This is a genomic window from Microvirga guangxiensis, from assembly GCF_900102135.1.
In the GTDB taxonomy this organism is placed as follows: Bacteria; Pseudomonadota; Alphaproteobacteria; order Rhizobiales; family Beijerinckiaceae; genus Microvirga; species Microvirga guangxiensis.
The window spans coordinates 137,988-194,953 of record NZ_FMVJ01000005.1; the positions used below are offsets into that span (position 1 = coordinate 137,988).

Below are 56,966 nucleotides of genomic sequence, written 5' to 3' on the forward strand. Positions count from 1 at the left end.
CTGAAAGACCAACGAAAAACGGGCTTGAGAAGCCAACCTGCAGCTTGGCTGTTCTTGAGACAGATCAATTTCGCCTTCCCCAGGAGCAGCTACAAGATCCTGCGATAGAAGCCCTCTGAGAGGAACAGGACCATGCTCGATCTCGCTACGCTCTCCGAAAACCTGAAGCGCACCCGTGACGAGATCAAGCTCAAGATCCATCTCGGCTCGAAAGATTTACAGGAAGAGTGGAGCGAGCTCGAGCAGAGCTGGGCCAGCTTCGAAAGCAGAGCGCAACTCGACAAAAGCGCCCGTGATGTAAGCGACGCAGTCAAAATCCTCGGCTCGGAGCTGAAGGATGCTTACACACGCATCCTGAAGGCGCTCTGACGATGTCTGGTTCTTCGCAGCTTCACCGTGAGCTTGCTGCTCTGCATGCGGAATTGAGCAAGTCCTCGAGCGCAGGCGCAAAGCCGCAAGAATCTGCAGAGACTGAAGCTGCCAACGGTCCTGCTCAATCGCCAGGAGCCTATTTCGATCAGCAGCTGAATGAATTGAGCAAAGCGCTGTCCGACTACACGGGCACCGCTGAAGACCTCATTGCCGAGCACCCGCTGGCGTCCGTGCTCGGCGCATTCGTCGTGGGACTTGCGCTTGGACGCATGGTGGGAAGGGCGTGATGACCATGATGGACGGCATCGTTCGTAATCTTCGCGTTCTGTGGCGAGCCGAGTCGATCATCGCCGATATCCGATTCCGGCAGATGATGACCCGTTCGTCATTGAGAGGAGCCGCTGCTCTTCTCGGCCTGTTTTCTTATGCCATGGGCAATTTGGCCGTGTTCTTTGCGCTCGATCAGGCCTGGGGTTCCATCCAGGCAGCCGCCCTCGTGGCGTTCGGCAACCTTGTCGTCGCCATTTTGCTGCTGGTGCTGGCCGAGAGATCAAAGCCCGGGCGGGAGATGGAGCTGGCGCTCGAAGTGCGCAACTCAGCGCTCGAGGCGCTGGAGACAGACGCGCAGGCAATTCAGCTGCAACTCACCGATTTACGGGATGAAGTGCGCGGCATGAAGCAGGCCATCGTTGGCTTCGTCCGCCATCCGATCGACTCGGCTTTGCCCGCGATGCTCGTGCCTCTGGCTGGAGCCGTGATCAAAAACCTCAAGAAGCCCGCCAAGGAATCCTGATCTTGCCGGCATCGGTGAAAGCAAAAGGCCGGAGCTTTACATGCTCCGGCCTTTTTCGATTTAGCGGCGCTTGTCGGAAGAGCGCTTCTTGTCCTTCGGGCCTTTGCGGTCTGAGAACTCAGCCTTACCCTTCGGCCCCTTGGACGCGAAAGGCGGCTTGCCTTCGCGGGGACCTTTGCGGTCGGAGAACTCGCCCTTTTCCTTAGGGCCTTTGCGATCCGAGAACTCCGTTTTGGCCTTCGGACCCTTGGATTTGGGGCCATCCCAAGGCTTTCCACCTGAAGGTTTTCCCGAAGACTTGCCGCCATGCGGCGCATCGGCGGGCTCGATGCGGATGTCCTCGTCGTTGGCCTTGCGCACGGCGGAGGCGAATTTCGGCGCGTGAGATTTGGCGATCTGGAACTTCGACTCGCTGTCGAAAATCTTGATCGATCCGATCTCCCTCTTCGTTACGTGGCCGAGACGGCAGATGATCGGAAGCAGCCAGCGCGGGTCGGCGTTGTTGCGGCGTCCCACGCTCATGCGGAACCACACCATGTCTTCCGACGAGCCGTACCCGCCGTCCTCCGATGATCCGCGGCCCCAGGTCTTGCCGCCTGAGCGGTCTTCCTGACGCTCCCGCTTGTCCTTGCGGTCACGCGGGGCGCGGTTCTCGCCCGGGTCGAAGACTTCTTCGGGAGCAGGCAGGCGCGAGCGGTGAAAGCGCGCCAGGGCATTGGCGATCTCTTCAGCCGATTTCTTCTCCATGAGCACGCGAGCCATGGCGACATCTTCTTCGGTGCTCTCTTCCGCGAAGATCGGATCGCTCATTAGGCGCTCGCGATCGAGCTTGCGGATCTCGTCGGCCATGGGAGGGCCGGCCCATTCCACATCGATGCCCGCCTGATCGATCAGGCGCTCTGCCTTGCGGCGGCGCGTATAGGGCACGAGCATCACGCACACGCCCTTGCGGCCCGCACGGCCCGTGCGGCCGCTGCGGTGCAGAAGCGTCTCGTGATCGTTCGACAGGTCGAAGTGAATGACGAGGCCGAGATCCGGCAGGTCGATGCCGCGCGCGGCAACGTCCGTGGCGACGCACACGCGCGCCCGCCCGTCACGCAGGGCCTGCAGCGCATGGCTGCGCTCGCTCTGGCTGAGTTCGCCGGAGAGGGCGACGGCAGCGAAGCCGCGCTCGACGAGGCTCGCATGAAGGTGCCTGACCGCCTCGCGGGTATGGCAGAACACCATCGCGCCGCGGCTCTCGTAGAAGCGGAGCAGGTTCACTGTGGCGAGTTCGACCTCGTTCGGCGCGCAGCGGATGGCGCGATACTCGATGTCGCCATGCGACTGGTTCTCGACCAGCGTGTCGATGCGGTGAGCATCGCGCTGGTAGCGGCGCGCAAGAGCCACGATGTTCTTGGGCAGCGTTGCCGAGAACAGAAGCGTGCGGCGGTCTTCCGGCGTCGCGTCGAGAATGAACTCGAGATCCTCGCGGAAGCCGAGGTCGAGCATTTCGTCCGCTTCGTCGAGCACGACCACCTTCATCTTCGAGGTGTCGAGACGTCCGCGCTCCAGGTGGTCGCGCAGGCGGCCCGGCGTGCCGACGACGATATGGCACCCGTCTTCCAGCGCGCGCTGTTCGCGGCGCACGTCCATGCCGCCGACGCAGGATACGACGCGGGCGCCTGCGGGGCCGTAGAGCCAGATCAGCTCGCGGTTGACCTGAAGCGCCAGTTCGCGGGTCGGGGCGATGATGAGGGCAAGCGGCTCGCGCGGCTGACCGAGGCGCTCGGCATCGCCCAGGAGGGTCGAAGCCATGGCCAGGCCATAGGCCACGGTCTTGCCTGAGCCGGTCTGGGCGGAAACGAGAAGGTCGCGGTCGTTTGCCTCCGCGTCGAGAACGGCGGCTTGAACGGGGGTGGGGTCGTTATAACCTCGGTCGGCGAGAGCGCGCTCGAGGCTTGGATTCGTCTTGGGGAATGGCATGAAAGAGGGATGAACCGGTTGGAGGGAGCTTCCATGAGCTCCGATAAGGATGATCAGCCAGAGGCAGCACCGTCGTCTATCTCGTCGATCGACACCAGGAAAACCACATCGATATTGATGTCGCCTGAGTCTTCGCCGTCTCCGACCTCGTCCTCGTCCTCTTCGTCCAGAACCTCATAGAAGGCATCGATTTCGTCTTCGGATGCCGTTCTGGTTGTCAAGGCAGCTGAGCCGTCCCACAGGAAGCGGCCCTCGCTCTTAAACGACTTCAGGTCATCTTTAAAGCTCTCACTCAAAAAGAGCTCCTGGGCCTGTTCCTCATCGGCATTGGTCACGGCAACCGCCTTGCCGCCAATTTCCAGGGTAACCATGGGGATGTCCCTTCATCGCTCAAGCTGGGTCTCTTTGCCTAACGCATATCAGGGAATTTCGATCAATTCCGCTGTTCTGGAGCTTACAGGGTGTAGCGCAGGGCCTCGCTGGCGGCCCGCAGAGCCGGGAGGAAACGCTCTTCCATCTCCGAGGCCGGAACCCGGGCCGCCTGGGCGCTGAGGTTGAGGGCGATGGTCACCTGGCCGTTCTGCACCAGAGGGACGGCGATGGAGCGCAGCCCCAGTTCAAGCTCCTCGTTGACGATGGCATAGCCCTGCTGGCGCGTATTCTCTAGCACGCGGCGAAGCTCGTCCTTGCTCGTGATGGTCTTCGGCGTGCGGGGCTCCAGGCGCACCCGCTGGAGATAAGCCTCGATCCCCTCCGTCGGCTGATGGGCGAGGATCACTCGGCCAAGCGACGTGCAATAGGCGGGCAGGCGGCTGCCGACACCGAGGCCGATGGACATGATGCGACGCGTGGCTGAGCGGGCGATGTAGACGATATCGTCTCCGTCCAGCACCGCGGCAGAGCTGGATTCGCCGGTCTCCTCAGAAATCCGCTCCAGAAAGGGCTGAAGCCGCGTGGCAAGCGCCGTCGAGGAGAGATAGGCATAGCCAAGCCTGAGGATGCGCGGACTCAAGGAGAAGTAGCGTCCGTCGAAATCCGCGTAATGGAGCTTGGTGAGCGTGCGCAGGTAGCGCCGCGCGGCCGCGCGGGTAATGCCGGTGATTTTGGCGACATCCGTCAGGGTGAGCCGGGGACGATTGGCATCGAAGGCCTCGATCACCTGTAAGCCTTTTTCGAGACTCGCCACAAAATCGCGGTCCTCGCTATCTTGTTTTGTGGTCTCATGTGCCTGCATGAGGGTCTCCAAAGAGCGGCGAGTTCGACTCAAGTGGTCTTGACACCGCCCTCATGAATCGTCCTTGATGTTCGATATGGTAATCAATGTTCGCAATGCGCACAAGATGATTGCCGTCGAACCAAGAGACCGAGATCCTTAAAACGAGATCAGGCGGCTGGCAGGGAAGGAAACGAGGATGACAGCAGGTAAGAGAATTCTGGGTGCGGCCGTCGGCGCATTGCTGATGAGTTCCGTCTCCGCATACGCTGAAACCATCAAGGTCGGCATCATCGGCCCCTTCTCGGGACCGTTCGCCCTGCAGGGCAAGAACTTCCAGGCTGGCGTAGAGGCCTACATGGCGCTGAACGGAAAGTCCGTGAAAGGCCATGACATCGAAGTCATCTATCGCGATCTTCCCGCTGCCAACCCCGCCCAATCCCGCGCGCTCGCGCAGGAACTCGTGGTGAAGGAGAAGGTGCAGTATCTCGGCGGCGTCTATTTTACGCCGGACGCCATGGCGATCACGCCGCTGCTCGCGCAGGCCAATACACCGCTCGTGATCTTCAACGCGGCCACCTCCGCTATCATGAACACGTCGCCGCTCGTGGTCCGCACCTCGTTCACGACCGCGCAGACGACGCACCCGCTCGGCAAGATCGCCTTCGACGAAGGTGTGAAGAAGGCCATCACCGTGGTGAGCGATTACGGCCCGGGCGTCGATGCGGAGAATGCGTTCAAGAAGGCGTTCGAAGCAGCGGGCGGCCAAGTGACCGAATCCATCCGCATGCCGATGAACACCACCGATTTCAGCCCGATCATGCAGCGCGTGCGCGATTCCGGCGCGACGGGTCTCTTCACCTTCCTGCCCTCCGGACCGCCGACTCTCGGCTTCGTGAAGGCCTTCAACGAGACGGGCCTCAAGCAGGCCGGAATCAAATTCTACGCTCCGGGTGATCTGACCCAGGAATCCGATCTGCCGGCGCTCGGCGCGGCGGCGGAGGGGCTGAAGACCAGCTTCCACTACGCGGTGTCGCATGACAGCCCGGAGAACAAGAAATTCGTGGAGGCCGCGACCAAGGCGATTGGTGGAGCCGACCAGCTCTCCTTCCCGTCGGTCGGCGCCTATGACGGCATGCATGTCATCTACAAGATGATCGAGGCCACCGACGGCAAGCAGGACGCGAAGAAGGCGGTGGATGCAGTGAAGGGCCTGTCCTGGACGAGCCCGCGCGGACCGGTGCGCATCGAGGCCGATACCCGCCACATCACGCAGAACATCTATCTGCGCGAAGTCGCGAAGGGTGCCGACGGAAAGTACATCAACAAGGAAATCCAGACCTTCGCCGATCAGAAGGATCCCGGTATGCCTACGCAGTAAGGCGAAGCCATCGGGGCGGACGCGATCCGATTGATCGCGTCCGCCCTCTCTCTTCATTCGGGCCTGAGCGAACGGACAACCCTCATGCAGACCATCCTCAGCATTGCCATCGACGCTTTAGCGTTCGGCATGGTGCTGTTCATCATCTGCATCGGCCTGTCGCTCACCATGGGCCTGATGCGCGTCGTGAACCTCGCTCATGGCGCTTTCGCCATGATCGCGGGCTACATCGCGTCCTATGCCGCGCGCGACCTGGGGCTCGGTTATGCGGTTGCGATTTTCCTCGCCATTATCGGCACGATCATCATCTCGATTCCGCTGGAGCGCTTCCTCTATCGCCGGATCTACGGAAGCCCGGAGCTGACCCAGGTTCTGATGACCATCGGCATCACCTTCTGCGTCATCGGAATCACGAACTATTTCTTCGGTCCCACGCTCAAGACCATTCCGCTGCCGCAGGCTTTGAGCCAGCCTGTCGATGTGGGCTTTCGCACCATTGCGGCGCACCGGCTTTTCGTGATCGCCTGCGGCGCGGTCGTCGCCGGGGGATTGTGGTATCTCATCGAACGCACGAGCTTCGGCATCAAGCTGCGGGCGACCGTCGACAACGCGGCCATGAGCGACGCGCTCGGCGTGCGCACCCAGGTCGTCTATGCCATCAGCTTCGCTATCGCCATCGGTCTCGCAGCGCTCGGCGGCGTGGTGGGCGCGGAGTTTCTGCCCATCGAGCCCTACTACGCTCTGCGCTATATGGTGACCTTCCTCGTGGTGGTGTCGGTCGGCGGCGCAGGCTCCATTCCAGGCGCGGTCATCGCCTGTCTCCTGTTGGGGTTCATCGATACGACCGGGCGCTACCTCATGCCCGAATTCGGCAACTTCTTCTTCTATGCCGCGGTGATCCTCATCGTCTGCCTGTTCCCGCGCGGCTTCCTGGGAAGGGCGCAGTAACATGCAGATGACGGCTCAGGCAGGGACGGTGTCGGCAGCGCCCAGAGCGAAACGCCTCTGGTGGCGCGATGTGGTCGGGATTGCCTTGATCGCCGCTTGCGGCGCGGCCGGCTACTGGCTCTTTCCCGACAATCTCGCGCTGCTCACCCGGATCGTCGCCGTGGCCCTGCTGGTCCTGTCCATCGATCTCATCGTCGGCTATTGCGGCGTGGCTACCCTGGGTCAGGCGGCATTGTTCGGCGCAGGTGCTTATGCGGCAGGCATCGCCTGCGTGAACGGCGTGACCGAACCGATGACGCTGATCGCGATTGGCGCTGTTGCCGGTGCGGTGGCGGGTCTCGTCATGGGCGCGATCATGCTGCGGGCGCACGGGCTGGCGCAGCTCGTCCTCTCCATCGCCATCGTGCAGCTCTTTCATGAAGCCGCCAACAAGGCATCCGCCTATACCGGCGGCAGCGATGGCTTGGCGGGACTGATGGTAAGTCCGCTCTTCGGGATCTTCGAATTCGATCTCTGGGGCAAGACGGCCTACCTCATGGGCCTCGCGCTGCTTCTCCTGGTCTTCATCGCGCTAAAGTTCGTCGTGGCGTCGCCCTTCGGCATGCTGTGCCGGGGCATCAAGCAGGATCCTCTGCGCATCCGCGCCATGGGAGCCTTCGTGTTCCCGGTCCTCCTGAAGATGTTCGTGATTTCCGGCGCGGTGGCCGGCATGGGCGGCGCGCTGGCTGCCATCTCCACGCAGGTGGTCGGTCTCGACAGCGTGAGCTTCGAGCTGTCCGCGAATGCGCTCGTCATGCTCGTGCTCGGTGGGCTCGGAACGCTCTATGGCGCGCTGATCGGAACGGTGATCTTCATGGGCTTCGAGCACATGGTTTCCGCCATCAATCCGTTTCACTGGATGACGATGGTTGGCGCATTGCTGATCGCCGTCGTTATCGCGGCGCCCGGCGGCTTGAGCAGCCTATTTGAAAGGTTCTCTGCATCGCGGGGAGGGAAGGCATGAGCGATCTCTTCCGCGTCGAGAACCTTTCCAAGTCCTTCGGCGGTCTCGCGGTAAGCCGCGAAATCTCTCTGTCCATGGGGGCGGGTGAACGCCTGGCGCTGATCGGTCCCAATGGCGCCGGCAAGACCACCTTCGTCAATCTGGTTACGGGGCAGATCAAGCCGAGCGCCGGACGTGTCGTGCTGAATGGCGAGGATGTAACGGGGCTGGGCGCGGTGCGGCGGGTGCGGAAGGGGCTGGTGCGCACCTTCCAGGTGACGCGTCTCTTTTCCGAACTGACCCCTGAAGAACATGTCACGCTGACTCTCTTGCAGCGGGAAGGAAAGGCCTCGCGGATCTTCAGCCGCTTCCGCGGCAATTCTGCCGTCGCCGACGAGGCGCACGACATTCTCGGCGCCCTTGGACTGCACGAAGTTGCACGGCGCAAGGTCGGGCAGATCGCCTATGGCCAGCAGCGACTTCTGGAAATCGCGATAGCGCTCGCTCTGAAACCGAAAGTGCTTCTGCTCGACGAACCTGCGGCTGGAGTTCCATCCGCCGACACGCCGCGCATCGAGCAGGCGCTGGAACGCTTGCCGCCGAGCCTCGCCGTGCTCATGATCGAGCATGACATGGATCTCGTGTTCCGCTTCGCAAAGCGTGTAGTGGTGCTCGCGGCGGGGGAAATCATCTTCGAGGGATTGCCGTCGGAGGTCGCTGCCGATCCGAAGGTGCGTGAAGCCTATTTGGGGAATTATGCCAATGCCCGCAGCGTCGCTTGAGGTCAAACACCTGAGTGCGGGCTATGGCCCGACGATGGTGCTGGAGGATGTATCCTTCGCGGTGCCCGCTGGCGCGCGCCTGTCCATCCTCGGGCGCAACGGCATGGGCAAGACCACGCTCCTCTCGACGCTCATGGGCATGAACCGTCGCTATGGCGGCGAGATCATGGTCGGTGGAAAGGACCTGTCGTCGTTGCGAAGCTCCGAGCGGGCGCGCCAGGGTGTCGGGCTCGTCCCGCAGACGCGCGACATCTTCCGCTCGCTCACGGTGGAAGAGAACCTCGTCGTCGGCATCAAGGATCGCCCGCGCAGCGCCATCCAGGAGGCGTATGACATGTTCCCGCGCCTGTTCGAGCGCCGGAACAATCTCGGCTGGCAATTGTCGGGCGGGGAGCAGCAGATGCTCTCGACCGCCCGCACGATCCTGGGAAAGCCCTCGGTGCTGCTCCTCGACGAGCCGCTCGAGGGATTGGCTCCGGTGATCTGCGAAGAGCTGATGGCTGCTTTCACGCGTTTGGCCTCGCGCGGCGAGATGACGATCCTCCTCGTGGAGCAGCGCCTGGAAAGCGCCCTCGATTTCGCCGAATCCGTGCTGATCCTCGAACGCGGCCGGATCGTCTGGCAGGGCACGAGCGAGGCCCTGAGAGCCGACCATGGCTTGATCGAGCATTACATCGGCGTCGGCTCGCTGCATTGAGGATGGACATGACATTTCTTCGCGCCAACGGCATCGTTCTTCACCATCAGGTCATCGGACGCCCTGATGCCCCCGCGCTGGTGTTCAACAACTCCCTCGGCAGCGATTTCCGCATCTGGCAGGAAGTGGCGCCTGCCTTCTCGGACCGTTTCCGCGTCGTCCTCTACGACAAGCGCGGGCACGGCCTCTCCGATGCGCCGCGAGGACCCTATACGATCGACGATCACACGGACGATCTTCTGGCGCTTCTCGATCATCTCCGGATCGAAAGCGCGTCCCTCGTCGGCCTCTCCGTCGGCGGCCTGATCGCCCAGCGCGCCGCAAGGCGGGCCGCTGGGCGCGTGAAGGCTTTGGTGCTCTGCTGCACGGCGGGGAAGATCGGTGCGCCCGAACTCTGGGCGGAGCGGATCACGGCGGTGGAGAAGGGCGGTGTCGAACCCATCGCGGACGGCATTCTGCAACGCTGGCTCACTCCGAACTTTCACGAAGCACGCAAGGACGATGTGTCGGGCTGGCGCAACATGCTGGTACGCATCCCGGCCCATGGCTATGCCGGAACATGCGCCGCCATTCGCGATGCGGATCTCACGGCGGATGCGGGAAAGATCGCGGTCCCGACCCTCTGTGTCGCAGGCGATCAGGATGGCTCCACGCCCGCCGATGTGGTGCGCAGCACGGCCAATCTCATCCCCGGTGCGCGTTTCGAGCTGATCGAGAACTGTGGACACATCCCCTGCGTCGAGAAGCCGAAGGTGCTCACGCAACTCATCCAGAACCATCTTCAGGAGGTCGGTCTTGTCTGACGATCAGGGCAGCGAACGCTACAAGGCCGGCATGGTGGTGCGCCGCCAGGTTCTCGGCGACGCGCATGTGGACCGCGCCACCGCGCAGATGACCGAGTTCGATGCGGATTTCCAGACCTTCATCACGGAAGGGGCCTGGGGCTCGGTGTGGGCGCGTCCGCACTTCACCAAGCGCGAGCGCTCCATCGTCACCATCGCGCTGCTTGCCGCGCTCGGGCAGGACGAGGAGGTTGCCATGCACGTGCGTGCCACGTGCAATACCGGCGCCACCAAGGACGATATTCGCGAGGCTCTCTTGCATGTGGCGGTCTATGCGGGCGTGCCCGCGGCCAACCATGCCTTCAAGATCGTGAAGAGAACCTACGACGAAATGGAAAAGGCGTGACAGCTGAAAACAGTGGCTCTGCAGGGAGGGCAGCCATGTCGGATCAGGGACCATTCTACCAACGGGACAGGAGCTGGCATCCGCCGGCCTTCACCCCCCAATACAAAACCTCCATCCTGCGCTCTCCGCAATACCCGCTGCTGTCTCTCGACAACACGATTTCCGAGATGACCGGGCCGACTTTCGGGCACAACAAGCTCGGCCCTCTCGACAATGATCTGATCCGCAATTTCGCCAAGACCGGAGACCCGATCGGCCAGCGCATCATCGTGTATGGCCGGGTGCTGGATGAGAATGCGCGTGCGGTTCCCGGTGCCCTGGTGGAGTTCTGGCAGGCCAATGCGGGCGGGCGCTATCGGCACAAGAAGGAAACTTATCTTGCCGCCATCGATCCCAATTTCGGCGGCTGCGGGCGCGCGATCACGGACGAAGAGGGACGCTACTGGTTCCGCACCATCAAGCCCGGCGCTTATCCCTGGCCGAACGGCGTCAATGACTGGCGGCCCGCGCATATCCATTTCTCGGTGTTCGGCCACGCCTTCGCGCAACGCATGATCACGCAGATGTATTTCGAGGGCGATCCGATGATCTGGCAATGCCCCATCGTCTCGACCATTCCCGACAAGAAAGCCATCGAGCAACTGATCGCGGCGCTGGACCGCGAAAGCACGCTGCCCATGGATGCTCTCGCCTACAAGTTCGACATCGTTCTGCGCGGCCGCCGCTCGACCATGTTCGAGAACCGCATGGAGGGGAATTGATGGTTCAGAAACTCGACAGATTGAAGGAATCTCCCTCCCAGACGGCTGGCCCCTACGTCCATATCGGCGCGACGCCGAACTGGGTCGAGATCACGGGCGTATGGAACGAGGATCTCGGTCTCGTTCTCGTCGGTCCGGAAACCAAAGGTGAGCGCATCGTCGTGCAGGGGCGCATCTTCGACGGAAGCGGAACACCCTTGAAGGATGCGCTCGTCGAGATCTGGCAGGCGGACGCGCAGGGGCTATACAACAGCCCGCAGGAGAAGCGCGGCAAGGCCGACCCGCATTTCACCGGCTGGGGACGCCAGCCGACGGACGGAACGACGGGCGAGTACAGGTTCGAGACCATCAAGCCCGGACGCGTCCCTTATAAAGACGGTCGCCTCATGGCGCCGCACATCACGTTCTGGATCGTCGCGCGGGGCATCAATATGGGCCTCCATACGCGGATGTATTTCGGCGACGAGGAAGCCGCCAATGCGGAATGCCCCGTTCTCGCGCGCATCGAGCACAAGGTGAGAGTGCCGACCCTCATCGCCTCGCGCAGCGAGGAGAAGGGCATGCCCACCTATACCTTCGACATCCGCTTGCAGGGTGAGAAGGAAACCGTGTTCTTCGATATTTGACAGTGAGAAGCATGGCCAAGTTTCAAAGCCTACACGACGCAGTCAGGGACAACCTTAAGGACGGGGACGTTGTCGCCTTCGAGGGGTTCACCCATCTCATTCCCCATGCGGCCGCCCATGAGGCTATCCGCCAGGGGCGCAAGGACCTGACGCTGATCCGCATGACGCCCGACATCATCTACGACCAGATGATCGGCATGGGGCTCGTGAAGAAGGTCGTCTTCTCCTACGCGGGCAATCCCGGCGTGGGTCTGCTTCGACGCATGCGCGATGCCATCGAGAATGGCTGGCCTCGTAGCATCGAAACGGTGGAGCACAGCCATGCGGCCATGGCGAACGCCTATGAAGCCGGTGCTGCGGGTTTGCCCTGCGCCGTCTTCCGGGGGTATCGCGGGGCAGGGCTGAAGGACGTGAACCCTGAAATCCGCAGCATCACCTGTCCGTTCACGGGCGAGGAACTGGCAGCCGTTCCCGCGCACCGCCCCGACGTCGCCTTCGTACATGCACAGAAAGCGAGCAAGCGCGGCGACGTGCTCGTGGAGGGCATTATTGGGGTGCAGAAGGAGGCGGTTCTCGCCTCTAAGCGCGCCGTCGTGACGGTGGAGGAGATCGTCGACGATTTCGACGATCTTCACCCGAACCTCTGCGTGCTGCCGCACTGGACAGTGACGGCCATCGCGCATGTGCCGGGTGGCGCGCATCCGTCGTACACGCACGGCTATTACGACCGCGACAACGCCGCTTATCTCGAGTGGGACAAGGTTTCCGCTGACCGGGATCTGTTCATGCAGTGGATGAAGACGAATGTTCTCGAAGCGGGCCCCGGAGCCTTCGCCGAGCGCGTGAAAGGGCTGTGACCATGGCAACGATCTCCGATTTCACGCCCAACGAGATGATGACCATCGCGGCGGCCCGCGCCCTGTCCAACGACGATGTATGCTTCGTCGGCATCGGCGCGCCGTCCGCGGCCTGCAACGTGGCGCGCCTCACCCATGCACCGGACATCACGCTGATCTATGAGAGCGGCACCATCGGCACCGCGCCGGACGTGCTGCCGCTGTCCATCGGCGATGGGGAATTGTGCGAGACCGCGCTCACCACGGTCTCGGTGCCGGAGATGTTCCGCTACTGGCTGCAGGGCGGACGTATCTCCGTGGGCTTCCTGGGAGCAGCCCAACTCGATCGCTTCGGCAACATCAACACCACGGTGATCGGCGATTACCATAAGCCCAAGGTGCGCCTGCCGGGCGGCGGCGGCGCGCCCGAGATCGCGACCTCCTGCAAGCAGGTGTTCATCACCATGAAGCAGGCGACGCGCGGCATGGTGGAGAAGATCGACTTCTACACTTCCTTCGGCCATGGCGACGGCGGCGATCACCGCCAGCGTCTCGGCATCACGACGAAGGGCCCGACCCTGCTCATCACCGATCTCGCCCTCTGGAAGCCCGATCCAGAGACCAAGGAATTTACGGTCGTCTCCATGCATCCGGGTGTTACGCGTGAGAATGTTCAGGAGACCTGCGGCTGGAAGGTGCGCTTCTCCGACAGGCTCGAAGAAACGCCGCCTCCCACCGAACTCGAACTTACCACCCTGCGGGAACTCCAGGCTCGGACTGAGCGCGCCCATGGCGGAAAGAAAGGAAGCTAGTGATGCGTGAAGCCTTTATCTGTGCGTATGTGCGCACACCCATCGGCCGCTACGGCGGAGCCCTGTCCGGCGTGCGTACCGACGATCTCGCCGCCGTGCCGCTCAAGGCGCTCATGGAGCGCTATCCAACCATCGACTTCGAGGCCGTCGATGACGTGATCTATGGCTGCGCCAACCAGGCCGGCGAGGACAACCGCAACGTGGCCCGCATGGCCACGCTGCTTGCAGGCCTGCCGGGCTCGGTGCCCGGGACTACCATGAACCGCCTGTGCGGCTCGGGCATGGATGCCGTCATCGCAGCCGCCCGCGCCATCAAGGCAGGCGAGGCCGAACTGATGATCGCAGGCGGTGTCGAGTCCATGTCGCGCGCGCCCTTTGTCATGCCCAAGGCCGAAACCGTGTTCTCGCGCAGCACGGAGATCCATGACACCACCATCGGCTGGCGCTTCGTGAATCCGCTCATGAAGCAGCAATACGGCATCGATTCCATGCCCGAGACCGGCGAGAACGTGGCTGAGGAATATCGCGTCTCCCGCCAGGATCAGGACGCCTTTGCACTGCGCTCGCAGCAGAAAGCCGCTATTGCGCAGGAGAACGGGCGCCTAGCCCAGGAGATCGTTCCGGTGATGATCCCGCGCCGCAAGGGCGATCCGGTGATCGTCGACAAGGACGAGCATCCGCGCGGCGACACGACGCTGGAGCAGCTTGCCAAGCTGTCGACACCGTTCCGCAAGGACGGCACGGTCACGGCCGGCAACGCCTCGGGCGTGAACGATGGGGCGGCGGCGCTGATCATCGCGTCGGAGGACGCTGTGCGGAAGTACGGGCTCGAGCCGCTTGCCCGCGTGGTCAGCGGTGCCACGGCGGGCGTGGCGCCGCGCATCATGGGCATCGGCCCGGTGCCGGCGACGCAGAAGCTGTGCGCGCGGCTTGGCCTGAAGCCGTCCGATTTCGATGTGGTGGAGCTGAACGAGGCGTTTGCCAGCCAGGGCATCGCGGTGCTGCGCGAGCTTGGGCTTGCGGAGGATGCGGCGCATGTGAACCCGAATGGAGGCGCGATTGCGCTGGGGCACCCGCTCGGCATGTCGGGCGCGCGGATTGCCGGCACGGCGGCGCTGGAGCTGAAGCTCACGGGCAAGCGTCGTGCGCTGGCTACCATGTGCGTCGGCGTCGGCCAGGGCATCGCCGTCGCGCTGGAAGCCGTTTGATCGCCGAGGAGCATTCCATGCAGGCGCTTCCCCATCCTTGGCTCCAGTCTCTCGTCGGTGACGAGGAGGTGGGGGCTATCTTCTCCAACGAAGCCGAACTCTCGGCCATGCTGGAGGTTGAAGCGGCGCTTGCCAGGGCGCAATCCGAGGTCGGATTGATCGACAAGGAGGCGGCGGAGAGAATTGCGGAAGCATGCAAGTCCTTCCGTCCCGATTGGCAGAAGCTGGCGCAAGGTCTTGCCCAGGACGGCGTCATCGTTCCCGAACTCGTGAAGCAGCTTCGAGCAACGGTTGGCGACCCGCACGGCACTTCCGTCCATCTCGGCGCGACAAGCCAGGACATCATCGACACCGCTCTCGTGCTGCGGCTGAGAGGCATCATCGAAATCTTCGAAGCCCGGTTGTCCGATCTGCTCTCTGCTCTCCGCGACCTGCGCACGCGTGACGGCGCGGTGAAGCTGATGGCGCATACGCGCATGCAGCAGGCATTGCCCTTCATGGCGGCCCACAAGATCGACACATGGCTGCAGCCGCTGGAGCGTCACGCCGAGAACCTTGCCGCTCTCGCGCCGCGCCTTCTCGTCGTGCAACTGGGTGGCCCCATCGGCACGCGCGGCGAGTTGAAGGATCGCGGCGATGCGGTTGCCGAAGCCATGGCGGGCATCTTGGGTCTCGGCTATGCGCCGCCGTGGCATTCGCAGCGCGACCGCATCGGAGAGTTCGCTGCCTTTCTGTCGCTGCTTTCTGGCACGCTCGGCAAGATCGGTCAGGATATAGCCCTGATGGCGCAGAACGAGGTGAGTGAAGTGCGCCTCGCCGCCGTTGGAGGCTCGTCCGCCATGCCGCACAAGTCCAATCCGGTTCAAGCCGAACTGCTCGTCGCACTCGCCCGCTTCAACGCCGGCCTGCTCGGCACGCTGCATCAGGCGCTCGTGCACGAGAATGAGCGCTCGGGAGCCGCATGGACACTGGAATGGATGGTGCTGCCGCAAATGGTTGCGGCGACGGCAGCCGGATTGAGAAAGGCGCAGGCGCTCGCCGAAGGGTCGGGTTTTCTGCCGTCTTCAGGGGCGGAGCATTAGGCATCACCCACGATGACAGTCACTCTGCCGCTTCCGCCGCAATCAGGACAAGGCCGCTGCTCCAGCTGGCCTGATCCGCTGCAGGCGGGGCAGATGTTCTCGCCGGTCTGCTTGGTGCCGGGAGCGTCTTCATCGCCTGATTTCTTTCCGTCTTTGTCGCTCATCGCATCGTCTCCTTCACAGGTGAACGTCGTGAGCGAGCGACGGTTCGTGCTTCGGGAGCAGGCCGGCTGACGGGAATGGTCGAAAGGCGTCGCATGCGATGCCGTGCAGGAGAGAACGACAATGCGCACCAAGGTTGCGATTATCGGCGCAGGGCCAGCTGGGCTTCTGCTCGGGCAGCTCCTGCACAGGCAGGGCATCGAGACGATCATCGTCGAGCGACGCAGCCGTGAATACGTGCTGGGCCGCATCCGCGCCGGTGTGCTGGAACAGGGAAGTGTTGAGCTTCTGGAAAAGGCGGGTGTCGGCGAGCACGTGCATGCCAAAGGTCTGGTGCATGACGGCGTCGAGTTCTGCTTCGACGGCGACAAGAACCGCTTCAATTTCCGCGAGCTGATCGGGCGCACCGTCACCGTCTATGGCCAGACGGAGGTGACGCGCGATCTCATGCAGGCGCGGGATGATTGCGGGGCAGTGTCCATCTACGAAGCGGACAAGGTGTCGGTTCATGACTTCGATACCGACAAGCCGAAGGTGCGGTTCGTGAAGGACGGCGTCCCGCAGGAGATCGCCTGCGATTTCATTGCAGGCTGCGACGGGTATCATGGCGTTTGCCGCGCCAGCGTGCCGGAAGGTGCGCTCACCACCTTCGAGCGGGTTTATCCCTTCGGATGGCTCGGGCTTCTGGTGGATCGTCCGCCTGTGGCGGATGAGCTGATCTATGCGCACCACGAACGGGGCTTCGCCCTCTGCTCCATGCGGTCGCCGACCCGCAGCCGCTACTACGTTCAGGTGCCGTCCGGCGAAAAGGTCGAGGATTGGTCCGATGAGAGGTTTTGGGACGAGCTGCGCCGGCGCGTCGACAGAGAGACGGCGGAGAGGCTCGTCACAGGTCCATCCATCGAGAAGTCCATAGCCCCCCTGCGGAGCTTCGTGGCCGAGCCTCTCCGGTTCGGACGCCTGTTCCTGGCGGGCGACGCCGCCCATATCGTGCCGCCTACAGGCGCCAAGGGCTTGAATCTGGCCGCCAGCGACGTGGGAGTCTTGGCGGAAGCGCTGACCGAATATTACCAGGAGCGCTCTCCGGCAGGCATCGACGGCTATTCGGCCCGGGTGCTGGCCCGTGTCTGGAAAGCGGAGCGGTTCTCCTGGTGGATGACCTCGATTCTCCACACCTTCCCGGAGACGGACGCCTTCGGGCGCCGGATGCAGCGGACCGAGTTCGATTATCTGGTCAGCTCCGAGGCCGCCGCGAAGGCCATGGCCGAGAATTATACAGGCCTGCCTCTATAGCCTTACGGGGTGTGAACAGCGCCTGAGACCAGTATGGACAGGAGGCGACCAATATGAGACCAGTTAGGCGTGACCCTTACTGGCCCCGCACCCCGCTTCCGGTCCCTGTACCGGCAATCTGTTCCCGGTTCCCGCATCAATGAAGACGGGCTGGGGCTGCTCGGCCATTGCGCTTGGATCATCGATGGAGCCACCGGGCTCTCAACCGAGCAGCTGACCAAGGGCGGCAGCGACGCTGCGTGGCTCGCAGGGGTGATCGACAACACATTGGAAAAGCTGGTGGAATTGGGCAGCCAGGGGGCGGGTTTCCTGGCCTCTCTGGAGACGGAAGCCCATAGGGCCTTCGAACACGCGACTGCCCATCTTCCCGGCCGCCACGTGAGTCACGCCCCTTCGGCGTGCCTGGGTCTGATAGAGGCCCGGGAGAACGGCGGATCGATCCGGCTCCAAGGCTTCTTCCTGGGGGATGTGGTGGCGCTGGTGCCCACGGAGCGGGGGATCGAGCGCTGGACCGACGAGCGCTCGAAACCCTTCGAGAAAAAGACGCTTGCCGCGCTCGAGGCCGGAGGGCACGAGCCGGGGCGGATCCCCGAGGCGGTGAGACGCCAGATTCTGGAAAACCGCAGCAGCCTGAACCAGCCTGACGGCTATTGGGTCGTGAGCCCCAGCCAGCCTTTTGCCGGGCGCGAACTGCGCTTCGAGGCGCAGGTGCCGAAAGGCGGGGAGATCGTGCTTGCCACCGATGGCTTCATGCGGCTTGTGGACGTTTTCGGAGCTTATACGGACCAGTCCCTTCATGCCGCGCTGGCTGAGGGCAGGGGGGACGCGCTGATCGAGGAATTACGGACACTGGAACGCAGCGACCTCCTGTCGGGGGCATATCCGCGCGTGAAGACGCACGACGATGCGACGGTGCTCGTGATCGCAGCCGAAACAAGCGGCTGAAGAGAATTCCGGGAGCGCCGTGAAGGTGTCTGCCGGTGGGAGGACTAAGGACTTCAACAATGAGGGAACTGACAATGAAACTGACCCGACGCATTCTGATGGGCGCTGCCGCCGGCAGCTTCATCCTTTCGGCCGGAGCCGCCACGGCTCAGCAGACCGAGCTGACCTTCTGGAGCTGGCGCCAGGAAGACAAGGCGTTCTACCAGGACGCCATCAAGAAGTTCCAGGCGAAAGAGCCGAACATCTCGATCAAGTTCGAGACCTACGCTCCTGAGAACTACCAGACCATTCTCTCCACGGCGCTCGCCGCCGGCCGCGGGCCGGACGTGATCCAGGTTCGCGCCTACGGCAACCTCGAGACCATCGCGACTCCGGGCTATCTCGTGGCGCTCGACAAGAACAACGTGCCGGAGCTGGCGAACTTCCCCGAGGCCGCGCTTGCCGCCGAGACGCTTCGCTCCGACGGCAAGGTCTATGCCGTGCCGTTCGCCATGCAGACCCAGCTCGTGGTCTACAACAAGAAGATCTTCAAGGACAACGGCCTGAACCCGCCGAAGACCTGGGACGAGCTGATGAGCCTCGCTCAGGCCCTGAAGGCCAAGAACATCACGCCGTTCGGCAACGGCACCGCGACCGCATGGCAGAACGAGACCATCGTCGGCGGCCTGCTCTCGTCCATGCTCGGCAAGCAGTTCGAGGAGGACATCGTCTCCGGCAAGGCGAACTTCACGGATGCGCGCTTCGTGAATGCGCTCGCCAAGCTGAAGGACGTGAGCCAGTACTTCGCGCCGAACTTCACCGGCGTCGATTATCCGTCCTCGCAGCAGCTCTTCGTGGCTGGCCGCGCGGCCATGTTCGCCGGTGGCTCCTATGAGGTTGCCAACTTCAAGAACCAGAACCCCACGCTCGATCTCGGCGTGTTCCCGGCTCCGGTCCTGAAGGCTGGGGATCAGGCTCTGGTTGCGACCTATTATGACGGCGGTTATGCGGTCAACGCGAAGTCCGAGAAGAAGGACGCCGCGCTCAAGTTCATCCGCTATCTCGCCACGCCCGAATACGGCACGGCCTTCACCAACACCCTGAAGAACCTGTCGCCGATCAAGGGCATCAAGATCGAGGATCCGATCACGCAGGAAGTGGCGAAGCTCACCGAGAACGCCATGTCGTACCTGATGCTCGTGCGCTTCCGCTATCAGGAGCCGAGCGGCTCGGTGCTGCTGCAGTCGAACGTGCAGAAGATGCTCGCCGGTCAGCAGACGCCTGAGCAGGCCGCTGCCGAGATCAACAAGGGCATCGCGACCTACTACAAGCCGTTCCAGAAGTAAGCCTCTGAAACGAAGGCGGCGGATGCTTCATCCGCCGCCTTTTCTTGAAAGATCCTCCCATGCCCGTCTCGCCCAAACAGGCCCGCACGCTGAAGCATCGCAGCTGGGTGGCGTTTCTCGTCGTCCCGCCCGTCGTGTTCATGTCGCTGTTCGTGGTCTATCCGATCCTGTCAGCTTTCGCTTACGCGTTCTATGAATGGCAGGGGCTGGCGCGCGGCGAGTTCGTGGGGCTTGCGAACTTCAGGGAGGTGCTGTTCGGCGCCACCATGGCGCCCACCGTGTGGAACGCCTTCCTGCATAATGTCTATGCGCTCATCGCGCTCATGATCATCCAGAACGGCGGTGGGTTCCTCCTCGCCTGGCTGCTCTACAAGGAGCCCTTCGGCTTCCGCTTCCACCGGGTTGCGGTCTTCGTGCCGGTGGTTCTGTCCACGATCATCGTGGGCTTCCTCTGGAAGCTCTTCCTCAACCCGAATTTCGGCATCATCAATCAGGCGCTCTACTCGGTGGGCCTCGATTCATGGGCCAAGCCCTGGCTGGGCGATTCATCGACCGCGCTCGGCGCGCTCATCCTCGCCAATGCCTGGCACTTCGTGGGTTTCCCCACCCTCGTCTATCTCGCTGGCATGCAGCGCATCCCGTCCGAGATCATCGAGGCGGCGCGCCTTGACGGCACAAGCGAGTGGCAGCTGCTCAAGAACATCGTGTGGCCGCTGGTTGCGCCCAGCACGACCATTCTCTTCACGCTGCTGTTCATCGGCGCGTTCAACTGGTTCGAGATTCCGTACGTGATGGTCGGCCTCGACGGCTCGCCCTTCGGCTCGACCGACGTGCTCGGTCTCGTGTTCTACCGCACGGCCTTCGGCAACCAGAGCGCCAGCATCCAGAATTTCGGTTTGGGTTCGGCGCTCGCCACCCTCATCTTCCTCTTCATCGTCGTTTTCGCATCCATGCTCACCTTGTGGCTGCGTCGCCGGGAGATCCAGTTTTGACCGCCATGGCCACATCCCCGGCTTCCCGCCAGCCCATCTCCTTCGCGTTTCTCGCTCAGGTGATCCTGATCGCGAACTCGTTCATCATGCTCTATCCGGTCGTGGTGATGGTGCTTTCCGCCTTCAAGACGACGGGCGAGATCTTCGAGCATCCCTTCGCGCTTCCCGACTTCACCCAAGTCGGCAATTTCGCCAAGGTGCTCGGCGAAACCGCGATGCCGACATACTTCGTGAACTCGATCATTGTCACCGGCGTCTCGATCCTGCTCATCCTTGTGCTCGGCACCATGGCGGGCTATGCGGTGGCGCGCTACGAGTCGCGCACCAACACCTTCATCCTGCTGTTCTTCCTCGCAGGCCTGATGCTGCCCCTCAAGCTCGCGGTCATTCCGCTCTTCATCCTGCTGAGGGACCTGAACCTGCTCGACAGCCGCTGGAGCCTGATCGTCACCTACACGGCCATCGGACTGCCATCGGCCGTGTTCATTATGGCGGGCTTTCTGCGCTCGCTGCCTTCCGAGCTGGAGGATGCGGCGCGCATCGACGGCGCATCCGAGCCTCGCATCATGTGGTCGGTCATGCTGCCGCTCGCGCGTCCGCCCATGGCGATTGCCGCCATTCAGAACGCGGTGCCGATCTGGAACGACTTCTTCTTTCCTCTCGTCTTCATCCAGACTGATGCCTACAAGACCCTGCCGCAGGGCCTCACCACCTTCATGGGCGAGTACACCACCGACTGGGGCATGCTGTTCGCGGGACTCACCATCGCCGCAGCGCCTATCACGCTGCTCTACATCGCCCTGTCGCGTCAGTTCATCCAGGGCATGACGGCGGGAGCTGTGAAGTAGCATGCTGATTCCGAAAGGCGCTCTCGTCGTGTCCTGTCAGGCTCGTGCGGACAACCCACTGCACGGCCCCGTCTACATGTCCGCCATGGCGCAGGCCGCTGAAGCGGGCGGTGCGAAAGGTATTCGGGCGAACGGCGTCGAGGACATCGCAGCCATTCGTGCCGTGACGGCGCTTCCGATCATCGGCATCTCGAAGGTGTGGGACGACCGGTTCCCGGTCTACATCACGCCCGGTTTCGAGGATGCGGCGCGCATCGCGAAGGCCGGCGCCGATATCATCGGCATCGATGCCACCGCTCGCCCGCGTGATGGTGAACCGGTGGAGCGCCTGATCGCACGCATTCGCAGCGAACTCGGCAAAGAGGTTTTCGCCGATATCTCCACGCTGGACGAAGGAAGGGCGGCACACGCATACGGCGCAACCTATGTGGCGACGACCCTCTCCGGTTATACGGAAGAGACGGCTTCGCGCAGAGGAGAGGGGCCCGACTTGGAGCTGCTGGAGGCTCTTGTCGCCGCGCTTCCGATCCCTGTTGTCGCGGAGGGCCGCTTCGACACGCCCGACCTCGTGGCGGAGGCCTTCAAGCGTGGCGCCCATGCGGTGGTGGTGGGAACGGCCATCACCAATCCGCGCGAAATCACCAAGAAATTCGTTCGGGCCGCTGACGCCCGAAACCCTTAAGGGAGAAGAGAATGGCCCATGTATCGATCCGCGATGTCCGAAAGGCCTTCGGCACCGTCTCGATCATCAAGGGTGTCGATGTGGACATCCAGGATGGCGAGTTCGTCATTCTCGTCGGCCCCTCGGGCTGCGGAAAGTCGACGCTCCTTCGCATGATCGCAGGGCTCGAGGACATCAGCAGCGGCGATATCCGCATCGGCCCGCGCATCGTCAACGACGTGCCGCCGAAGGACCGCGACATCGCCATGGTCTTCCAGTCCTACGCGCTCTATCCGCATATGACGGTTGCGGAGAACATGGCCTTCTCGCTCAAGCTGAAGGGCGTGCCTAAGCCTGAGCAGAAGAAGCGCGTGACGGAAGCCGCAAGCTCACTGGGCCTCACGCCGCTTCTCGACCGCTATCCGCGTCAGCTCTCCGGCGGTCAGCGCCAGCGCGTGGCCATGGGCCGCGCCATCGTGCGCGATCCGCAGGTGTTCCTCTTCGACGAGCCGCTCTCCAACCTCGACGCCAAGCTTCGCGTGCAGATGCGCGCCGAGATCAAGGAGCTGCACCAGCGCCTGAAGACCACGACGATCTATGTGACCCACGATCAGATCGAGGCCATGACCATGGCCGACAAGATCGTGGTGATGCATGACGGCATCGTGGAGCAGGTCGGTGCGCCGCTCGAACTCTACGACCGTCCGGCGAACCGGTTCGTCGCGGGCTTCATCGGTTCTCCGGCCATGAACTTCATCGAAGGCCGTCTCGGGCCTGACGGGCTTGGGCTTCCGAGCGGGGCGGTGCTGCCGCTGGACATGAAGTCGCAGGCGGAGGCGGGTTCTGAAATCACCTACGGCATCCGTCCCGAGCATCTTCAGATCGCGCCGGCCGGAACCCCCGGCTCCATTCCGGCGACGATTTCTGTGATCGAGCCCACCGGGTCCGACACGACCCTGATCGTGAAGGCCGAGGGCGGAAACCTCACGGTAGTGCTGCGCGAGCGCTGCGCCTTGAAGCCCGGCGAGGCCGTCGCTCTCAAGCCGGTGCCCCGTCAGGCCCATCTCTTCGACGCGCAGGGCAAGCGCATCGCGACGGCGTGAGAAACTACACGGAAACGTGAAGGCACTGGCGGCGTTCTCGGGTGTACCCCTATTCCGTGGGTTTAAAACGAGGTTCTGCCGTGCTGATCCGCCGCCCCTCAGATATTCTGCCTTCCGAGATCACTCCTCGGGAGGTTTATCTCACCCGCCGGCAATGGATGGCCGGTGCTGCAGGGCTTGCCCTGGCCGCGGCCCTGCCGGAAGGGTTGGAAGCTGCGCCTTTGCCCGCCGCCAAGAGCCCCTTCTCGACGGACGAGAAACTCACGAGCCGCGAGGATGTGACGAGCTACAACAACTTCTATGAGTTCGGCGTCGACAAGAGCGATCCGGCTCGCAACGCCAAGACGCTGAAGACATCGCCCTGGACGGTGAAGATCGACGGCCTCGTCGGGAAGCCGCAGGAGATCGGCGTCGAGGATCTCATCAAGGAATCGACCCTCGAGGAGCGCATCTACCGCATGCGCTGCGTCGAGGGCTGGTCCATGGTGATCCCGTGGGTCGGCTTCCCGCTGGCCGATCTCATCAAGCGCGCGGAACCGCTCGGCAGCGCCAAATACATCGCGTTCGAAACGGCCAATCGCCCGGACGAGATGTCGGGGCTGCGCTCTTTCCTTCCCGTGCTCGACTGGCCCTACAGGGAAGGCCTGCGACTCGATGAGGCCATGCATCCGCTGACCATTCTCGCGGTCGGCCTTTATGGAGAGACCCTGCCGAACCAGAACGGCGCGCCGATCCGGCTGGTGGTGCCGTGGAAATACGGCTTCAAGGGCATCAAGTCGATCACGCGCATCAGCTTCGTCGAGAAGCAGCCGCAGACGGCCTGGAACATGCAGGCCCCGAACGAATACGGCTTCTATGCCAATGTGAATCCCAGCGTGGACCATCCCCGCTGGAGCCAGGCCACCGAGAGGCGGATCGGGGAGGGCGGCCTGTTCGCGAAACGTCGCCAGACGCTCATGTTCAACGGTTATGCGGAGCAGGTGGCAAGCCTCTATAACGGCATGGACCTGCGGAAATATTACTGATGGCGGGCAGAGCATCGGTTCAAGGCGGCAAGAGGGGTTTCGCGCTGCCTCAGGTGCCTAAGCTTCTCGTTTATGTCGTCGGCTTCATCCCGGCCGTGTGGCTGTTCTACGCAGGCATCACCGACCAGCTCGGCGCCGATCCCATGCGGTATCTGGAGCAGGCGCTCGGGCTCTGGGCCTTGCGTTTCCTCATCGCGACGCTCGCGATCACGCCTCTGCGTCAGCTCTTTTCCATCAACCTGCTGCGCTATCGCCGCGCCATAGGGCTGCTTGCGTTCTATTATGCGCTCCTGCATCTCATCACATACATGGTGCTCGATCAGGGGCTCGATTTCGCTGCGATCGGGGCCGATATCGTGAAGCGCCCCTACATCACCATCGGCATGGCGACCTTTGTGATCCTCGTGCCGCTGGCGCTCACTTCCAACAACGCCGCCATCCGGCGCATGGGCGGGCAGGCCTGGGCGAAGCTCCATCGCCTCGTCTACATCGCCGCCATCGGAGCCGCACTGCACTTCATCCTGGTGGTCAAGTCCTGGCCGGCGGAGCCGTTGATCTATGGGGCTATCGTGGCGGTGCTGCTGGGCTATCGCCTTGTCCGTTCCCTGGGAAGAAGGCCTGAGCCTCGACGCCGCACCGCTTGAACCCGCATGCCAGTTCGATAGGATGCCCCTGCAGCGAGGGCTAAGGGTGCAGGCTATGCGGAAATCCAGACGGAGCGCGTTTCAGGCGTTGATGCTCGGGCTGGCCATTGCTCTCTCCACCATTCCCGCCGAAGCCAAGGACGTGGTGGTCTTTGCCGCGGCAAGCCTCAAGAACGCCCTCGACGATGCGGCGGCGGCCTGGAAGCGGGAAACCGGCAAAGGAGCTGTCATCTCCTACGCGGCCAGCAATGCGCTCGCCAAGCAGATCGAGGCGGGAGCACCCGCGGACATCTTCTTCTCCGCCGATCTCGACTGGATGGACTACGCCGCGTCCAGGAACCTCATCGAACCTGAAACCCGCGTCAACCTTCTCGGCAACAGTCTCGTTCTCATCGCATCGAAAGACTCGAATGTGCAGGTTTCCGTGCAGGCTGGCTCCGATCTTGCTGCAGCGCTGGGCGACGGACGCCTCGCCATGGGACAGGTAGAGGCGGTGCCCGCTGGCAAATACGGCAAGGCCGCCCTTGAGAAGATCGGCGTCTGGGATGGGGTGAAGGACAGGATCGCTCAAGCGGACAATGTGCGTGCTGCACTTCTTCTCGTATCGCGTGGCGAGGCGCCGCTCGGCATCGTCTACAAGACGGATGCCCTGTCCGATCCAAACGTGAGGATCGTCGCGGCTTTTCCGGAAGGGACGCACGCGCCCATCGTCTATCCCGTTGCGGCTGTTCGCGCGGCTCCGGCAATCGATGACAATGCGGTGTCGTTCCTCGCTTTTCTGCGCTCCGATCGGGCGAAATCCTTCTTCGAGAAACAAGGGTTCACATTCGTGAACAAGTCCGGTTCCAACTCGTGACGGAATGGCTCTCACCCGAGGAATGGACCGCGATCCGCCTCAGTCTCAAGGTCGCGCTGGTCGCCATGGCGGCAAGCCTCATCCCCGGCATCGCCGCTGCCTACGCGCTGGAACGCGGGCGGTTCTGGGGGCGTCAGGCGCTGGATGTGTTCGTTCATCTTCCGCTGGTGCTTCCTCCTGTCGTCGTGGGCTACGCCCTTCTCATCAGCTTCGGACGCCGTGGGCCTATAGGCGCGTTTCTCGCCGAGAATTTCGGTATCGTGTTCTCCTTCCACTGGACAGGCGCGGCGCTTGCCTGCGCGATCATGGGATTTCCTCTGCTCGTGCGCGCCATTCGCCTCTCGCTCGAGACAGTGGATCGCAAGCTCGAAGATGCAGCCGGCACGCTGGGCGCGCATCCCGTCTGGGTTTTCTGCGTTGTGACGCTGCCGCTGATCCTTCCCGGCATCATCGCCGGCATGGTGCTGTCCTTTGCGAAAGCGATGGGCGAGTTCGGCGCGACGATTACCTTCGTCTCGAATATCCCAGGCGAGACGCAGACCATTCCCACGGCCATCTATACCTATACGCAGGTGCCGGGCGGCGAGGGCGGCGCATTGCGGCTGACTCTCGTCTCGGTCGCGATTTCCATCGCCGCGCTCTGGATCTCCGAATGGATGGCGCGCCGCGTCAGGCGGAGGTTTCTCGCCTGATGATCCTCGACGTCGATCTCCACCATCAACAGGGCGGTTTCACGCTTCAAACCCGCTTCCAATCGGATGGCCGCCTGACGGCTCTGTTCGGTCCTTCCGGTTCCGGCAAGACGACCCTCGTCAACATCATCGGCGGCCTCATCAACCCGGATGAAGGCCATGTGCGGGTGAAGGAGCGCGTGCTCGTCGATACGCGGCAAGGCATTCTTGTGCCGAAGCACAGGCGCAGGATCGGTTATGTGTTCCAGGAAGCGCGCCTTTTTCCGCATTTGACCGTGAAGCAGAATCTGCTGTTCGGGCGCTGGTTCTCGCCGCGGCGTGAGCGCTCTGCGGATTTCGCCGCGATCGTCGATCTGCTCGGGATCGGCCATCTGCTGACCCGCTGGTCCTCAGGTTTGTCAGGGGGCGAAAGGCAGCGTGTCGCCATCGGCCGGGCGCTTCTGTCCGATCCTCACCTGCTGCTCCTGGACGAACCGCTCGCCTCGCTCGATGAGGAGCGAAAGACCGAAATCTATCCTTATATCGAGCGGCTGCGGGACGAGGGAAATGTCCCCATGGTACTCGTGAGCCATTCCGTGCCGGAGATCGCGCGGCTGGCGACGTCCATCGTTGTTCTGAACAACGGGCAGGTGACCGCTTCGGGACCCGCCTCCGACATCCTGCGCCACACGAAATTCTTTCCGCAGTCCGGCCCTATCGAGGCCGGCGCCCTCGTCGAGACCCGCGTGCTGCGGCATGAGGAGCCATATGGCCTGACAGTGCTCCAGGCAGCCGCCGGAACGCTCACGGTCGCGCGCCTCGATCTTCCCGTGGATGCCCCTGTCAGGGTCCGCCTGCGCGCCAGGGATATTATTCTCTCCCTCAGCCCTCCTGAGGGGCTGAGCGCCCTCAATGTCCTGCCCGGCCTCATCGCGGCGATGGAGGAGGGGGAGAGGGGCAGCATCGACGTGACCCTCGATTGCGGCGGCGACAGCATCGTGGCGAGCCTGACCCGGAAATCGGTGGAGCGGCTTGGCCTGAGGCCGGGATTGCCGGTCCAGGCCATCATCAAGAGCATCGCTTTCGACCGGGAGGCCCTTGGCTCCGCGCGGGCAGGGAATATGTGAGTCTGACGTCCTGAAGGTTGCGCCACCCCATTGGGCGTGTAGCCTGCCCCCAACTCTACCTCTCGAAAGATGTGATGATGAACGAACAATTCCGCAGCCCGGCCGATGTCTCCTCTCATGACCAGCTTCTCGACCGTCTGGCCGAGGTTGCCGTCCGCGTGGGGCTGGGGCTGAAGCCGGGGCAGGAGGTCGTCCTGACGGCTCCGCTCGAGGCGGTTCCCCTTGCGCGGCGCATCACGGAGCATGCCTACAAGGCGGGCGCATCCCTCGTGACCACGTTCTTTTCCGACGAGGAGGCGACCCTCATGCGCTACCGCCATGGGCGCGACGAGGGCTTCGATACGGCCGCCTCCTGGCTCTATGAGGGCATGGCCGCGGCTTACAGGAACGGAGCCGCGCGTCTGGCCATCGTCGGCGAGGACCCCTCCCTGCTCGCCAAGGAGGACGCAGACAAGGTTTCGCGCGCCAATCGCGCCCGCTCCAAGGCCTATATGCCCGCGCTCAACCTGATCGCCGGGTTCGACATCAATTGGAGCATCGTCTCCGCCGCAACGCCCGCCTGGGCGAAAGCCGTGTTCCCGGACGATCCGGAAGATGTCGCCGTCTCCAAACTCTGGCAGGCGATCTTCTCCGCATCGCGCGTCGATACGCCCGATCCGATTGCCGCGTGGGAGAAGCACAACGCGGCCTTGCAGGCGCGTACGCGCATGCTGAACGACAAGAACTATGCCGCGCTGCACTTCCGCGGTCCCGGCACGGATCTGCGCGTGGGGCTCGCGGACGGGCATGAATGGGCCGGCGGTTCGAGCCAAGCGAAGAACGGCGTCGTCTGCAACGCCAACATCCCGACGGAAGAGGTTTTCACCACGCCGCACAAGGACCGCGTCGACGGATACGTGACGAGCACCAAGCCGCTTTCCTACAACGGCACGCTGATCCAGGACATTCAGGTGAAGTTCGAGAGCGGCCGCATCGTGGATGCCAAGGCCCGCACAGGCGAGGCCGTGCTGGGCAAGGTTCTCGATACGGACGACGGCGCGCGGCGACTCGGCGAGGTTGCGCTGGTGCCGTTCTCATCGCCCATCTCGCAGAGCGGTCTTTTGTTCTTCAACACGCTGTTCGATGAGAATGCCTCAAGCCACATCGCGCTGGGCCAGGCCTACAGCAAGTGCATTCGCGGTGGCGGCGACATGAGCGAGGAGGAACTGGCCTCGCGCGGCGCCAACAAGAGCCTCATTCACATCGACTGGATGATCGGCTCCGACAAGGTGGACGTGGATGGCATCACACAGGACGGAGCGTCCGAGCCGCTGATGCGTGGCGGCGAATGGGTGACGGGATAACAAAACTCTGGCCCCATGCGGCGCATGGGGCTTATGATCCTCTTACATGCCTGTTCTCGCGCAATCGGGACTTGACCTTAGGGAATGAGGCTGTGACTGGAGAGCCAATCATTGACGAGGTGCGGACCTTTATGAGGCCAGTACCTTTCACGAGTATGGATGGATGTCGGATATTACAGCCAGTTCCAAGCTGCTGAACGGACCTCTTCTCTCGGTCCGTTCCCTTTCCGTGGAGTTCGGAACCGAGCGCGGCCCGTTCAGGGCCGTCAAGGACGTCAGCTTCGACGTGAGCCCGGGCAGGACCCTGGCCGTTGTGGGCGAGTCCGGGTCGGGCAAGTCCGTCACCTCCCTCGCGATCATGCGCCTCACCGATTATACCGGTGGCCGGATCGTTGGGGGCGAGGTGCTGTTCCAGCCCTCGGGCGGTGAGGCGCTCGACCTGACCAAGGCATCCGACGACAAGCTCCGGGACATTCGCGGCAACGACATCGCGATGATCTTCCAGGAGCCGATGACGTCGCTCAATCCTGTCTTCACCATCGGCAACCAGATCGCCGAGACGCTCATCCTGCACGAGAGCCTGAACCCGCGCGAGGCACGCCTGCGGGCGAAGGAGCTGCTGCAGAAGGTGCGCCTGCCGGATGCTGACAGGCTTCTCGACCGCTATCCGCACCAGCTCTCGGGCGGCATGCGCCAGCGCGTGATGATCGCCATGGCGCTGGCCTGTAACCCGAAGCTCCTCATCGCCGACGAGCCGACGACCGCTCTCGACGTGACGATCCAGGCGCAGATCCTCAACATCATCCGCGACCTGCAGCAGGAGATGGGAACCGCTGTCATCTTCATCACTCACGACATGGGCGTCGTCGCCGAAATGGCCGATGATGTGGTGGTGATGTGGAAGGGCGAGAAGGTGGAGCAGGCGCCGGTGCGCGACATCTTTACGGCGCCGCAGCATCCCTATACGCGAGCCTTGCTTTCTGCCGTGCCGCGTCTGGGCAGCCTGAAAGGCGAGCCGTTGCCCAAGCGCACGCCTGTCATAGTGATGGACGGCGGCGCACCCAAGCTTGTCGGCGACACGCATGTGCAGAATACCGCCGATTACGCGAAACCCATCCTCCAGGTGGAAAAGCTCACCACGCGTTTCGATGTAGGCAAGACGTTCTTCGGCCGCGTCACGCACCGTGTTCATGCGGTTGAAGAGGTGAATTTCGACCTCTATCCTGGCGAGACCCTCGCGCTCGTGGGTGAGTCCGGCAGTGGTAAGTCCACCATCGGCCGCACGCTGCAGCAGCTCGTGGAGCCCACGAGCGGCACGGTGCGCTTCAACGGGCGCGACATGGCCAGCATGAGCCAGGGCGAGCGCCGCCGTTTGAGGCAGGAGATCCAGTACATCTTCCAGGATCCCTTCGCGTCCCTCGATCCACGTCACACGGTGGGCTACAGCATCGCCGAGCCCATCATCGTTCATGGGCTGATCAAGGACCGCAAGGCTATCGAGAAGCGCGTGCATGAATTGCTGGTGCAGGTGGGCCTGCAGCCGCAGCACGCGAAGCGCTACCCGCACGAATTCTCCGGCGGCCAGCGTCAGCGCGTGTGCATCGCGCGTGCGTTGGCGAGCGATCCCAAGCTGGTGATCGCGGATGAATCCGTCTCCGCGCTCGACGTGTCGATTCAGGCGCAGATCGTCAATCTGCTCATGGAATTGCAGGAGAAGAGGGGGCTGTCCTATCTCTTCATCACTCATGACATGGCGGTGGTGGAGAAGATCAGCCACCGCGTCGCCGTGATGTATCTCGGCCAGATCGTCGAGATCGGGCCGCGCCAGGCGATCTTCGAGAATCCGCAGCATTCCTACACGCGCAAGCTCCTCTCGGCGGTTCCGATCGCGGATCCGGAGCGGGAGCGCGCGAAGACCAGGATCGAAGGAGAAATCCCGAGCCCCGTGCGTGCAGTGGGACAGGAGCCCGCCATTCATCGCATGCGCGAAGTAGGGCCGGGACATTGGGTTGCCATCGAAGCGGATGCGCTTCGTGGAGTGGCATGAAGGTTTTAAGAGGGAGACAACGATGAAGTTCTCGAAAACGATGAAGGCACTCGGCCTCACCGCCGCAGTGGCCCTGGCGCCGCTCATGGCGTCCAGCGCGCAGGCAGCCGGCACCCTGACGACCGCGGTTGCCATCGATCCGGCGAGCTGGGATCCGATCGACACCTTCCTGGTCGATTGGTCGTCCGCCGCCAACAACATCTATGACGGCCTCACCGCGCGCGGCGCGGACATGAAGCTCACGCCCGCTCTCGCCACATCGTGGGAGTTCCTGGACGACAACAAGCGCATCCGCTTCAAGCTGCGTGAGAACGTGAAGTTCCACAACGGCGAGCCCTTCAACGCGCAGGCCGTGAAGTTCACCTTCGACCGCCTGCTCGGCGAGGAAGGCAGGAAGGGCCCGCAGCAATCGAACTATAATTCCATCGAGCGCGTGGAAGTGGTGGACGACAACACGGTCGATTTCATCATGAAGCAGCCCGATCCCGTGCTGCTGACGAAGCTCGCAGGCTACGGCGCGATGATCGTGCCGCCGAAATATGTCCAGGAGAAGGGCGACGACTACTTCAACACGCATCCGGTCGGCACCGGACCGTTCAAGTTCGTCGAATACAATCCGAAGGACCGCCTAATTCTCGAAGCCAATCCGGATCACTGGGGCGGCGCTCCCAAGCTCGACCGCCTCGTGTTCCGCTTCATCTCCGAGGCGAACACCCAGGTGGCCGAACTCCAGGCGGGCCGCATCGACGTGGCGACGCTCATTCCGTTCGGCCTCGCGCCGACCATCGAGAAGAGCCAGAACCTCAGCCTCATGAGCGTCACCGGTCCGACCGTGGTGTCGCTGCGCTTCAACACCAAGGACGGGATCACGAAGGATGTGAACGTCCGCAAGGCGCTGATCATGGGCGTCGACCGTGACGCCATCATCAAGGCGGTGCTCCTCGGGCACGGCAAGCCGATCGCGAGCTTCCAGTCGGAACTCTCCTTCGGCAACGATCCCGCCCTGAAGCCGCTGCCCTTCGACCTCGCCAAGGCGAAGCAGATGCTTCAAGCGGCGAAGGTTCCCGCAGGTGCTCCGGTGCGGATCGACTTCCGCGGCAACGATGCGACCTTCCGCGAAGTGGCCCAGGCGACGGCAGGCTATCTCCAGGCGCTCGGCCTGAAGCCCGCGCTTCAGCCGCACGAGCCTCCGGTTCTGCTCAACGACATCATTCCGAACGGCAAGACCGGCGAAGCCTGGCACCAGGCTTGGGGCGGATGGACCTTCGACTACGACAACAACGCCTACCTGATGTATCACTCGGGCGAGAAGTGGAACCCGTACTACAACGACGCGAAGCTGAACGAGATGCTCGAGAAGCAGCGTCTGGTCTACGACGTGAAGGAACGTGAAAAGATCCTTCAGGAAATCGCTCGCTACGTGGCCGATCAGGCGCTCGAGCTGCCGCTCTACAACCAGAACACCATCTACGGGGTGAACAAGCGGGTGAAGGATTTCGACGCTCCCGCCGACCGGCGCTTCCGCTACACCAAGACGTCGGTGGAATAAGCGGAACGCTTCATCCTCATGACACCGAGCAGGCCCCGCGTGAGCGGGGCCTCTTCAAGAGCAAGAAGACCATCTGGACGGATAGGACCACGGCATGGCAGGCTTCATCACCAAACGATTACTGCAGGCGCTATTCGTCATTCTCGCCGTGACTTTGATCGTTTCCTTCGCGATCCGGCTCTCCGGCGATCCGGCCATCATGCTGATGGGCGGCGGCAACGTGACCGAGCAGGATCTGCAGAACATCCGTCAGGCGCTTGGCCTCGAACGTCCGTTTCACGTTCAGTATCTCAGCTTTCTCCAGGGCATCTTCGTGGGTGACCTCGGGCGCAGCTTCATCGGCAACACGCCGGTCTCCGCCTTGATCGGTCAGGCGCTGCCCGCCACGCTGCTGCTGGCCTTTACATCCTTGCTGATTTCCATCGTCCTGTCTGTGCCGCTGGGCATCCATGCCGCCGTGCATCGCGGGCGCTGGCCTGATCAGCTCATCCGCATCCTGTCGCTGGTGGGCTTGTCGTTCCCGAATTTCTGGCTCGCCATCATGCTGGTGCTCCTGTTCTCCATCTTCCTCGGCATTCTGCCGCCGAGCGGAATGGAGGGGCCGGAGAGCTTCGTCATGCCGGCACTCACCATGGCGATCATTCTCACCGCCACCAATGTGCGCCTCGTGCGCACGTCGATGCTGGAGACGCTTTCGCAGCAATACATCATGGTCGCCCGCTCCAAGGGACTGCGTGACCGGATCGTGCTCTACAAGCACGCCCTGCGAAACTCGGCCATCCCGCTCGTCACCTATATCGGCGTGCAGTTCGGCAACCTGATCGGCAGCATCGTCATCGTGGAACGGGTCTTCAACTGGCCCGGCATGGGCACGCTCGCTTTCGATGCCGTCTCGAACCGGGATTATCCCGTGCTGCAGGGCACGATCGCCGTGCTGGCTCTGTTCATCGTTCTCATCAATCTCGCGGTCGATATCGCCTATGGGCTAATCGATCCGCGCATCCGCACGGAGTAAGGCCCATGGCTGCGGCTCAGGCTGCCTCCTCATCCCGCTCGCGCTTCAGGTCGCTAGAACTCGTTCTCGGCATTCTGTTCGCCGGCGGCATCTCGCTGGCGGTGTTGCTCTCGCCCATCCTCTTCCCCGATGGCGGCGAAGGCATGGATCTCATGTCCCGCCTCATCCCGCCGTTTCAGGACTTCAAGCACATTCTCGGCACCGATCCGCTCGGCCGCGACGTGCTGGCCCGCGTCGTCGTGGGCGGCAGGATCTCGCTGGTGGTCGGCATTCTCTCCGTGCTGGGCGCCGTTCTGATCGGCACGTTCGTTGGACTGATCGCGGGCTATTATCGCGGCATCCCCGAGATGCTGCTGATGCGCTTCGTCGACATTCAGCTCGCGCTGCCGTTCATCCTCGTCGCAATCATGTTCCTCGCCATTCTGGGGGCGGGCATCGACAAGGTCATCCTGGTGATGATCGCGACGCAATGGGTGCAATATGCCCGCATCGTGCGCGGGTCGGTGCTGGCCTTGCGCGAGCGGGAGTTCATCCTCTCCGCCCGCGCCATCGGCGTCGGCAACGGGCGCATCATCTTCACTCACATCCTGCCGAACGTGCTGGGCCCCATCGTCATCCTGATGACCTTGAACGTCGCCAATAACATCCTGCTCGAAAGCAGCCTGACCTTCCTGGGGCTCGGCGTCGATCCTCTCATCCCGAGCTGGGGCGGCATGCTGGCCGACGGGCGCACCTACCTCCAGACGGCCTGGTGGGTCAGCGTCTTTCCGGGGCTTGCCATCATGTTCACCGTGCTCGGCCTGAATCTTCTGGGCGATTGGCTGCGCGATTATCTCGATCCAACGGGGCAAACCTCGAAATGACAATCCTGCTCGACGAGCGGATCCCGCGCACGCTCGATATCCTTCTGCGCGACTGGGCCACGGACCAACATCGCGGCACCCAGCTGGAGGCCTGGCTGTTCGAGGACGAGGCGGCGCGGCGCGCGGCCGAAGCGCAGCTGGCACAAGCGGGAGTCACCGCGCGCCTTCGCAGCGCCTACAAGCCTCTCGTTCACGCCTTCCTGGAGGAGATCGACACGAACGGCCTGACGCGTGTCGCCGTGCGCTATCCGGTGCATCCGGAGGCGTCTCCCATCCGCTTCCTGTCCGAGGCTTATCCGCTGGCGGCGCTCCTGGGGAATGTCGAAACGAGCTTCGAGCCGGGCGAAGCCGATCTCACCTATACCGTGCAGGCGACCTATGAGGACGGGCGTGTCGCGGAGCATACGGTGTTCGCACCCAACCGCACGCGCGTCAATCATCTCGGTCTTGTCGATCTGGCTACGACGGGCTGGCTGATCGTGTCGGACCGCGCCAACGGCGAGCCCGACATCTACGAGCCTCTGGAGACGGAGGCGGAAGCGGTTTTCCATAAAGTGATGGCGGCGGTCGCCGCGCACGAATGGCCGGCAGAAGAGCCTTACGCTGAAACGCTTGCCATCGATGTCACGATTCCCGGCATCGAGCGGCCTCTGTCCTACGGCGATGAGGTGATGAGCACCCGCGAGGCGCTGCACGAGGATTTCTATTTCTCGATTCTCGAGTTTTTCAAGCACAAGTCGGGCCGTCCGCCGGAGGATCGCGGCCTGCAGCCCGGACAGATCGTGCCGGATATTCGCGCAGGCGAGGGCGATGCCCATGTTCGCGTCGCGCTTCGCCGGTTCGAGACGCCGCAGGATCCCGCGCGGCCCGAGCAGGATCTCGAGACGGCGGATGCCGCACCGGGTCTGGCGCAAATTCAGCGCGAGCTCGCAGCGCTTCCCGGAGAAACGTTCGAGGGAACATCCGTCGAGGGGCGGCCCGTGCGTGGGCTCTACCGTTCCGGATCGCGGCCTGCCGTTCTTGTGACCAGCGGGCAGCACGCCAACGAAACCTCGGCTCCGGTCGGCGCGTTCAGGGCAGTCCGCCGCCTGCTTGCGAACCCTGAAGCGAATGTCGCCTTCATCCCGGTCGAGAACCCGGACGGCTACGCTCTTCATGGACGTTTGTGCGAAGGCAATCCGCGTCATATGCACCACGCGGCGCGCTACACGTCACGCGGCAACGATCTCGAATTCGGCAAAAGCGACCAGCATTTCGAAATCGGGACGCGCAATCAGGCGCTCGTGATGTCCGGCGCGCAGCTGCACATCAATCTGCACGGCTATCCCGCTCACGAATGGACGCGGCCCTTCACGGGCTACCTCCCGCGCGGGTTTGAACTCTGGTCGATCCCGAAGGGCTTCTTCCTCATCATGCGTCACCACCCGTCCTGGGCGCAGACGGCCAGAACCCTGATCGAGGCAGTCACGAAAGGGTTGTCCGCCGTGCCCGGCCTCGCCGAGTTCAACCGGCGTCAGATCGAGATCTGCGCGATTCATTCGGGCGGGAAACCCTATGAGATCATCAACGATGTGCCGTGCCTGATCACGGCGGAGGAGCGCCACCCGTCGCCGCTCACGCTCATCACCGAATTCCCGGACGAGACCATTTACGGCGACGCCTACCGGTTCGCCCATACGGTCCAGATGGCCACGGTCATCGCAGCGGAGGAAGCCTACGCCTCCATGATGATGACAGCGTAGGCACCGGCCACGCGAATCCCGGAACAGCACTCGCGGCGCGTCGTTAGTGGAGAAACATTCTCCATATGCGAGGTGCCGCGATGGCTCGCTTTTCCTGGAAGCAGAAAGAGAATGATGCTTCGATCAAAGAGGCGATCGATGTCGTGCGCGATCACGGCGAGCCTCTTCCGCCGATCGAGGATCATGAAGCCTTCGGCGCCGTTTTCGATCGCTTTGCCGATGCCAAGGTTGTGCTTCTCGGCGAGGGCACTCACGGAACCTCGGAATTCTACCGGGCGCGCGCGGCCATCACGCGGCGGCTGATCGAGCATCACGGCTTCAACATCGTTGCCGTGGAGGCCGATTGGCCAGATGCCGCGCGGATCGATGCTTATGTGCGTCATCGCGCCATCCCAGATGGAGACGATGTTGCGTTCGAGCGTTTCCCTGCATGGATGTGGCGCAACGAGGAGGTCTATGACTTCGTCAACTGGATGCGCGGCTTCAACAAGGAGCGCCCGGAGGACGAGCGCGTCGAGTTCCGCGGCCTCGACGTCTACAGCCTCAACTCGTCCATCCGCTCCGTTCTCGATTATCTCGACAAGGTCGATCCGGAAGCGGCAAAGGAGGCGAGGGGACGCTACGGGTGCCTGAGCCCCTGGCAGTCGGACCCGGCCCGCTACGGCCGCGCCGTCGCCACAGGCCAGAAGAAATCCTGCGACGATAAACTGCTGCATCAGTTGCAGGACATTCTCGACAAGCGCATGGAATATCTAACTTCGCAGGACAGCGAGCAGTTTTTCGATGCGGTGCAGAACGCCAAGATCGTGCATGCAGCGGAGCATTATTACCGCATCATGTATGAGGGCGCGACGGAGTCCTGGAACCTGCGCGACCGGCACATGTTCGACACGCTCCAGAGCCTGCTCGCGCGCCGTGACAACGCCAAGGCGGTGATCTGGGCGCATAATTCCCATATCGGCAATGCCGCCGCGACCGCCATGGGCTGGCAGGGCGAGTTCAATATCGGCGAACTTTGCCGCAAGGCCTATCGCGAGGAGGCCGTGCTCATCGGTTTCGGCACGGATCGGGGCACCGTGGCGGCCGCTGACGATTGGGACGAGCCCATGCAGGTCAAGAACGTGCTGGCCGCCCGGCCCGACAGCCACGAGCGGATTTTTCGGGATACCGGGCTCAAGAACTTCCTGACGGACTGGCGGGAGAACTTTCAGGAGGACCTGAAGGAGGCCCTGTCCCGCCCGCGCCTGGAGCGAGCCATCGGGGTGATCTACCGGCCCGACACGGAGCTCTACAGCCATTATTTCGAGGCCGTCATGGCCGAGCAGTTCGACGCCTTCGTCTGGTTCGAGGAGACAAAGGCGGTGAAGCCGCTGACCCATGCCCATGGGGAGGGAATGCCGGAGACCTATCCGTTCGGTTTGTAAGGCGGCTCGGGGAGGCAGGGCCGATTCGGGAGTGCCAGACAAGCCTAGCGCGTGTTCCCTCCCCCTTGTGGGGAGGGGCAGGGGTGGGGGTCGATCGACCGGGTGAGACCTCAAACCAGTGAGACACGGGAAGACCTCTCCCACCCGGGAGAGGGGGAATGCTGTAGGGTTGTCGTGCGGTCTGGATGCCTGCTGCGCTCCGACACTCCGACTCCTACCCTCAGTCCCTCCCGCAAGAGGGAGGGGAGAACCTGCGCCATTCGCCTCACACGATACCGGGTTCCACCCCGCAGCCCCGGAATGACAGGCTTCATCCCTGGGCGGCATTCCCCCGCCTTGCCCCGGCTGGCCGCCCCTGCTAACTGACGGCCAACTCCGTTCAACCGTTTATCAAGCAGGGCTTTTTGAAGTGTCCCGTCAATTCATCTACCACATGCGTGGCCTCACCAAGACCTATTCGGGCGGCAAGAAGGTCTTGGATAATATCCACCTTTCCTTCTACCCGGATGCCAAGATCGGCGTGCTCGGCGTCAACGGCGCCGGTAAGTCGACCCTGCTGCGCATCATGGCCGGCATCGATACCGACTGGACCGGCGAGGGCTGGGTGGCCGAGGGGGCCCGCGTGGGCTACCTGCCGCAGGAGCCGCAGCTCGATCCGTCGAAGAACGTCCGCGAGAACGTGATGGAGGGCGTGGCCGCCAAGAAGGCGCTGCTCGACCGCTACAACGAGATCGCCATGAACTACTCGGACGAGACGGCGGACGAGATGACCCGCCTTCAGGACGAGATCGAGGCCAAGGGCCTGTGGGATCTCGATTCCCAGGTCGATCAGGCCATGGACGCCCTGCGCTGCCCGCCGGACGACTGGCCGGTGGACAAGCTCTCGGGCGGCGAGCGCCGCCGCGTGGCCATGTGCAAGCTGCTCCTGGAGCAGCCGGAACTGCTGCTCCTCGACGAGCCGACCAACCACCTGGACGCCGAGACCACCGCTTGGCTCGAAGGCCATCTGCGCAGCTACCCGGGCGCGATCCTGATCGTGACCCACGACCGCTACTTCCTCGACAACGTGACCGGCTGGATTCTCGAGCTCGACCGTGGCCGTGGCATTCCCTACGAGGGCAACTACTCGTCCTGGCTCGAGCAGAAGCAGAAGCGCCTCGAGCAGGAGGGCCGCGAGGACGCGGCTCACCAGCGCACCATCGAGCGCGAGCGCGAGTGGGTGTCGGCTTCGCCGAAGGCCCGTCAGGCCAAGTCGAAGGCCCGTATCCAGCGCTATGAGGAACTCGTGGCGAAAGCCAACGAGAAGGGCCCGACGACCGCGCAGATCATCATTCCGATCGCCGAGCGTCTGGGCAACAACGTCATCGAGTTCAACGGCCTGAAGAAAGCCTTCGGCGACAAGCTCCTCATCGACGACCTGTCGTTCAAGCTGCCGCCGGGCGGCATCGTCGGCATCATCGGCCCTAACGGCGCCGGTAAGACCACGCTGTTCCGCATGATCACGGGACAGGAGCAGCCGGACGAGGGCTCGATCAGCATCGGCGAGAGCGTGAAGCTCGGCTATGTGGACCAGAGCCGCGACTCCCTCGACGCCAACAAGACCATCTACGAGGAAATCTCGGGCGGCAACGAGATCCTTTATCTCGGCAAGCGCGAGATCAATGCCCGCGCCTATTGCGGCGCGTTCAACTTCAAGGGCTCCGACCAGCAGAAGAAGGTGGGCGTTCTCTCGGGCGGTGAGCGCAACCGCGTACACCTCGCGAAGATCCTCAAGTCCGGCGCGAACGTGCTGCTCCTCGACGAACCGACCAACGACCTCGACGTCGATACGCTGCGTGCGCTCGAAGAGGCGCTTGAGGATTACGCGGGCTGCGCCGTCATCATCTCGCACGATCGCTGGTTCCTCGACCGTATCGCCACCCACATCCTGGCGTTCGAAGGCGACAGCCATGTGGAGTGGTTCGAGGGCAACTTCGCGGATTACGAGGAAGACAAGAAGCGCCGCCTCGGCACGGATTCCACGATTCCGCACCGCATCAAGTACAAGAAGTTCACGCGATAAGGTTTTCGCGTGAGCACTTACCTCATCACAGGTATCGGGCGCGGGATCGGGCAGGAGCTCGCCCGCGCCCTTCTCATGCGCGGCGAGCGCGTGATCGGCACGCTGCGCGACCCTGCTCAGGTCCCGGCATCTTTGAGCGCGTTCGCCGAAAGCGGACAGCTCAAGCTGCTGACGCTCGACGTTCAGGACGGCGCGTCGATTGCGGAGGCTGCGCGGCAGCTCGATGAGCCGGTGGATGTGCTCGTCAACAATGCGGGCATCATCGGCCAGAGGAATGCGTCGAGCCTCGATACGGATGCCGAGAGTTTTCTCGAAACGCTTCGGGTCAACACCCTCGGGCCATTGCGCGTCATCCAGGCCTTCCTTCCTCATCTGAGGCGCTCGAAGGCTGCGAAGATCATGACGATCAGCAGCCGCATGGGCTCCATGTCTCATGCCAAGTCGGACCGCATCGCGTATCGCGCCTCGAAGGCTGCGGTGAACAAGGTGATGCAGGGCCTCGCAACGGATCTTCAGCCTGAAGGAATCGCGGTATTTGCCGTGCATCCCGGCTGGGTGCGGACCGACATGGGCGGCTCAGGCGCCGACATCGCGGTCGAGGAGAGCGCAGCGGGGCTTATTCGGCTTATCGACGGGCTTTCCCTTAAGGAAACCGGTGGTTTCTTTGACTGGACAGGGGATAGGCTTTCCTTCTGAAAACCCTAGATGCTTGGGTTCTCGGCCGAAAAGGTGTATGACCCTTGAGGCACGAGAGAGAAGAAGAGAAGTTTCCGTGCCCACCGATCCCATTTCAGCCTTCGAATCCGTTGCAACGCCTGAAGAAGCCGTCGAGCAGCTGATTCAGCTTCATGATGCCGCCGTCGAGGCGCAGCGCCATTGCCTGGAGCATTTCTTCGCCACCGGCACGCCCCCGACACCCCTCGAGCGCTCCCGCTTCCGCTATCCGGAGCTGCGGCTCGATTACCGGGCTACTTCCGTGCCCCCGGTGAAGCAGCGGGCCTATGCCAAGTTCCAGGGGCCGGGCGTGTATGCGACGACGATCACGCAGCCGGCTTTCTTCAAGAACTACCTCCTCGAACAGCTGAACCATCTCGTGCGCGATTACGGAGCGACGCTCGAGGTCGGCATCAGCGATCAGGAAATCCCTTATCCCTACATCTTCGAGCGCGGCGATGAGCTGGGCCGCGGCGCTCATTCGGCTGCGGAGTTGGCGCAGCACTTCCCGACACCGCTGCTTGCGAAGGTGGGCGATGAGATCGCCGACGGAACATGGATCTTCCACGAGAACGAGGCCCGGCCGCTCTCGCTCTTCGATGCCGCGCGGGTGGATTATTCGCTACGTCGTCTCGTGCATTACACGGGCAGCGACTGGCGCTCGGTGCAGCCCTGGATTCTGCTCACCAACTATCACCGCTATGTGGACCAGTTCGTCCGTTGGGCCGTGAAGGAATTGACGAACGAGGACGGGCCTTACAGCAGGCTTCTCCTTCCCGGCGGAATCGTCATCGATCGCGGATTGAGCGAAGCGGCCGTCGAAGAACTGATCTCCTCGTCGCCCTGGCACCGTTTCCAGATGCCGGCCTATCATCTGGTGCGCAAGGACGGGCAGGGCGTGACCCTCGTGAATATCGGCGTCGGTCCCGCGAACGCGAAGAACATCACGGATCACCTTGCGGTCCTGCGGCCCCATTGCTGGCTCATGGTGGGCCATTGCGGCGGCTTGCGCCAATCCCAATCCATCGGCGATTACGTTCTCGCGCACGGCTATCTGCGCCGCGACCACATTCTCGACAGTGCCGTGCCGCCGGAAATCCCGCTGCCCGCGCTCGCGGAAATCCAGGTGGCGCTGCAGGAAGCGGCGGTGCAGGTTACGGGCGAGCGCGGCGATGCGCTGAAGCGGCGGCTGCGCACCGGCACGGTGGTGACGTACGACGACCGGAACTGGGAACTCCGCTGGAGCCAGGAACGGCGTCAGATCAATCTCTCCCGCGCCATCGCGGTGGACATGGAAAGCGGCACCATCGCCGCGCAGGGCTATCGCCTGCGCGTGCCCTACGGCACCCTGCTGTGCGTGTCCGACAAGCCGCTCCATGGCGAGATCAAGCTGCCGGGCGCAGCCAATGCCTTTTATGAGCGTGCCGTGAGCGAGCACCTCATGATCGGCCTTTCGGCTCTCGATATCCTGCGCGGACAGCGCTCGTCCCTGCATTCTCGGAAACTGCGCAGCTTCGACGAGCCGCCGTTCCGGTGAGAGCGCGGCTATCGGCGCCCTCATCCTCGGACTTGCTCTGATATCCTCATGCCTTACGGAGCGTAGCGTTTCGAAGGACGAGGCGTCTCCAGAGTGCACTGGATCCTCCTTCGAGATGCAGCCTTGCGGCTGCTCCTCAGGACGAGGGCAGAGGCTTGTTCAGACGTGGATGGCAGTCTCCGGCCTGATCCCGGGCCAGCATGACGGCGAGGTTCGTGTCAACGGCCAGTGGGTGCCGGACAGTCGGACCGGCTACCGGGTCGTAAGCCGCGCCAAGAGTTTCTTCCCTTATTCCGAGATTGGCCTGGGTAGTAACGCTCTACCCTCCATGTCTCTGCTTGCTCTCTGTCCAAAATACATATAAATATATCTTTATATGTAGGATTGAGTTGTTACCATGGCTGAGAGAGAAGCTCCATCGTTGGATTTGACGCTGGATGTCCTTAGGGCAGCCGCCGAGGAGACGCGCCTGCGGATCCTGGCTTTGCTGGCGGAGGGGGAGCTGTCGGTTTCCGACCTCACCGACATTCTCGGGCAGTCCCAGCCGCGAATTTCCCGTCATCTGAAGCTGCTGGTGGAGGCCGGTCTTGTGGAACGGCACCGGGAGGGGGCTTGGGCTTTCTTCCGGCTGACGGACCGGGGCACGGCCCTGAAGATCATCCGCCCGACCCTTGAGAGCCTTGACCGCTCCGACCCGCAATTGCTGGAGGATCGCACGCGCCTTGAGGCCGTGCGCGCGCAGCGCTCCCAGGCGGCTCAGGCCTATTTCTCCCGGCTCGCGCCGGAATGGGATCGCATACGTTCCCTTCACGCCCCTGAGGCGGTTGTTGAAGCTGCGGTGGTCGAGGCTCTGGGATCGAAGCCGATCCGCAATCTCGTCGATCTCGGCACCGGTACGGGCCGCATGCTCCAGCTCCTCGCGCCACGCGCGGACCGCACGGTCGGGCTCGATGCGAGCCACGCCATGCTCTCGGTCGCCCGCGCCAATCTCGAAAAGGCGGGCCTGCGCGGTATCGAGCTGCGCCAGGGCGACATCTACGCGCCGCCGTTCCCGCGCGACACCTTCGATCTCGTGATCATTCATCAGGTGCTGCACTACCTGGACGACCCGGCCCGCGCCATCCGCGAGGCCGCGCGTCTGGTCGCGCCCGGCGGGCGCATCCTCGTCGTCGACTTCGCGCCGCATAAGCTGGAGTTTCTCCGCGAAGGCCAGGCACATCGCCGCCTTGGTTTCGCGCCGCCGCAGGTGGCGGGCTGGCTCGACGAGGCCGGTCTCGATTGCACGCTGACCAAAGAAATCGCACCGCCCCGAAAGGGCGATGACCAACTCACCGTTTCCCTTTGGCTTGGACAGGACCGCCGCGTCATGACCGACTGGCCATTGGCCGAGCCCAACAAAGAGGTTGCCTGATGTCACCCCTGACCCTTCGTCCCAGCAGGCAAACCTCCTGTCCGATCAAGGTGTCCTTCGAGTTCTTTCCGCCGAAGACGCCTGAAATGGAGACGACGCTCTGGGCCTCCATCCAGCGCCTTGCGCCGCTCAACCCGCAATTCGTTTCCGTGACCTATGGCGCCGGCGGCTCCACACGCGAGCGCACGCACGCCACGGTCTCGCGCCTCGTGCAGGAAACGTCCCTCAAGCCAGCCGCGCACCTGACCTGCGTGGCGGCGACGAAGGATGAGGTGGACGATGTCATCCGCTCGTACTGGGACGCGGGCGTGCGCCATGTGGTTGCCTTGCGCGGCGATCCGGTGAGCGGCATCGGCACGGCCTATGAGGCGCATCCCGGCGGCTACCGGCAGACCTGCGATCTCGTGGCGGGCATCAAGGCCATCGGCGATTTCGAGGTGTCCGTTTCGGCCTATCCGGAAAAGCATCCGGAGGCTGCATCGCTTGAAGCCGATATCGATGTGCTGAAGGCCAAGGTCGATTGCGGCGCGGATCGCGCCATCACGCAGTTCTTCTTCGATAACGACCATTATTTCCGCTATCTCGACCGCGTGCGCGCCCGCGGCATCGATATTCCGATCGTTCCCGGCATCGTGCCGGTGCAGAATTTCAAGCAGACGGCGAACTTCGCGGCCAAGACCGGCGCGAGCGTTCCCGATTGGCTGGCGGCTCGGTTCGACGGGCTCGACCATGATGTGGAAACGCGCAAGCTCGTCGCCGCGGCGGTGGCCGCCGAGCAGGTGATCGACTTGGTCGATCGCGGCGTGAGCGAATTCCACTTCTACACCATGAACCGCGCCGATCTGGTTTATGCGATCTGTCACCTGCTTGGCTTGCGGGAGCAGACCGTGAAGGCGGCTGCCTGAATTTGATTGCTCGGCTCAGGCCGGGCATTTGCATGATTGCCGTGTGAAAAGACGCACGAATGGCCGAAGCGGATTCGGCTGAGTAAGAAGAGAACAGAACAATGACCGCGTTTACTCCCGCTCCCGCCAATGGCGCTGAGGTTCTGAAGGCGCTCCGTGAAGCAGCCTCCAAGCGCATTCTCGTGCTCGACGGCGCGATGGGAACGGAACTCCAGCGCTCGCGCTTCTCGGAAGAGGATTTTCGCGGCGATCGGTTCAAGAACTGGAGCCACGACGTCAAGGGCAACAACGATCTTCTCATCCTCACGCAGCCGGATGCCGTGCGCAACGTGCACCTCGATTACTTCCGCGCGGGCGCCGATATCGTCGAGACGAACACCTTCTCGGGCACTTCCATCGCCCAAGCCGATTACGGGATGGAAGAGCTCGTCTACGAACTCAACTTCCACGGTTCGCGCCTCGCCCGCGAGGCTGCGCTGATCGTGCAGAAGGAGGACGGCCGCCGCCGCTTCGTGGCTGGCGCGGTCGGTCCGACGAACCGTACTCTGTCCATCTCGCCGGATGTGAACAATCCGGGCTATCGCGCGGTGACCTTCGATCAGGTGCGCGAGTCTTACGCGGAGCAGGTGAGGGGCCTCATCGACGGCGGCGCGGAGATCATCCTCATCGAGACGATCTTCGACACGCTCAATGCCAAGGCCGCCATCGTCGCCACGCATCAGGTGTTTGAAGAGAAGGGCGTGAAGCTGCCCGTGATGATCTCGGGCACGATCACGGATCTGTCCGGCCGCACCCTCTCGGGCCAGACGCCCGCCGCCTTCTGGCATTCCATCCGCCATGCCGAGCCTTTCTCCATCGGCCTCAACTGCGCGCTCGGCGCGCGGGAGATGCGGGCGCATATCCAGGAGATCGGAAAGGTCGCGGATACCTTCGTCTGCGCCTATCCCAACGCAGGCCTGCCCAATGAATTCGGCCTCTATGACGAAAGCCCGGAAGCGACAGCGCGCATGCTCGCGGAGTTCGCGGATTCCGGCCTCGTGAACGTGGTCGGCGGCTGCTGCGGCACGACGCCTGCGCATATCCGCGCCATTGCGGAGGCCGTGGCCGGCAAGGCTCCGCGCCAGGTGCCGAAGATGGCTCCGCTTATGCGCCTCTCGGGCCTCGAGCCCTTCACGCTCACCTCAGACATTCCTTTCGTGAATGTGGGCGAGCGCACGAACGTCACCGGCTCCGCCAAGTTCCGCAAGCTCATCACCAATGGTGATTTCGCTGCCGCGCTCGATGTAGCGCGCGATCAGGTGGCGAACGGCGCTCAGATCATCGACGTCAACATGGACGAGGGTCTGCTCGATTCCGAGAAGGCCATGGTTGAGTTCCTCAACCTCGTGGCGGCGGAGCCCGACATCGCGCGCGTGCCTGTGATGGTGGATTCATCCAAGTTCCACGTCATCGAGGCGGGCCTCAAATGCATCCAGGGCAAGCCCATCGTGAACTCGATCTCCATGAAGGAGGGAGAGGAAGCCTTCATCGAGCAGGCGAAGATCTGTCGGTCCTATGGCGCTGCCGTTGTCGTCATGGCGTTCGACGAGACGGGGCAGGCCGATACGCAGGATCGCAAGGTCGAAATCTGCACCCGCGCTTACAAGATCCTGACCGAGAAGGTCGGCTTCCCGCCGGAAGACATCATCTTCGATCCGAACGTGTTCGCGGTGGCGACCGGTATCGAGGAGCACAACGGCTATGGCGTCGATTTCATAGAAGCCACGCGCATCATTCGCGAGACGCTGCCGCATGTCCATATCTCCGGCGGTGTGTCCAACCTCTCGTTCTCGTTCCGCGGCAACGAGCCGGTGCGCGAGGCCATGCATTCCGTGTTTCTCTTCCATGCCATCAAGGTCGGCATGGACATGGGCATCGTGAATGCGGGCCAGCTTGCGGTCTATGAACAGATCGATCCCGAATTGCGCGAATTGTGCGAGGACGTGGTGCTCAACCGCCGTCCAGATGCGACGGAGCGCCTGCTGGATGCCGCGCCGCGCTTCAAGGGCGATGGCGCCGGTGCGGTAAAGGCTGCCGATCTGGAATGGCGCTCCTGGCCGGTCGAGAAGCGTATCGAGCACGCGCTCGTCAATGGCATCACGGAATTCATCGAACAGGATACGGAAGAGGCGCGCCAGACCGCCGAGCGCCCGCTGCACGTGATCGAAGGGCCGCTCATGGCCGGCATGAACGTGGTCGGCGACCTCTTCGGCGCAGGCAAGATGTTCCTGCCGCAGGTGGTGAAATCCGCCCGCGTGATGAAGCAGGCCGTGGCCTATCTCATGCCTTTCATGGAGGAGGAGAAGAAGGCCTCCGGTATCGAGCAGCGTTCTGCCGCCGGAAAGGTGCTGATGGCGACGGTGAAGGGCGACGTGCACGACATCGGCAAGAATATCGTCGGCGTGGTCCTCGCCTGCAACAATTACGAGGTCATCGACCTCGGCGTCATGGTGTCGGCCCAGAAGATTCTGGATACGGCCCGCAAGGAGAATGTCGACGTGATCGGCCTCTCCGGCCTCATCACGCCGTCTCTTGACGAGATGGTGCATGTGGCCAGCGAAATGGAGCGCGAAGGCTTCGACATTCCGCTTCTCATCGGCGGCGCCACCACGAGCCGCGTGCACACGGCGGTGAAGATCCATCCGAACTACAACAAGGGCCAAGCCGTCTATGTGACGGATGCGAGCCGTGCGGTTGGCGTCGTGTCGTCGCTGCTCTCGCCCGATGCGCGCGACAACTATGTGGAAACGCTGCGCAGCGAGTACCGCAAGGTTGCCGACGCTCACGCGAGGTCCGAGGCCGACAAGCAGCGGCTGCCGATCGAGAAGGCCCGCGCCAATGCCATGAAGGTCGATTGGAGCGCCTATGACGCGCCCAGGCCCACCTTCACCGGCGCGCGTGTGTTCCGCAGCTACGACGTTGGCGAGCTCGTTCCCTATATCGATTGGACGCCCTTCTTCCAGACCTGGGAGCTGAAGGGCCGCTTCCCGGCGATCCTCGAGGATGAGAAGCAGGGCCCGGCGGCACGCCAGCTCTGGGAAGACGCTCAAGGAATGCTCAAGCAGCTGGTCGAGGAGCGCTGGTTCAATCCGAAGGCCGTGATCGGCTTCTGGCCTGCCAATGCCGTGGGCGACGACATTCGCCTTTACACGGGCGAGAGCCGCAGCGAGACGCTCGCGACCTTCCACGGCCTGCGCCAGCAGCTCTCGAAGCGCGACGGCAAGCCGAACATGTGCATCTCCGACTTCGTGGCTCCCGCCGATAGCGGCAGGCCCGATTGGATCGGTGCTTTTGTCGTCACTTCGGGCATCGAGGAAGTGCGCATCGCCGAAAAGTTCGAGCGCGCGAACGACGATTACCGTTCCATTCTCGTGAAGGCCCTGGCGGATCGTATCGCGGAGGCCTTCGCCGAGCGTATGCACGAGCGCGTGCGCAAGGAGTTCTGGGCCTACGCGCCGGACGAGAATCTCTCGGGCGAGGATCTCATCCGCGAGGAATATCGCGGCATCCGCCCGGCGCCCGGCTATCCGGCACAGCCCGACCATACGGAGAAGGCGACGCTCTTCAGCCTGCTCGAAGCCGAGCGCCGCATCGGCGTGACGCTGACGGAATCCTACGCCATGTGGCCAGGCTCTTCCGTGTCCGGTCTCTATCTCGCGCATCCTGAGGCGTATTACTTCGGCGTGGCGAAGGTGGAGCGCGATCAGGTGGAGGATTACGCCATGCGCAAGGGCATGAGCGTGCAGGAGGTCGAGCGCTGGCTCAGCCCGATCCTCAACTACGACCCGGCGAATTTCAGGGTGATGGCGGCGGAGTAGGGCTTATCAGGCCGTTGTCGAAGACGACGGCCGCTTCGCAATCAGATCGCGCAGGGTGGTGATGGTGGAGGCATCCGCCACGCCGTCCACGCGCTCGGGACGGAAGTGGCGCTGGAAAGCGGAGACGACCTTTTCCGTGTCCTCGTCGAACACGCCGTTGATCCTCAGGCCGTAACCATACATGACGAGCATGGCCTGCAGGGCCTCGATAGGCATGCCCTGGTCGCCGCGTGAGAAGAAGCGTCCGTCGCTCACGCTCGCGGGCGGCACCCAATGGCCGATGCCGGCCTCATGCAGCCGCTTCCATGGAAAGAGCTCGCCGGGATCGACCTTGCGTCCCGGCGCGACATCGGAGTGGCCGAGCACGCGGGTGGCGGGAATGCGCCAGCGGGTGACGATGTCTTTCGTGAGCGCGATCACGCTCTCGATCTGTGCATCGGGGTAGGGCGGCAGGCCGCCGGGATGACCGGGATTGGCGATCTCGATGCCGATGGAGCAGGAGTTGACGTCCGCCTCGCCATCCCAGCTCGAAACGCCCGCATGCCAGGCGCGCCGCGCTTCCGGCACCAGATGCAGCACGCGCCCGTCGCCGAACACGAAATAATGCGCCGAGACCTGCGAAACCGGATTGCACAGCCATTGCAGGGCTTCGCCCTCGTCCGGCATGCCCGTGTAATGCAGGATCACCATGGTCGGGCGTTGTCCGTCCTTTCTCTCCCCGTGGTTGGGCGAAGGAAACACCTTCGTGGCAACAGGGCTCTCGGTGGAAAGGGACACGCTCATCTCCTCACGTGAGGTTCCGCTCGGCGGCAATGCGCTCCCAGGCGGCATTGATGATCGCCAGCCGTTCGGTTGCGATCTTCACGGCTTCCGGCGGCAGGCCGCGGGCGATCTCCCGGTCGGGATGGTTCTCAGCGACCATCTTGCGATAGTGCCGTTTCAGCTCGTCATCGCTCATGGACCGCTCGGCCTTGAGGATGAGGTACGGATCGTCCGCCTGCCTCACATGGCGCGCCGCGATCCGCTCGAACTCGCTTTCCGAGACGCCGAAGATCGTGGCCACGCTCCTGAGATAATCGTACTCGGCCTCATGCACGGCCTCGTCGGCCTTGGCGATGTGGAACAGGCCGTCGAGCACGTCCTCCAAGAGGGCGGGCTCTTCCTTGAATTCATCTCCGATCTGGCGGGCATAGGCCTCGAAGCCGTCGGAGGTCTGCATGGCGAGCTCGAACAGGCGCTGCACGCGCGGATGCTCGCTCTCCGGAACTTCCACGATCTGCTCGAAGGCCTTCACCTCCACATCCACCACCACGCCGTCGGCCTTCGCCATCTTGGCGGCGAGGGCGACGAGCCCCATGGTGAACAGCACATCGCGCGGCGGCTTCCCAAAAGGCGCGCCCTCGCGGTCAATGAGCACGTGCCCGGCCACGCCGCCCAGGAGAGCGCCGATCGGCCCCCCGAGCGCCAGACCGATGCCGGCACCGCTCAACTTACCCCAAATCGACTGAATCATGCTGCGCTAGTGGTCGCTCAAGTTCAGGCAAAAGAAAAGGGGCCGGAATGATACCGGCCCCTGAATTCGTCTTTGGGATCGTCTTAGCGGCAGTAGATGTTGCCGTACATGTCCTGATAGGTGCCGTAGGGGCAGGCAGGGCCACGCGGCGTCGTTGCTGCGCCGACGACAGCACCACCGGCAGCACCGATGGCTGCACCGGCGAGGGCGCCGCCTGCACGGCCCGTGGCAGCGCCACCGATAGCAGCGCCAGCAAGACCGCCGATCGCGGCACCGCCAACTGCACGCTCACCAGGAGTGTTGCATGCTGCCATCGAGAGGGTGAGAGCACCTGCGGCAAGCGCGGTAATGATCTTCTTCATGGAGGCTTCCCTGTATCTAGCGGGCTGTAGGCTGGCCCAGCCCATCCTTAGCTTGACCTTACGCTGACGCCAACTCCTGACGGGGGGAAGAAGTTCCTTGGTCCTCAATGAGCTGTAGAAAAATTTTTTGTTAAGTTGTGAAGGCTATTCCCTGTCTTGCTGTGCCTAAGTTTCACGAAGAATCACTGTCTAGCTTGAGCATTGCTCGACCATAGTTTCGACTTGCTAAGTCACAACTTTGCCTTATTTGGTCCTCACCCACCGTCGACCCGCGGCCTATGCCATCTGGAGTTTCAATATGACTTGGCAGTATTCCTCGAGGATCTTGGCGGTCGCGATTCTCGGCGCGCTTGCTCTTTCCCTTTCGTCAAAAGTGCATGCCGGCAACATCATTCCTCCCGATGAAGCCGAAGCGCTGGTGCGGGCCCAGATCGAGGAAACAAAGGCTGCCGCTGCTGCTCTTAAGGAAGAAGAGGAAGCCATTCTGGCTGAAGAAGCCGCTGAGGCCGCCAAAGCTGCCAAGACTTCCAAGAAGAAGACCAAGGAATCCGCTGAGGCCAAAACTGCGCCTGTCGCTGTGAAGCCGAAATCTGAGGCATCCGTGGCTGCAGCCCAGGACGCAGCGGATGAGAGGGCCGCGGAGAAAACCGCCTCGCTCTCGGTTGAGCTGCCCGTGCGCTCCCGCTCGGAGCGGGCCGACGCCGTCAAGGGCAGCGCTCTCAGGCCTCTGATCGCCCGCTATGCTTCCGAGAACGATCTGCCCTACGAACTGGCCGATGCCGTCGTCCGTATCGAGAGCCGCTACAATCCCGGCGCCCGCAACGGTCCCAATATCGGCCTGACGCAGATCAACTACCGCACGGCCCAGTCGCTCGGTTACAAAGGCGATGTGGCTGGCCTGATGGATGCGGAGACCAATCTGCGCTACGGCCTGAAATATCTTTCTCAGGCCTACAAGCTCGCTGGTGGCGATACCTGCGGCACGATCCTGCGCTATCAGTTCGGGCATCGCACGACCACCATGACGGGCGCTTCGCGGGCTTATTGCGCAAGAGTGAAGGTCATTACGGCTGCTGCCGAGTGACCTTCCTGCGAAATTAGCGCCGGACCGCATCGCCTTCAGCCTTGACGCAGGCCCGTCTTTCGCACCACATCCCAACCGTCAGCTGGCCGGGCGGCCGCTTCGAGTTCGCTCGGGGAGGAAAGTCCGGGCTCCATGGAAGCAAGGTGCCGGATAACGTCCGGCGGGGGCGACCCTAGGGATAGTGCCACAGAAAGCAGACCGCCTCGCAAGGATCTTCGGATTCCCGAGGTAAGGGTGAAAGGGTGCGGTAAGAGCGCACCGCGGACGCAGCAATGCGGACGGCACGGTAAACCCCACCAGGAGCAAAACCGAATAGGGACGACAGGCGTTCGCGCCAGGCCCGCTTCCAGGCTGGTCGTCCGGGTTGGTTGCTTGAGGCGGTCAGCAATGATCGTCCCAGAGGAATGGCCGCCACGTTCAAGGGTTAGACCTTGGGCCATACAGAACCCGGCTTACAGGCCGGCTGACCCCTTCTTTTCCACAGGCCGAAAACTGCGACAAAGCGGAGCAAAGCGTTGCCCTGCTTACGATTCATTAACCACAAATGCGTCTCATGGGGAATGCAGGCTGCAAGGCTTGCCCTCCAACCCCGTTCCGTTGACGCCCATATTATCCCATGTTATCCCAAATCATCCCGTCGACGGTGCCTTCCGAAGGGGACGCTAAGCGCATCAAAAGCGCCGGCATCTTGCTTCGGGCAGTAGCGTTCTTGCCGACAACGGGTGGCAAGCCTTCAGGGCTTGTCGGGGGGCTGACAATCGGGAGCTTGCGAGCTGCGGCCAATGAACCGCTTCGTGTCCAATTTCACCAACAAGTTGGATTCGAAGGGTCGCGTCTCGATCCCCGCATCCTTCCGGGCCGTGCTGGCCAGGGACGGGTTCGAGGGTCTCTACGTTCATCCCGCGCTCGATGCGCAGGCCTTGGACGCAGGTGGCAACACGCTCCTGAACGAGATCGATGCGTTCTTGTCGACGCTGTCGCCCTATTCGGACGAACGGGATCAGCTGTCGACCGCGTTGTTCGGGACCAGCGAAATTCTGAAAGTCGATCCGGAGGGGCGTGTCATCCTGACGGACTCAGTAAAAGTACATGCCGGGATTGGCGATACGGTGACGTTCGTCGGACTCGGTCACAAGTTCCAGATTTGGGAGCCGGGACGTTTCCGTGCGCACTTGGAGGAGGCGCGCACGAAGGTCAGAGACCTGAAGAAAGCGCTTGGAAACCGGATTGTGGAGCCACGTATGGCGCAGAACACCTCACCAGGAGTGCGGGAGCAATGATGGGACGCGGCGACGGCCCAGGAGCCGGAGCCGCTGGCGGACCGACCCGTCACGTTCCCGTGCTCCTGGCAGAGGTGTGCGATGCGCTCGATGTGAAGCGCGGAGGCCTTTACATCGATGGCACATTCGGCGCGGGCGGATATACGCGCGCCGTCCTCGATGCTCACCCCCAGAACAAGGTGATTGCCATCGACCGCGACCCCGATGCGATTGCGGGCGGTGCATCGATGACTGCGAAATTCAAGAAGCGCCTGATGCTCGTTCCGGGGCGCTTCGGCGATCTGGATGTGATTGCTCGCGAGCAGGGCTTCGAGAGCGTCGATGGCGTCGTGCTCGACATCGGCGTTTCGTCCATGCAGCTCGATCAGGCCGAACGCGGCTTCTCGTTCCGCAACGACGGCCCGCTCGACATGCGCATGGAGCAGGACGGCCCCAGTGCGGCCGACCTCATCAACGAATCTTCCGAGGCCGAGCTCGCGGACATCTTCTATCATTACGGCGAGGAGCGCCGCGCCCGCGCGGTTGCGCGCGCCGTCATCGAAGCGCGCCGTCGGGAGCCGTTTCAAACGACGCGCCAGCTTGCCGATCTCGTCGCCTCCCTGATCCGTCAGGAGCCTGGCGGCATTCATCCGGCAACGCGCGTGTTCCAAGGCTTGCGCATCGCGGTCAACGATGAGCTGGGCGAGCTGGTGCGCGCGCTGCATGCGGCCGAGCGCATTCTGAAGCCCGGCGGGCGTCTCGTGGTCGTGACGTTCCATTCCCTCGAAGACCGCATCGTGAAGCAGTTCTTCGCGGCCCGCACGGGACGCACGCCGAGCGGCTCGCGTCACATGCCGACGCTGGCGGCCCCGGAGCCGACATTCGACGCGGTGACGAGAGGGCCTGTCGGTCCGAGCGAGCAGGAAATGGCGCGCAACCCGCGCGCACGTTCGGCGAAACTGCGCGCCGGAGCGCGCACGGGCGAGCCTCCGCAGGAGCCGCTCAGCGCCATCACCATGTTGGCCGAGTTGCCGCAGACAGCGGAGAAAAGGGGAGGGCGGCGATGACGAAGCTGCTCCACATCGTTGCGATCTCCGCTCTCATTTCATCGGCGGGCTATGCCTATTCGGTCAAGTACGACACGCTCTATTATTCGGAACAGGTGGCGAAGCTGAAATCGAAGACGCAGCGCGAGCGCGAGGCCATCGCCGTGCTTCAGGCGGAATGGCAGTATCTCGATCGCCCCGACCGCTTGCAGGCTGCCGCCGATCAGCATCTGGATTTGCAGGCTCTCAAGATCCAGCAGCTGGCGCGTCTGTCCGATCTGCCGAACCGCCCCGACCGCGGAGACGAGATCGGCCTCAAGCTCCAGGCGCTCGGCCTGTTCGAGCCGACGGCGACACCGAAAGACAAGAGCAACGAAGCCCGTACCCCATCGACACAAACTCCGAGACGGTAAATCCTGTGTTGCATGCGCCTCAACCCGAACTGAAGGCCAAGAGCCAACCGCCCAAGAGAGGCGTGCTCTCCCATGCGCGCGAGCTGTTCCGGTTGCGCTTGGACAAGAGCACCTCCCGCGTGGGGCTGGCCGCCATCTGCTTCATCGGCCTCTTCGGCGTCATCGGCGGCCGTCTGGTGCAGCTTGCGGTGACGAGCGAGACAACGAGCGAAGTGCGCCGCGCGGCTTCCTCGGAAATTTCCGCGGCGCGTCCCGATATCATAGACCGCAACGGCGAGATCCTCGCGACCGACGTGAAGATGGTGTCCGTCTTCGCGGAGCCGCGCAACATCATCGACAAGGACGAGGCGGTGGAGCTGCTCACCGCCGTCCTGCCGGATCTCGACGCCACGGATCTGCGTAACAAGCTCGGCACCAAGAAGGGGTTCGTCTGGGTCAAGCGCGAGATCACGCCGCGCCAGCAGGCCGAGGTGCACCGCCTCGGCATTCCGGGCGTCGGCTTCCTGCCCGAGAACAAGCGCGTCTATCCCAATGCCGAGGCCGCCGCGCACGTGCTGGGCTTCGCCAACGTGGACAATGTGGGCATCGCCGGCATCGAGAAGTACATCGACAGCATGGGGCTGCAGGATCTCAACGGCGCGGGCTTCAACATCTCCGCCGCCGACCTGAAGCCGATTCAGCTCTCTCTCGATCTGCGCGTGCAGCACGCCCTGCGCGACGAGCTTGCGAAGGGTATGGCGAAGTTCAAGGCCAAGGCAACCGCTGGCGCCATCCTCGATGTGAACACGGGCGAGATCATCGCTCTCGTGTCGCTGCCGGATTTCGATCCCAACAACCCGGTCGATGCGCTCGAAAAGGACCGGATCAACCGGATCAATGTCGGCGTGTTCGAGATGGGCTCGACCTTCAAGGCGCTGACGGTCGCGATGGCTCTGGACTCGGGCAAGTACAACATCAACTCGACCTTCGATGCGCGCTCCGGCCTGCGCTACGGGCGCTTCACCATCGGCGACTATCATCCGACGCGGCGCATTCTCACCACGCCGGAAGTGTTCGTGCATTCCTCCAACATCGGAACCGCGCGCATGGCGCTGGGCATCGGCGTCGAGGGCCACAAGGCTTTCCTGCGCAAGCTGGGTCAGCTGACGCGTCTTGAGACGGAGCTGCCTGAAAGCGCCTTGCCGATCATCCCGCCGCGCTGGGGCGAGCTCAACACCATGACCATCGCCTTCGGTCACGGCCTTGCCGTCGCGCCGCTTCAGGCACTCCAGGCGGTCGGAGCGCTGGTCAATGGCGGCATGCTGATCACTCCCACGTTCCTGAAGCGTGATGAGGCCGAGGCGCGCAAGCATGCCTTGCAGGTGCTCAAGCCCGAGACGAGCGAAGCCATGCGCTACGTGATGCGCCTCAATGCTTCGGCTCCGGAAGGTTCGGCGAGCTCTGCTGCCATCGCGGGCTTCTTCGTCGGTGGCAAGACCGGCACAGCGGAGAAGGTCATCAACGGCCGCTACGCCAAGAACAAGAACTTCACCACGTTCACGGCCGTCGTTCCCGCCGATAAGCCGAAATACGTGTTCCTGACCATCATGGACGAGCCGCAGGCGGTCGAGGGCACCTATGGGTTCTCGACGGCAGGCTGGAACGCCGGACCGGTGACGGGCAACGTGATCGAACGCGTCGCGCCGCTCCTTGGCATTCCACCCCGCTTCGAACCGCCGGCGCAGCCCTTCCCACTCATGTCACGCCTCAATGCATGGGGCAGCAACAGATGACGAAAACAATTCGATTGAATGATCTGCTTCCGGAGGCCGATGGCCTGCCGGAAGCATCTTTGTCCGTAACCGGCATTGCCGCAGACAGCCGGAAGGTCGTGCAGGGCAGCGCATTCTTCGCCGTGCCTGGCACGAAGGTGGACGGCATGAGCTTCGTGCCGCAGGCCGTTGCATCCGGCGCAGTCGCGATTGTCGGCGAAGCGGAGCGTCCTGCCGACCTGTCCGCCAACGTGGCTTACGTGCGCGTGAGCGATGTGCGGAAGGCTCTTTCCCAGGCCGCCTCGCGCTTTTATCCGCGGCAGCCTGAAAAGGTGGTTGCCGTCACCGGCACCAGCGGCAAGAGTTCGGTTGCCGATTTCACCCGTCAGCTTTTCGCGGCTCTCGGCTACAAATCCGCAAGCCTCGGCACGCTCGGCGTGATCACGTCGGATGGTGCGGCCTACGGCTCCCTGACGACGCCCGATCCGATTTCTCTGCATCAGACGCTCGACAAGCTCGCGGGAGACGGCGTCACGCGGCTTGCCATGGAGGCCTCCTCCCACGGCATCGATCAGCGGCGCCTCGATGGCGTTCGCCTGAGCGCTGCTGGCTTCACCAATCTCGGCCGCGATCACCTCGACTACCACAACACGACGGAAGCCTATGCGGCGGCGAAGATGCGCCTGTTCGATACGCTTGTGCCGTCCGACGCGCCGGCCATCATCAACGCCGATGGGCCTTATGCGGACGTGTTCCAGCACGGCGTGCGCAACCGCGGCCTGACGATGCACACGACGGGAAGCAGCGGCGAGACGCTGCATCTCATCGAGGCTCGTCCGGAAGGCTTCAAGCAGGCCTTGACCATCGAGGCGTTCGGCAAGCGGTTCGACACGACCCTGCCGCTTCTCGGCGCGTTCCAAGTGGAGAACGCGCTCGTCGCCGCTGGTCTCGTGCTCGCCGTGGAAGGCGAAGGCAGGGCCGCCGAGGTGTTCGAAGGTTTCAAGACGCTCAAGGGCGTGTCCGGCCGCCTCGAGCAGGTGGGCGAGGTCGACGGCGCCATCTGCATCGTCGATTACGCGCATAAGCCCGATGCGCTGGCTCACGTGCTGGATGCGCTGCGTCCCTTCACCAAGGGCCGTCTCGTCTGCATCCTCGGCTGCGGCGGAGATCGCGACAAGGGCAAGCGCCCGCTCATGGGACGCATCGCCAACGACAATGCGGATATTGTCATCGTCACTGACGATAATCCTCGCTCGGAAGATCCGGCTGCGATCCGCGCGGAGGTGCTCAAGGGCGCTCCCCGCGCCCGCGAGATCGGCGATCGCGCGCTTGCCATCCGCACCGCCGTGAAGGAACTCCAGAAGGGCGATATCTTGGTCGTGGCAGGCAAAGGTCATGAAACGGGCCAAATCATCGGTGACCGAACCCTGCCGTTCTCGGACCACGATGAGGTCCGGGCGGCCATTGCGGAGAGGCAGGGATGAATTCGCCCCTATGGACTTTGGATGAGATCGTAGCTGCGACCGGCGCGCGCGTCGGCAGCGGCTTCGCGCAGGCGACCGGTGCCTCCATCGACACGCGCACGCTCGAGCCCGGCGATCTCTACTTCGCCATCAAGGGCGACGTGCATGACGGCCACGACTTCGTTCCCACCGCCCTGGAGAAGGGCGCAGCGGGCGCGGTGGTCTCGGAGGAAAAGGCTCCTGCCTTCGCGTCCGATAGGCTCATCGTCGTGCCCGACGTGCTCGAGGCCATGCGCCAGTTGGGCGTT

The 56,966-nt window shown here is 63.1% G+C and carries 55 protein-coding genes and 1 other RNA gene (1 of these 56 only partly in view); 49 read left to right on the top strand and 7 right to left on the bottom strand.

Annotation, left to right across the window (positions count from 1 at the left end; genetic code table 11):
- Positions 1–132: 132 nt before the first annotated feature.
- From BLP10_RS09515 to BLP10_RS09525, 3 genes are read left to right on the top strand one after another with little or no spacing between them, the layout of a single operon-like run.
- Complete coding sequence (locus BLP10_RS09515; RefSeq protein WP_091133743.1) at positions 133–369, top strand: hypothetical protein; 237 nt, start codon at positions 133–135, stop codon at positions 367–369.
- Between the two features lie 2 nt (positions 370–371).
- Positions 372–659, top strand: coding sequence for a hypothetical protein (locus BLP10_RS09520; protein ID WP_091133745.1), 288 nt, complete (start codon positions 372–374; stop codon positions 657–659).
- Positions 659–1,165: a hypothetical protein gene (locus BLP10_RS09525; protein ID WP_091133747.1), complete on the top strand. Its 507-nt coding sequence runs from the start codon at positions 659–661 to the stop codon at positions 1,163–1,165. Before BLP10_RS09520 ends, BLP10_RS09525 begins: the two co-directional genes overlap by 1 nt.
- Positions 1,166–1,225: 60 nt before the next feature.
- On the opposite strand, the gene BLP10_RS09530 is transcribed toward BLP10_RS09525, so the two are convergent.
- The 3 genes from BLP10_RS09530 to BLP10_RS09540 form a co-directional block, all read right to left on the bottom strand.
- On the bottom strand, positions 1,226–3,130 hold the full coding sequence (locus tag BLP10_RS09530) for a DEAD/DEAH box helicase (protein WP_091133749.1): 1,905 nt from the start codon (positions 3,128–3,130) through the stop codon (positions 1,226–1,228).
- Between the two features lie 53 nt (positions 3,131–3,183).
- Complete coding sequence (locus BLP10_RS09535; protein ID WP_091133750.1) at positions 3,184–3,501, bottom strand: hypothetical protein; 318 nt, start codon at positions 3,499–3,501, stop codon at positions 3,184–3,186.
- 83 nt (positions 3,502–3,584) lie between these two features.
- The gene (locus tag BLP10_RS09540) at positions 3,585–4,364 is read right to left on the bottom strand and encodes an IclR family transcriptional regulator domain-containing protein (protein ID WP_091134281.1); all 780 of its coding nucleotides are present in this window, start codon (positions 4,362–4,364) and stop codon (positions 3,585–3,587) included.
- A 178-nt stretch (positions 4,365–4,542) separates the two neighbouring features.
- On the opposite strand from BLP10_RS09540, the gene BLP10_RS09545 reads away from it, so the two are divergent.
- From BLP10_RS09545 to BLP10_RS09605, 13 genes are all read left to right on the top strand, one after another.
- Positions 4,543–5,724 carry an ABC transporter substrate-binding protein gene (locus BLP10_RS09545; RefSeq protein ID WP_091133751.1) on the top strand — a complete coding sequence of 394 codons (1,182 nt, stop codon included), beginning with the start codon at positions 4,543–4,545 and terminating at the stop codon, positions 5,722–5,724.
- An 84-nt stretch (positions 5,725–5,808) separates the two neighbouring features.
- A complete protein-coding gene (locus BLP10_RS09550) occupies positions 5,809–6,672 on the top strand; it encodes a branched-chain amino acid ABC transporter permease (RefSeq protein WP_091134283.1) in 864 nt (287 codons plus the stop codon).
- Between the two features lie 7 nt (positions 6,673–6,679).
- Positions 6,680–7,675 (top strand): branched-chain amino acid ABC transporter permease, encoded by a 996-nt coding sequence (locus BLP10_RS09555; protein ID WP_244510483.1) that lies wholly within the window; start codon positions 6,680–6,682, stop codon positions 7,673–7,675.
- The gene (locus tag BLP10_RS09560) at positions 7,672–8,436 is read left to right on the top strand and encodes an ABC transporter ATP-binding protein (RefSeq protein ID WP_091133753.1); all 765 of its coding nucleotides are present in this window, start codon (positions 7,672–7,674) and stop codon (positions 8,434–8,436) included. Before BLP10_RS09555 ends, BLP10_RS09560 begins: the two co-directional genes overlap by 4 nt.
- Positions 8,417–9,133, top strand: coding sequence for an ABC transporter ATP-binding protein (locus BLP10_RS09565; RefSeq protein WP_091133755.1), 717 nt, complete (start codon positions 8,417–8,419; stop codon positions 9,131–9,133). The genes BLP10_RS09560 and BLP10_RS09565 overlap by 20 nt, the downstream gene beginning before the upstream one ends.
- Positions 9,134–9,141: 8 nt before the next feature.
- A complete protein-coding gene (gene pcaD, locus BLP10_RS09570; protein WP_091133757.1) occupies positions 9,142–9,936 on the top strand; it encodes a 3-oxoadipate enol-lactonase in 795 nt (264 codons plus the stop codon).
- 31 nt (positions 9,937–9,967) lie between these two features.
- A complete protein-coding gene (pcaC, locus tag BLP10_RS09575; protein ID WP_175493880.1) occupies positions 9,968–10,321 on the top strand; it encodes a 4-carboxymuconolactone decarboxylase in 354 nt (117 codons plus the stop codon).
- A gap of 35 nt (positions 10,322–10,356) precedes the next feature.
- Positions 10,357–11,082 (top strand): protocatechuate 3,4-dioxygenase subunit beta, encoded by a 726-nt coding sequence (gene pcaH / locus BLP10_RS09580; protein WP_091133761.1) that lies wholly within the window; start codon positions 10,357–10,359, stop codon positions 11,080–11,082.
- A complete protein-coding gene (pcaG, locus tag BLP10_RS09585) occupies positions 11,082–11,708 on the top strand; it encodes a protocatechuate 3,4-dioxygenase subunit alpha (RefSeq protein ID WP_091133763.1) in 627 nt (208 codons plus the stop codon). Before pcaH ends, pcaG begins: the two co-directional genes overlap by 1 nt.
- 11 nt (positions 11,709–11,719) lie before the next feature.
- A complete protein-coding gene (locus tag BLP10_RS09590) occupies positions 11,720–12,565 on the top strand; it encodes a CoA transferase subunit A (protein WP_091133765.1) in 846 nt (281 codons plus the stop codon).
- 2 nt (positions 12,566–12,567) lie between these two features.
- Entirely contained in the window at positions 12,568–13,356 is a 789-nt protein-coding gene (locus BLP10_RS09595; protein WP_091133767.1) for a CoA-transferase subunit beta, read from the top strand.
- Positions 13,357–13,358: 2 nt separating this feature from the next.
- Positions 13,359–14,564, top strand: a complete 1,206-nt coding sequence (pcaF, locus tag BLP10_RS09600; protein WP_091133768.1) for a 3-oxoadipyl-CoA thiolase — start codon at positions 13,359–13,361, stop codon at positions 14,562–14,564.
- Between the two features lie 17 nt (positions 14,565–14,581).
- The gene (locus BLP10_RS09605; protein ID WP_091134285.1) at positions 14,582–15,646 is read left to right on the top strand and encodes a 3-carboxy-cis,cis-muconate cycloisomerase; all 1,065 of its coding nucleotides are present in this window, start codon (positions 14,582–14,584) and stop codon (positions 15,644–15,646) included.
- Here the strand turns inward: BLP10_RS09605 and BLP10_RS23150 are convergent.
- Complete coding sequence (locus BLP10_RS23150) at positions 15,643–15,810, bottom strand: hypothetical protein (RefSeq protein ID WP_175493856.1); 168 nt, start codon at positions 15,808–15,810, stop codon at positions 15,643–15,645. The two genes, BLP10_RS09605 and BLP10_RS23150, sit on opposite strands and share 4 nt — an antisense overlap.
- A 121-nt stretch (positions 15,811–15,931) precedes the next feature.
- Between BLP10_RS23150 and pobA the strand changes: the two genes are divergently transcribed.
- The 25 genes from pobA to metH all read left to right on the top strand — a co-directional run bounded on the left by pobA (position 15,932) and on the right by metH (position 47,767).
- Entirely contained in the window at positions 15,932–17,101 is a 1,170-nt protein-coding gene (gene pobA / locus BLP10_RS09610; protein ID WP_091133770.1) for a 4-hydroxybenzoate 3-monooxygenase, read from the top strand.
- Positions 17,102–17,170: 69 nt separating this feature from the next.
- Positions 17,171–18,046, top strand: a complete 876-nt coding sequence (locus BLP10_RS09615) for a hypothetical protein (RefSeq protein ID WP_091133772.1) — start codon at positions 17,171–17,173, stop codon at positions 18,044–18,046.
- Between the two features lie 74 nt (positions 18,047–18,120).
- On the top strand, positions 18,121–19,371 hold the full coding sequence (locus BLP10_RS09620; protein ID WP_091133774.1) for an extracellular solute-binding protein: 1,251 nt from the start codon (positions 18,121–18,123) through the stop codon (positions 19,369–19,371).
- 59 nt (positions 19,372–19,430) lie between these two features.
- Entirely contained in the window at positions 19,431–20,363 is a 933-nt protein-coding gene (locus tag BLP10_RS09625) for a carbohydrate ABC transporter permease (protein ID WP_091133776.1), read from the top strand.
- A gap of 5 nt (positions 20,364–20,368) precedes the next feature.
- The gene (locus tag BLP10_RS09630; RefSeq protein ID WP_175493881.1) at positions 20,369–21,211 is read left to right on the top strand and encodes a carbohydrate ABC transporter permease; all 843 of its coding nucleotides are present in this window, start codon (positions 20,369–20,371) and stop codon (positions 21,209–21,211) included.
- A 1-nt stretch (position 21,212) separates the two neighbouring features.
- Positions 21,213–21,893 (top strand): N-acetylmannosamine-6-phosphate 2-epimerase, encoded by a 681-nt coding sequence (locus BLP10_RS09635; protein WP_091133779.1) that lies wholly within the window; start codon positions 21,213–21,215, stop codon positions 21,891–21,893.
- Positions 21,894–21,904: 11 nt separating this feature from the next.
- Positions 21,905–22,975, top strand: a complete 1,071-nt coding sequence (locus tag BLP10_RS09640; protein WP_091133781.1) for an ABC transporter ATP-binding protein — start codon at positions 21,905–21,907, stop codon at positions 22,973–22,975.
- 80 nt (positions 22,976–23,055) lie between these two features.
- Positions 23,056–24,000, top strand: coding sequence for a protein-methionine-sulfoxide reductase catalytic subunit MsrP (msrP, locus tag BLP10_RS09645; RefSeq protein ID WP_091133783.1), 945 nt, complete (start codon positions 23,056–23,058; stop codon positions 23,998–24,000).
- Complete coding sequence (gene msrQ, locus BLP10_RS09650) at positions 24,000–24,644, top strand: protein-methionine-sulfoxide reductase heme-binding subunit MsrQ (RefSeq protein ID WP_091133785.1); 645 nt, start codon at positions 24,000–24,002, stop codon at positions 24,642–24,644. Before msrP ends, msrQ begins: the two co-directional genes overlap by 1 nt.
- A 55-nt stretch (positions 24,645–24,699) precedes the next feature.
- Positions 24,700–25,500: a molybdate ABC transporter substrate-binding protein gene (gene modA / locus BLP10_RS09655; protein WP_091133787.1), complete on the top strand. Its 801-nt coding sequence runs from the start codon at positions 24,700–24,702 to the stop codon at positions 25,498–25,500.
- A complete protein-coding gene (gene modB, locus BLP10_RS09660; protein ID WP_091133789.1) occupies positions 25,497–26,192 on the top strand; it encodes a molybdate ABC transporter permease subunit in 696 nt (231 codons plus the stop codon). The genes modA and modB overlap by 4 nt, the downstream gene beginning before the upstream one ends.
- Positions 26,192–27,298: a molybdenum ABC transporter ATP-binding protein gene (gene modC / locus BLP10_RS09665; protein ID WP_091134287.1), complete on the top strand. Its 1,107-nt coding sequence runs from the start codon at positions 26,192–26,194 to the stop codon at positions 27,296–27,298. The genes modB and modC overlap by 1 nt, the downstream gene beginning before the upstream one ends.
- Before the next feature lie 77 nt (positions 27,299–27,375).
- Positions 27,376–28,641, top strand: a complete 1,266-nt coding sequence (locus BLP10_RS09670) for an aminopeptidase (RefSeq protein ID WP_091134289.1) — start codon at positions 27,376–27,378, stop codon at positions 28,639–28,641.
- 163 nt (positions 28,642–28,804) lie between these two features.
- Positions 28,805–30,688 (top strand): ABC transporter ATP-binding protein, encoded by a 1,884-nt coding sequence (locus BLP10_RS09675; protein WP_091133791.1) that lies wholly within the window; start codon positions 28,805–28,807, stop codon positions 30,686–30,688.
- 22 nt (positions 30,689–30,710) lie between these two features.
- Complete coding sequence (locus tag BLP10_RS09680; protein WP_091134291.1) at positions 30,711–32,237, top strand: ABC transporter substrate-binding protein; 1,527 nt, start codon at positions 30,711–30,713, stop codon at positions 32,235–32,237.
- 94 nt (positions 32,238–32,331) lie between these two features.
- A complete protein-coding gene (locus BLP10_RS09685; protein WP_091133793.1) occupies positions 32,332–33,252 on the top strand; it encodes an ABC transporter permease in 921 nt (306 codons plus the stop codon).
- A gap of 5 nt (positions 33,253–33,257) precedes the next feature.
- Positions 33,258–34,115: an ABC transporter permease gene (locus BLP10_RS09690; RefSeq protein WP_091133794.1), complete on the top strand. Its 858-nt coding sequence runs from the start codon at positions 33,258–33,260 to the stop codon at positions 34,113–34,115.
- Positions 34,112–35,857 (top strand): M14 family zinc carboxypeptidase, encoded by a 1,746-nt coding sequence (locus BLP10_RS09695; protein WP_091133796.1) that lies wholly within the window; start codon positions 34,112–34,114, stop codon positions 35,855–35,857. The genes BLP10_RS09690 and BLP10_RS09695 overlap by 4 nt, the downstream gene beginning before the upstream one ends.
- Positions 35,858–35,937: 80 nt before the next feature.
- Positions 35,938–37,281 carry an erythromycin esterase family protein gene (locus BLP10_RS09700; RefSeq protein WP_091133798.1) on the top strand — a complete coding sequence of 448 codons (1,344 nt, stop codon included), beginning with the start codon at positions 35,938–35,940 and terminating at the stop codon, positions 37,279–37,281.
- A gap of 409 nt (positions 37,282–37,690) precedes the next feature.
- Positions 37,691–39,343 (top strand): energy-dependent translational throttle protein EttA, encoded by a 1,653-nt coding sequence (ettA, locus tag BLP10_RS09705; protein WP_091133800.1) that lies wholly within the window; start codon positions 37,691–37,693, stop codon positions 39,341–39,343.
- 9 nt (positions 39,344–39,352) lie between these two features.
- Complete coding sequence (locus BLP10_RS09710; RefSeq protein ID WP_091133802.1) at positions 39,353–40,039, top strand: SDR family oxidoreductase; 687 nt, start codon at positions 39,353–39,355, stop codon at positions 40,037–40,039.
- 76 nt (positions 40,040–40,115) lie between these two features.
- Positions 40,116–41,594, top strand: a complete 1,479-nt coding sequence (locus tag BLP10_RS09715; protein ID WP_091133805.1) for an AMP nucleosidase — start codon at positions 40,116–40,118, stop codon at positions 41,592–41,594.
- 397 nt (positions 41,595–41,991) lie between these two features.
- Positions 41,992–43,005, top strand: coding sequence for an ArsR/SmtB family transcription factor (locus BLP10_RS09725; protein WP_091133808.1), 1,014 nt, complete (start codon positions 41,992–41,994; stop codon positions 43,003–43,005).
- Positions 43,005–43,910, top strand: coding sequence for a methylenetetrahydrofolate reductase [NAD(P)H] (gene metF, locus BLP10_RS09730; RefSeq protein ID WP_091133810.1), 906 nt, complete (start codon positions 43,005–43,007; stop codon positions 43,908–43,910). Before BLP10_RS09725 ends, metF begins: the two co-directional genes overlap by 1 nt.
- 101 nt (positions 43,911–44,011) lie before the next feature.
- On the top strand, positions 44,012–47,767 hold the full coding sequence (gene metH / locus BLP10_RS09735; RefSeq protein ID WP_091133812.1) for a methionine synthase: 3,756 nt from the start codon (positions 44,012–44,014) through the stop codon (positions 47,765–47,767).
- Between the two features lie 6 nt (positions 47,768–47,773).
- On the opposite strand, the gene BLP10_RS09740 is transcribed toward metH, so the two are convergent.
- From BLP10_RS09740 to BLP10_RS09750, 3 genes are all read right to left on the bottom strand, one after another.
- Positions 47,774–48,544 carry an N-acetylmuramoyl-L-alanine amidase gene (locus tag BLP10_RS09740; RefSeq protein ID WP_091134293.1) on the bottom strand — a complete coding sequence of 257 codons (771 nt, stop codon included), beginning with the start codon at positions 48,542–48,544 and terminating at the stop codon, positions 47,774–47,776.
- A 10-nt stretch (positions 48,545–48,554) separates the two neighbouring features.
- Positions 48,555–49,280, bottom strand: a complete 726-nt coding sequence (locus tag BLP10_RS09745) for a TerB family tellurite resistance protein (RefSeq protein ID WP_091133815.1) — start codon at positions 49,278–49,280, stop codon at positions 48,555–48,557.
- 83 nt (positions 49,281–49,363) lie between these two features.
- Positions 49,364–49,642, bottom strand: a complete 279-nt coding sequence (locus BLP10_RS09750) for a glycine zipper domain-containing protein (RefSeq protein ID WP_091133817.1) — start codon at positions 49,640–49,642, stop codon at positions 49,364–49,366.
- Positions 49,643–49,940: 298 nt separating this feature from the next.
- Here BLP10_RS09750 and BLP10_RS09755 point away from each other — a divergent pair, with 298 nt between their 5' ends.
- The 8 genes from BLP10_RS09755 to BLP10_RS09790 all read left to right on the top strand — a co-directional run.
- Entirely contained in the window at positions 49,941–50,726 is a 786-nt protein-coding gene (locus BLP10_RS09755; RefSeq protein WP_139165460.1) for a lytic transglycosylase domain-containing protein, read from the top strand.
- A 78-nt stretch (positions 50,727–50,804) separates the two neighbouring features.
- Positions 50,805–51,197: RNase P RNA component class A (rnpB, locus tag BLP10_RS09760), an RNA gene on the top strand.
- A 311-nt stretch (positions 51,198–51,508) separates the two neighbouring features.
- A complete protein-coding gene (mraZ, locus tag BLP10_RS09765; protein ID WP_091133821.1) occupies positions 51,509–52,006 on the top strand; it encodes a division/cell wall cluster transcriptional repressor MraZ in 498 nt (165 codons plus the stop codon).
- Complete coding sequence (gene rsmH, locus BLP10_RS09770; protein ID WP_091133823.1) at positions 52,003–53,052, top strand: 16S rRNA (cytosine(1402)-N(4))-methyltransferase RsmH; 1,050 nt, start codon at positions 52,003–52,005, stop codon at positions 53,050–53,052. The genes mraZ and rsmH overlap by 4 nt, the downstream gene beginning before the upstream one ends.
- Positions 53,049–53,444 carry a cell division protein FtsL gene (gene ftsL / locus BLP10_RS09775; protein ID WP_091133824.1) on the top strand — a complete coding sequence of 132 codons (396 nt, stop codon included), beginning with the start codon at positions 53,049–53,051 and terminating at the stop codon, positions 53,442–53,444. The genes rsmH and ftsL overlap by 4 nt, the downstream gene beginning before the upstream one ends.
- 62 nt (positions 53,445–53,506) lie before the next feature.
- Complete coding sequence (locus BLP10_RS09780) at positions 53,507–55,216, top strand: peptidoglycan D,D-transpeptidase FtsI family protein (RefSeq protein ID WP_244510469.1); 1,710 nt, start codon at positions 53,507–53,509, stop codon at positions 55,214–55,216.
- Positions 55,213–56,679 (top strand): UDP-N-acetylmuramoyl-L-alanyl-D-glutamate--2,6-diaminopimelate ligase, encoded by a 1,467-nt coding sequence (locus BLP10_RS09785; RefSeq protein WP_091133826.1) that lies wholly within the window; start codon positions 55,213–55,215, stop codon positions 56,677–56,679. The genes BLP10_RS09780 and BLP10_RS09785 overlap by 4 nt, the downstream gene beginning before the upstream one ends.
- Positions 56,676–56,966: the start of a UDP-N-acetylmuramoylalanyl-D-glutamyl-2,6-diaminopimelate--D-alanyl-D-alanine ligase gene (locus BLP10_RS09790; protein WP_091133828.1), read on the top strand. It continues 1,140 nt past the right edge of the window; the window shows 291 of its 1,431 coding nt (coding positions 1–291); its start codon is at positions 56,676–56,678; its stop codon lies off the right edge, out of view. The genes BLP10_RS09785 and BLP10_RS09790 overlap by 4 nt, the downstream gene beginning before the upstream one ends.

Bases quoted from the DNA above. Each gene is read 5' to 3' on its own strand.
- pobA (WP_091133770.1), top strand. From the start codon at position 15,932: ATGCGCACCAAGGTTGCGATTATCGGCGCAGGGCCAGCTGGGCTTCTG.
- BLP10_RS09545 (WP_091133751.1), top strand. From the start codon at position 4,543: ATGACAGCAGGTAAGAGAATTCTGGGTGCGGCCGTCGGCGCATTGCTG.
- pcaH (WP_091133761.1), top strand. From the start codon at position 10,357: ATGTCGGATCAGGGACCATTCTACCAACGGGACAGGAGCTGGCATCCG.
- BLP10_RS09515 (WP_091133743.1), top strand. From the start codon at position 133: ATGCTCGATCTCGCTACGCTCTCCGAAAACCTGAAGCGCACCCGTGAC.
- pcaF (WP_091133768.1), top strand. From the start codon at position 13,359: ATGCGTGAAGCCTTTATCTGTGCGTATGTGCGCACACCCATCGGCCGC.
- pcaC (WP_175493880.1), top strand. From the start codon at position 9,968: ATGGTGGTGCGCCGCCAGGTTCTCGGCGACGCGCATGTGGACCGCGCC.
- BLP10_RS23150 (WP_175493856.1), bottom strand. From the start codon at position 15,810: ATGAGCGACAAAGACGGAAAGAAATCAGGCGATGAAGACGCTCCCGGC.
- BLP10_RS09625 (WP_091133776.1), top strand. From the start codon at position 19,431: ATGCCCGTCTCGCCCAAACAGGCCCGCACGCTGAAGCATCGCAGCTGG.
- pcaD (WP_091133757.1), top strand. From the start codon at position 9,142: ATGACATTTCTTCGCGCCAACGGCATCGTTCTTCACCATCAGGTCATC.
- modC (WP_091134287.1), top strand. From the start codon at position 26,192: ATGATCCTCGACGTCGATCTCCACCATCAACAGGGCGGTTTCACGCTT.
- BLP10_RS09595 (WP_091133767.1), top strand. From the start codon at position 12,568: ATGGCAACGATCTCCGATTTCACGCCCAACGAGATGATGACCATCGCG.
- pcaG (WP_091133763.1), top strand. From the start codon at position 11,082: ATGGTTCAGAAACTCGACAGATTGAAGGAATCTCCCTCCCAGACGGCT.
- metF (WP_091133810.1), top strand. From the start codon at position 43,005: ATGTCACCCCTGACCCTTCGTCCCAGCAGGCAAACCTCCTGTCCGATC.
- BLP10_RS09695 (WP_091133796.1), top strand. From the start codon at position 34,112: ATGACAATCCTGCTCGACGAGCGGATCCCGCGCACGCTCGATATCCTT.
- BLP10_RS09685 (WP_091133793.1), top strand. From the start codon at position 32,332: ATGGCAGGCTTCATCACCAAACGATTACTGCAGGCGCTATTCGTCATT.
- BLP10_RS09565 (WP_091133755.1), top strand. From the start codon at position 8,417: ATGCCCGCAGCGTCGCTTGAGGTCAAACACCTGAGTGCGGGCTATGGC.
- BLP10_RS09670 (WP_091134289.1), top strand. From the start codon at position 27,376: ATGAACGAACAATTCCGCAGCCCGGCCGATGTCTCCTCTCATGACCAG.
- BLP10_RS09540 (WP_091134281.1), bottom strand. From the start codon at position 4,364: ATGCAGGCACATGAGACCACAAAACAAGATAGCGAGGACCGCGATTTT.
- BLP10_RS09690 (WP_091133794.1), top strand. From the start codon at position 33,258: ATGGCTGCGGCTCAGGCTGCCTCCTCATCCCGCTCGCGCTTCAGGTCG.
- BLP10_RS09745 (WP_091133815.1), bottom strand. From the start codon at position 49,280: ATGATTCAGTCGATTTGGGGTAAGTTGAGCGGTGCCGGCATCGGTCTG.
- BLP10_RS09635 (WP_091133779.1), top strand. From the start codon at position 21,213: ATGCTGATTCCGAAAGGCGCTCTCGTCGTGTCCTGTCAGGCTCGTGCG.
- BLP10_RS09755 (WP_139165460.1), top strand. From the start codon at position 49,941: ATGACTTGGCAGTATTCCTCGAGGATCTTGGCGGTCGCGATTCTCGGC.
- BLP10_RS09750 (WP_091133817.1), bottom strand. From the start codon at position 49,642: ATGAAGAAGATCATTACCGCGCTTGCCGCAGGTGCTCTCACCCTCTCG.
- BLP10_RS09680 (WP_091134291.1), top strand. From the start codon at position 30,711: ATGAAGTTCTCGAAAACGATGAAGGCACTCGGCCTCACCGCCGCAGTG.
- BLP10_RS09560 (WP_091133753.1), top strand. From the start codon at position 7,672: ATGAGCGATCTCTTCCGCGTCGAGAACCTTTCCAAGTCCTTCGGCGGT.
- BLP10_RS09535 (WP_091133750.1), bottom strand. From the start codon at position 3,501: ATGGTTACCCTGGAAATTGGCGGCAAGGCGGTTGCCGTGACCAATGCC.
- BLP10_RS09520 (WP_091133745.1), top strand. From the start codon at position 372: ATGTCTGGTTCTTCGCAGCTTCACCGTGAGCTTGCTGCTCTGCATGCG.
- BLP10_RS09675 (WP_091133791.1), top strand. From the start codon at position 28,805: ATGTCGGATATTACAGCCAGTTCCAAGCTGCTGAACGGACCTCTTCTC.
- rsmH (WP_091133823.1), top strand. From the start codon at position 52,003: ATGATGGGACGCGGCGACGGCCCAGGAGCCGGAGCCGCTGGCGGACCG.
- BLP10_RS09725 (WP_091133808.1), top strand. From the start codon at position 41,992: ATGGCTGAGAGAGAAGCTCCATCGTTGGATTTGACGCTGGATGTCCTT.
- BLP10_RS09785 (WP_091133826.1), top strand. From the start codon at position 55,213: ATGACGAAAACAATTCGATTGAATGATCTGCTTCCGGAGGCCGATGGC.
- BLP10_RS09555 (WP_244510483.1), top strand. From the start codon at position 6,680: ATGACGGCTCAGGCAGGGACGGTGTCGGCAGCGCCCAGAGCGAAACGC.
- metH (WP_091133812.1), top strand. From the start codon at position 44,012: ATGACCGCGTTTACTCCCGCTCCCGCCAATGGCGCTGAGGTTCTGAAG.
- BLP10_RS09605 (WP_091134285.1), top strand. From the start codon at position 14,582: ATGCAGGCGCTTCCCCATCCTTGGCTCCAGTCTCTCGTCGGTGACGAG.
- modA (WP_091133787.1), top strand. From the start codon at position 24,700: ATGCGGAAATCCAGACGGAGCGCGTTTCAGGCGTTGATGCTCGGGCTG.
- msrQ (WP_091133785.1), top strand. From the start codon at position 24,000: ATGGCGGGCAGAGCATCGGTTCAAGGCGGCAAGAGGGGTTTCGCGCTG.
- BLP10_RS09530 (WP_091133749.1), bottom strand. From the start codon at position 3,130: ATGCCATTCCCCAAGACGAATCCAAGCCTCGAGCGCGCTCTCGCCGAC.
- BLP10_RS09525 (WP_091133747.1), top strand. From the start codon at position 659: ATGACCATGATGGACGGCATCGTTCGTAATCTTCGCGTTCTGTGGCGA.
- ftsL (WP_091133824.1), top strand. From the start codon at position 53,049: ATGACGAAGCTGCTCCACATCGTTGCGATCTCCGCTCTCATTTCATCG.
- BLP10_RS09620 (WP_091133774.1), top strand. From the start codon at position 18,121: ATGAAACTGACCCGACGCATTCTGATGGGCGCTGCCGCCGGCAGCTTC.
- BLP10_RS09590 (WP_091133765.1), top strand. From the start codon at position 11,720: ATGGCCAAGTTTCAAAGCCTACACGACGCAGTCAGGGACAACCTTAAG.
- BLP10_RS09550 (WP_091134283.1), top strand. From the start codon at position 5,809: ATGCAGACCATCCTCAGCATTGCCATCGACGCTTTAGCGTTCGGCATG.
- BLP10_RS09700 (WP_091133798.1), top strand. From the start codon at position 35,938: ATGGCTCGCTTTTCCTGGAAGCAGAAAGAGAATGATGCTTCGATCAAA.
- mraZ (WP_091133821.1), top strand. From the start codon at position 51,509: ATGAACCGCTTCGTGTCCAATTTCACCAACAAGTTGGATTCGAAGGGT.
- BLP10_RS09630 (WP_175493881.1), top strand. From the start codon at position 20,369: ATGGCCACATCCCCGGCTTCCCGCCAGCCCATCTCCTTCGCGTTTCTC.
- BLP10_RS09640 (WP_091133781.1), top strand. From the start codon at position 21,905: ATGGCCCATGTATCGATCCGCGATGTCCGAAAGGCCTTCGGCACCGTC.